Here is a 56551-nt window from a genome sequence, read left to right on the forward strand (position 1 = left end):
CTGTAGGATTGTCAAACATATTGGACAGAGAACTCAAAAGGAGATAGCCAGCCAAGAGGCCTCATGGGAAAGTTGTTGGAACGGCGGTTATGGATGGCAAGCTGCTTTTCGAAGTCCGCAAGGGAGTAAAAGCTGTGGGAAGAATAGAAGCGTTTCTGGTCTTCCCGGTGACTGCGCTCTACTTTGCCATTGTGCCGTGGGGTGTAAGGCCGGATGAGCTTGTGTCGGATGCCGAGTTCTTTCGCTGTCGCTTCAAATAACGTAGGCAGGTCCCGTTTACTGTTGGAAAAGCGGTTGGTGAACTCAAAGCCGTTGTCTGTCTGGACACACTCCACCTGGATACCCCGGCGGGCATACCACTTTACCAGCTTTTTCAGGAAATCGGCAGAGGAGTAGGTAGACTGCTCCGGATAAGCCGCCAGAAAGCGCAGGCGGGTAAACTCGTCAATGGCAGTATACTGGAACAGGCGAAGTTCTGGATCTGTGATGCAGCGTCGAGGGACAACTTTCACATCCACCTGGATTCGCTGACCGGGACAGGTCATCTGCTCATAGGGCTTGGGCGTATAGGCTTTCTTTGGCTTTTCACCGGGAAACAGTCCCAGTTTCCGCATGACCCGAAACAGACTTTCCGGACGACGGGTATAGCCACGCTGTCTCAAACGGTGCCATAGCTCCACCATGCCCAACGTGGGATTCCTGCGGCGCATATTCCGGATCAACTTGAGTTCTGCCTCTGTGTGTTGGTTGGGGTGGCTGTGAGGACGCCGGGACTGGCAGGCAAGGGATTCCGCACTTCCATCCCAGCGAGCCCGCCAGAAGTAAATGTAAGACCTGCTTTTGTTGTACTTCCGGCTGGCCCGGCTGACACCGTATTTTGCCGCATACTTCATTAAGGATTGCCTGTACGCCATGTCCTGTGTTATACTCTTGCTCATGAAGGATATGGCCCCCTTTCGTTAAGTTGTGGTGTGGTAACTCAACTTTAACCGATAAGGCCCTATCCTTCATCCTTTTTATTTACTTGTCCAACATGTATTGTAATCCTACAGGATTCTCTGCGTTTTGGGCCAAACAGGGATTGACTATTGAGCGTCTTTGGACTATAATCACCACATCGAAAGTTTACTTTTATATTAAAAAACGAAGATATATTTCCAAAAAGTAACTCGCAGCCTGCCGCCTGTGATCCTGCCGAAAGTTCAAAGGATTCGATTGGCATCCCGAAATTTCCCAAAGGCTGTTATCCCTGTCATGTTGATCCATTCGCGCAGGAACGATTTGGAGCAGCCCAGAGAAATCTCAGCCAGATTACATTCATAGGAGGGACCCGTTTATGGCAAATATCTGTTGGTTTGAAATGCGAATGAGAGGAAGCAAGGAAAATTGCCTTGCGATGCTGAACTCCGGCATTCCCTGCTATGACGCGCGTGTAATAGCAGAGAACGGAACGGAAACGGACTATATGATGTATGTCCGCGGCGAATGCGGATGGTCTGTCACGGGCAGCATGGTGAATGTTGACGCGGAAGAGACCCTCGCCGCAAAAGCCGCCAGGTTCCAGCTTGAGCTGGAAGTGTGCGGCCTGGATGAAGCCGGAGAGTGTCCCGAGCGGTTCCACTACAAGGGCGATCAGGTGATCCGGGAGAACAACCTTGCTCCCTGTCTTCCGATCTGCGGTGTTGAAGACGGCGACTTTGCGTTGAGCGAGGAAGAACTGAAAAAATACGACAAAGACGAAGATGCCGGTATGTATGTTCTGAAGGAAGAGTTCGCCGAACACTTTACATTTGATTACGAGCGGGATGAAGCCGTATTTGATTTCACCATGTCCTTCCGTGATTTGCCCGGATTTGAGGAATATGAAGAGTCCGGCGGGGACGAGCAGGACGATGACCCCTTCGGCAGCACACTGGGAATCCTTTCCACGATGGGGATTGCTCCCGATGAGAACGGATTTGCATTGTCTTATGACGAGGAAGATCACAGCGCAACCCTTTACGGGTATTTTGGAACCGCCAAGACTGTAATTGTCCCTGATGGTGTCACCTTCCTGGAAATGGGCTGCTTCTCTGACAACGAAACCGTTGAAGAAATTGTCCTGCCCCAAACGCTGAAATCCATTGGGGAAGATTGCTTTACAAATTGCCCGAATCTGCGGAAAGTGGTCATCCCCGAAAGCGTAGAGTCTATGTGGGAAGACGATGACACCTTTGAAGGCTGCCCCAATCTGACGATCTGCACCCCCAAGAACAGTGCTGCGGATCGGATTGCACGCGCAAAAGATCTCCGCGTCGTAAACGAATTCTGAGTGAAAAACTGTTTGCATGACTCAGCGGAGCAAAGCCGGCCCCGATATTTGGAATTGCGCCCCTGCCGGCTCACCGGCAGGGGGTTTTCTATTGCCCTTTCTGTAAGAATCCGATATACTGGCAGCATCCAAACTCCCTTCCGAGGTGGCCTATGAAATTCATCCATCTGTCCGACCTGCACATCGGCAAGCGGGTCAACGAGGTTTCCATGATTGAAGAGCAGACATCCATTCTCTCCCAGATCATCGGGATCATTGACAGCGAGCATCCCGACGCCGTGCTGATCGCCGGCGACGTCTACGACAAGTCCGTTCCCTCCGCGGAGGCTGTGACCCTGCTGGACGATTTTCTCTGCCGTCTGGCGGAGCGGAACCTCCCGGTGCTGATTATCAGCGGCAACCACGACAGCCCCGAGCGGCTGGCCTTCGGCGGGCGGCTGATGGAGGGTGCCGGCATCCATGTCTCCCCGGTTTACAGCGGAAATGCGGAATCCGTCACGCTGTCCGACGAGCACGGCACAGTCACCTTCTGGCTGCTGCCCTTTGTGAAGCCCATCCATGTGAAGCGCTGCTTCCCCGACGAGGCCATTGAGAGCTATACCGACGCCATCCGGGCGGCCATCGGGCACATGGGGGCGGACTTCTCCGGCCGCAACGTGCTGCTGACCCACCAGTTCGTCACCGGCGCCGCCACCTGCGAGTCCGAGGAAATCTCCGTGGGCGGCAGCGATAATGTAGACTCGTCCGTGTTTGAGGGCTTCGACTATGTGGCCCTGGGCCACATCCACGGCCCCCAGAACATCGGCAGCGACCGCATCCGCTACTGCGGCACGCCCCTGAAATACTCCTTCTCCGAGGCGGGCCACCGCAAGAGCGTCACCGTGGTGGAATTGGGGGAGAAGGGCTGTCTGAACGTCCGCACCGTCCCCCTGCCCCCCCGGCATGACCTGCGGGAAATCCGGGGCACTTACGAACAGCTGACCGCAAAAAGCAACTATGCCGGCACCGCCGTGGACGATTACCTCCACATCATCCTGACGGACGAGGAGGACGTGCCGGAGGCCATGGGCCGTTTGCGGGTCATCTACCCCAACCTGATGAAGCTGACCTACGACAACGCCCGCACCCGCACCAGTGCGGTGATCGACAGCGTGGAGGACCTCCACCGCAAATCCCCCCTGGATTTGCTGGAAGAGCTGTATCAACTGCAGAACAACCAGCCCATGAGCCAGGTGCAGAGAACCTACGCCCGGGAGCTGATTGAACGAATCTGGGAGGGTGAAGCATGAGACCGCTGAAACTGACCATCTCCGCCTTTGGCCCCTACGCGGGAACGATGGAACTGGATTTTGAAAAGCTGGGGCAGAGCGGCCTGTATCTCATCACCGGCGACACCGGCGCGGGGAAGACCACCATTTTTGACGCCATCTGCTTTGCCCTGTTCGGCGAGGCCAGCGGCAGCAGCCGGGAGCCGGGCATGCTCCGCTCCAAGTACGCCGACCCGAAAACCCCCACGGAGGTGGAGCTGAAATTCGCCTACGGCGGCAGGGAGTACACCGTGCGGCGGAACCCGGAGTACATGCGTCCCAAGGGCCGCGGCGAGGGGATGACCCGGCAGGCCGCCGACGCCCGGCTCATCTGCCCCGGCGGCAAGGATGTGACGAAGCTGAAGGAGGTCAACGCCGCCATCCGGGAGATCATCGGGCTGGACCGGGGGCAGTTTTCCCAGGTGTCCATGATCGCCCAGGGCGATTTTCTCAAGCTGCTGCTGGCGGGCACCCGGGAACGGCAGGAGATCTTCCGCAGCATTTTCAACACGAACCTGTATGTGGTCCTCCAGAAGAAGCTCAGCGAGGATGCAAACGCGGTCAGAAGCCAGTGGGATGACACCCGCCTCAGCATCCGCCAGTATGTGGACGGCATCGTGTGCGAACCGGGCAGCCCTCTTGCAAACGCGGGGGACCTGCCCATCGCGGAGGTGGCGGAGCTGCTGGACCGGTCCCTGGCGGAGGATGAGGCGCTGCAGCGGCAGCTGGGCGAACAGCTGACCGCCGTGGAGAAGGCCCTGGAGGACGCCGCCGCCCAGATGGCGAAGGCGGAGCACCGGGAAAAAACCGCCGCCGCCCTGAAAGCCGCGGAAGACGCCGAGAAGGCAGCGGCCGTCCTTCTGGAGCAGCGGCAGGCCGCGCTGGAGGCGGAGCGGGCGAGAAAGCCGGAGCAGGATGCCCTCCAGAAGAAGATCACGGAGCTGGAGCTGCTGCTTCCCAGCTATGACGAGCTGGAGAAGCTGATTGCTCAGCAGGCGCAGGCAAGTGCCGAGTGGAAACAGGCAGAGTCCGGGGCAGCGAAGGCCCAGCAGGAGCACACGGCCCTGCTGGAAGCGCTGGAGCGCCTGAAGCAGGAGCGGAAGTCGTTGGAAAACGCCGGAGCGGAAAAGGAAAAGCTGCTCCGCCAAATGCAGGAGCAGTCCGACCGGAAGCAAAGGCTGGAATCCCTGATTGCCGACGTGAAAAACCTGCACACCCAGCAGAACCTGCTGACAAAGCTGCAGCGGGACTACATGGAGAAGGAATCCACCGCCGCCGGGCTGCAGTCCGCCTTCGAGGGCAAGAACCGGGCCTTTCTGAACGAACAGGCCGGCATCATCGCCGGAACCCTGGCGGCAGGCGTCCCCTGCCCCGTCTGCGGCTCCACAGAGCACCCGTCCCCCGCCGTTCTGACGGAGGGCGCCCCCACCGAGGCGGACGTGAAGAAAGCAAAGGCCGCCGCCGCGCAGGCCCAGCGGGAAGCGGAAGACGCCAGCCGCAAAGCCGGCGAGCAGAAGGGCAAGGTTGCCACCGCCGGGGACGCCATCCGGAAGGAGCTGGAATCTTTGCTGGACGGCGCGGCGGTTGAGGAAGCCGAAGCCCGGGCGGCTGCTGCCGTTTCCGCACTGGACGCTTCCATGGCCGATCTCCGGAAGCAGCTTCGCAAAGCAGAGCAGGACGAAAACCGGAAGGCCGCGCTGGATCGGTTGATTCCGGAACAGGAAGCTGCCGCCGCCGAAAAAGAGACAACCTTCACGGCGCTGAAGGAGAACATGGCCAGGCTGCAGGCCTCCGCCGAAGAATGGGACCGGCAGATCAAGGCCCTCCGCTCCAGACTCAGTTTCCCCGGCAAGGCGGCGGCCCAGGCGGAAAAGGCAGCCCGGGAGGCCGGGCTGAAAACGCTGCAGGAGGCACTGAAGCAGGCGGAGGAAGCCCATGCCGCCTGCGAGAAGGAATGGACCGCTCTCAGCGCCCAGATCCGTCAGCTGCGCAGCCAGCTGGCGGAACTGCCGGAGATTGACAGCGCCGCCCAGGCGGCCAGGAAAGAGGAGCTGACCGGCCAGAAGAACGCCATCACGGAGCGGCAAAAGACCGTTCACGCCCGCATCACCGCCAACACGGCCTCCCGCGGGAACATCCGGGCCAAGTCCGACCAGCTGACCGCCCTGGAGGAAAAGCTGCGTTGGATGCGCGCTCTGGCCAACACCGCCAACGGGCAGGTAGCCGGCCGGGAGAAGCTCATGCTGGAGACCTATATCCAGACCACTTATTTCGACCGGATCGTGGCCCGGGCCAATGTGCGGCTGATGAAGATGACCGGCGGGCAGTACGATCTGAAGCGGCGGACGGTGGCGGAGAACGGGAGAAGCCAGAGCGGTCTGGAGCTGGACGTGATCGACCACTACAACGGCTCCGAGCGCAGCGTCAAGACCCTCTCCGGTGGTGAGAGCTTCAAGGCGTCCCTGGCCCTGGCCCTGGGCCTCAGCGACGAGGTGCAGATGTCCACCGGCATCCACCTGGACACTTTGTTTGTGGACGAGGGCTTCGGCTCTCTGGACCCGGAGTCCCTGGACCAGGCCTACCGGACCCTGGCGGGCCTGACAGAGGGCAACCGCCTGGTGGGCATCATCTCCCATGTGGCGGAGCTGAAAGAAAAAATCGACAAGCAGATCGTTGTCACGAAAGAAAAGTCCGGCGGCAGCCGGGCGGAGATCGTCGTATAAGCGCCAAAATCCCCGGCTTGCGTTTCCGGCGCCGGACGGTATCCTATTCTACACGCGGGAATTCCACCCGGACCCGTCCGCGGCGCGGTCCGGGTTTTCTCAGAGAGGAGCAGCTTATGAGCCAGCACGTCATTTATCTGGAAACCGGTTCCCAGGACCCCGCCTACAACCTTGCCTTTGAGGAGTACGTTCTCACCCGGTGGACCCAGGGGGACTACCTGATTCTGTGGCAGAATGACAACACCGTGGTAGTGGGCCAGAACCAGAACACCGCCGCGGAGATCAACCGGGCCTTTGTGGAGGCCCACGGCATCCGGGTGGTGCGGCGCACCACCGGCGGCGGCGCGGTGTATCACGACCTGGGCAACCTGAATTACTCCTTCATCACCGACGCCGCCGACGCGGAGCGGCTGACCATGGAGCAGTTCACCCTCCCGGTGGTGAAGGCCCTGCGGAAGCTGGGGCTGGACGCCCAGGCCTCCGGCCGGAATGACATTCTGGTCAGCGGCCGCAAGGTCTCCGGCACCGCCCAGCGGCTGTATCGCCAGCGCATCCTCCACCACGGCACCATGCTGTTTGACGCCAACCCGGAGATGGTGGCCGGGGCGCTGAACGCGGACCCGGAGAAGTTCCGGTCCAAAAGCGCCAAGTCCGTCCGCAGCCGCATCGGAAACATCCGGGATTTCCTGGGCGGGGACATGGACCTGCCCGGATTCTGGGCGTATCTGAAAGAGGAGCTGGCAGGCGGGGACTTTGTCCCCGGCCGGCTGACGCCGGAGGAACTGGAGGCGGTGGCGCAGCTGAAGCGCGCCAAATATGACACCTGGGAGTGGACCTACGGCCGCTCCCCCAGGTACACCATGTCCAACAAGCGGCGCTGGGACGCCGGAACCCTGGAGGTGTGCCTGTCCGTGGAGCAGGGACACATTACCGACCTGGTGTTCTACGGCGATTTCCTGGCCGTCTGTCCCCTTACCGACGTCACCGACGCCCTGAAGGGCGCCCCCTTCACCCGGGAGGCGGTGGCGGCGGTGCTGGAGCGCTTCCCCCTGCAGGAGCGGTTCGGCGGCATCACGGAGGAGGAAATTCTGGAAACTCTCTTTTTCTGACCGGTCTCACCCATGAAAAAAAAACCGCCCTGACGGGCGGTTTTTTTGCATTTATATTCCGCTCTCTCCGGCCTGGCGGCGGGCGGCGGCAGGCGGGATGCCCAGCTCACAGCGGTAGTTGGCCACAGACCGGCGGGAGATCTGGATGTGCTGGCCCCGGAGGGCGCCGCACAGCTGGCTGTCCGTCAGGGGATGGTTTTTGTCCTCCCGGCGGATCAGCTCCCGCAGCCGTTCCTTCACGCCGGCGGCGCTGACCGCGGCCCCCTGGGCAGGCAGCGGCGCGGAAAACAGGCTCCGCAGGGCCACCACCCCCATGGGCGTGTCAATGTACTTGCCGCTGACAGCCCGGCTGACGGTGCTGATATGGACGTTCAGCCGGTCCGCCACCTGCTGCATGGTCATGGGCCGCAGGGCCTGCCGGCCGGAGCGGAAAAACTCCGGCTGCAGCTGCGCCATGCACACAATGACCCGCTCCAGGGTGGTGCCGCGCATGTCGATCTGCTTTTGCAGCAGCGCCGCCCGCTGCTGGTGCTCCTTCAGGAAGCGGCGGGCGTCCGGGTCATCCCCCGCCTCCGGCAGGGACAGGTACTCCTCCGGCAGCACCACCGCGGGCATCGACTCGTCGTTCATCCGCACGGTCACCCCCTCCGGCTCCATGGTCACGAAGGCCTCCGGCACCACGAACTGGGTGTAGCCGTGGGCATGGTAGCCCTCGCTGGGGATGGGGTTCAGCTTTCGGATTTCGTTGCACCAGCGCAGGGCCTCCTTGCTGGAGATGCCCAGCGCCCGGCCGATGCGGTCATACCGCCCGGCGGCCAGGTCCTGGAGATGGTCCTTGGCGATGCGCACGGTATACTCGTTGAAATAGGGGGACTGGGCCAGCTGCAGCACCAGACACTCCGACAGGTCCCGGGCGCCCACCCCGTCCGGCGACAGGCTCTGCACCACGTACACCGCCTGGCGGGCATCGTACACCGAGACGCCCATCTGCCGGGCCAGCTCCTCGTCACTGTCCTGCAGGTAGCCTCTGGGGGAGAGGGAATAGATGATATAGATGCACCGGGACAGCAGCTCTTTCGGCAGGTCCAGCACCGACACCTGCTGGATCAGGTCCTCCGTAAAGGAGATTTTGGTGCCCAGGAAGGTCAGCGGGTCCACCCACTCCCCGTCCCGGGAGCGGAAGGAGGCCTCCCTCTCCCGGTCATTTTCCCCGGAATGGGACTCCTCCCGGCGGGCGGACTCCACGATGGAGCTGAGGCTCTCCGCCTGTCTGGCCCGGACCTCCAGCAGCGGATAGTCCCGGATCTCCTCCAGAATATACTCCTGCAGCTCCGGCAGCGGGAGGGAGAGCACCGCCAGGGACTGCTGCTGCAGCGGACTCAGGGTCTGCACCTGCCGCACGGCCTGGTCCATGGACATATGGGGATCTGACATCAAAACGCCTCCTTTCCGGCGGATGGGACGTGAAGCGCTCCCGGCGCAATCACCCCTGATGGGCGGGAACGGCGTGCCGCTGCCGCAGCACGGGGAGCAGCACCTCCATCAGCACGCCGGTGAGAATCAGCGCCGCGCCCAGCAGCATCCGGGGCGTCAGCACCTCATGAAGCAGCACCCGGGACACGATGGCGCAGAAAATGCTCTCCGTGGACAGGATCATGGTGCAGCGCACCGGACCCATGTAGCGGATGGCCATGTTCTTGAGAATGTAGCAGGCCACGGTGGGCAGGCCCGCCTGATAGACCAGGGCCGCCACCGCCGGCGCGGTGTAGCCGGCGCTGAACCCCTGAAACAAAGACAGCACTCCCATCACCGCCGTGGTGGTGAGAAACTGATAAAAGCTGATCTCCACCCGGGACTCCTCCCCCGCCAGCATGGCCACGGCAATGCTGTTGAGGCCGTAGGTCAGGGCGTCCGACAGCAGCAGCGCATCCCCCAGGGCGAAGGAGCCGAAGCCGTCGGTCAGGCTGAGAAAGCCCACGCCGGTAAAGGCCAGCACCGCCGCGCCCACCGACCCCAGCCGCGGCTTCACATGGCAGAACAGGAAGTAGAGGAAGGGCATCATCACAATGTTGGTGGCCGTCAGGAAGGAGGCCTTGGAGGCCTGGGTCATGGTGATGCCGAACATCTCCAGAGTGTAGGAGCAGACGGTGATGAGCCCTACGATGATGCCGGTGCGGACCGCCCGCCGGTGGGGGCGGCGCAGCTGCCGGTAAAAGAGGACAAAGGTCAGCAGTGTGGCCAGTCCGAACCGGAAAAACACCGTTTCAAACTGCCGCATTCCGCCGTTCATGCAGATTTTGGACGCCACAAAGCTGCTGCCCCACATGGCGGATGTGAGCAGCAGCAGCCAGGGCGCATTCTTCTGGTTCAAAGAGAACTCTCTCCTTTCCGCCACGAATCTTCCGCTTCCGATGATAGCCTTTCTTTCGACGCAAATCAAGGAAAAACCGGAAAATCGGCGGGTGATTTCCGGGACGGCCGTCCCGGCAGACGATGCCCGGCGGAGGTGGGATTCCGCTTCCGCCGGGCAGCGGGAAGATTCAGCCTGCGGGAGTCAGCAGGTGGCGCCGCCCACCACGTTCATGCCCAGGATTTCCGCCTTCCGGCGCAGCAGGTCATCCCCCAGCAGCTGCGCCTCCACGATTTCCATGCCCAGGCGCTCCACGGTGTCGGCGAACCGCTCGCCGGACCTGCCCTGATCCCGGAACAGCAGAATGGCCTTCTCCACCACGTCCAGCGCCTCGTCCCGGTCGGTGAAGATTTTGCTCAGCATCTGGCCGTGGGCTACCCGCTTGCCCCAGCGGCCGCCCACGAACATCTTCCAGCCGTAGGCGCCCTCGTCATTGCAGTGGAAGGGGCACTTGCCCACGCAGCGGCCGCAGCTGTTGCACAGGGCGTGGTCGATCACCAGCCGGCCGTCCGTCAGCTTCGCCGCGTGGACGGGGCAGGCGGTCTCCACCTGGCACTTTTTGCAGCCCCTGCACTTTTCCGGATCGTAGCCGGGGGTCCGGGCGCCCACAATGGCCAGGTCGTTCAGGTCCGGCTTGACGCAGTTGTTGGGGCAGCCGCCCACGGCGATTTTGAACTTGTGGGGCAGGGCCACGTCGGCGTAGCCCTTGAAAAACCGCCGGTGGATTTCATTGCTCAGATCGTATGTATCGTACAGGCCGTACTGGCAGGTGGTGCCCTTGCAGGACACCACGGGGCGCACCTTGCTGCCGGTGCCGCCGGTCTCCAGACCCGCCTTGCCCACGGCGGCCCGGAAGGCGTCGATGTCGCCGTAGTCGATGCCGGAGACCTCCACCGTCAGGCGGGTGGTAAACATCATGTGGCCGTCGCCGTACTGTCTGGCGGCGTCCACAATGGCCTGGCACTCGTCGTTGGTGATGCGGCCGTTGCGGGTGATGACGCGGCCGTTGAATTTGTTGGTGCCCTTCTGGTGCAGGAAACCCAGGGCCTTGACCCGTTTGATGTCCTCGGGCCGCAGGGTGCAGCCCTCGCCGGCAGGCGCGGCGGCACGGCCGTCCAGCCGGTCAATGAAGGCCTCCAGCGCCCCGGCGGCCAGCTCCACGGCGGCGCGGCAGCGGCCGGCCTCCGTTTTGTACCGGGCGGACAGGGTATCGCAGTCCGCGGCGCCGCAGGCCATGGTCTGCTCAAAGGTCTCCGCGAACCGGCCGCACAGCTCCGCCAGGTCCTCCCGCCGGCTGTACTTCCGGCTCAGCACGGCGATGGCGCCGGTGAGGGCGCCGCAGGTGCCGCCGCAGCCCATGCCGCCCCGGAAGCCGGCAAACAGCCCCGCCTCGGCCTCGCTGATGTTCAGGCCGTACACCTCACCGGCGGCCAGCACAATGGCCTCGGCGCAGCCCTTGCCCAGATTGAAATAGTAATCAGAGGCTCGCTCTTTCAGTGACATATCAGAATTCCTCCCCAAAATTCAGCGGAAAGACGGAACAGATTTCCCTTGGATTCGCCGGTCATCCCCCGATTATAGCACGTTTCCCCCGAATCACAAGGGGGCCGGCGGGAAAAACCCGCCGTGGGCGGCTGGTAATTGCAGCCATTGCCCCGTCTCCGTTGACAATCCCGGCATGCTCTGCTATAATCAAGTCCGCAAAGAAGAGATCTGCCAGACCGCGCGGCGCGGACAAGGGCCTTGAAACGACCTCTCTTTTCCGGACGGAAAAGGGGGATCTGCGCCCTTCCGCCGGGTCTGGCATTATTTTTTTGCAAGGAGTATGACACACCATGAAACGAGTATTTTCCCTGCTGCTGGCCGCCTGCTGCCTGCTGCTCACCGCCTGCGGCGGCGCAGCGGCCGCCCCGTCGGAGCCGGCGGCACCGGCGGAATCCGCGGCGCCGGCGGAAACCGCCGTCACCTTCACCGACGACCTGGGCCGCCAGGTGACGGTGGACCGCCCGCAGCGGGTGGCCTGCCTCATCAGCAGCTTTTCCGACATCTGGTGCCTGGCGGGGGGCGCGGACACCATCGCGGCCGCCACCGACGCCACCTGGCGGTACTTCGACCTGCCGCTGAAGGATGACGTGGTGAACCTGGGCAGCACCAAGGACCTGGATCTGGAGCAGCTGCTCTCCTGCCAGCCGGACCTGATTCTGGCCAGCGGCGGCACCGACCGGAACGTGGAGCTGGAGGCCTCCTTCGCGGACATGGGGCTCAACGCCGCCTACTTCTCCGTGGACAACTTTGAGGACTACCTGCGGATGCTGCGCATCTGCACGGACATCACCGGCATGCCGGAAAACTATGACCTTTACGGCACCCAGGTGGCGGCCCGGGTGGACGCTGCCCTGGCCCGGCAGGACGGCTCTGCCCCCACGGTTCTCTACATCCGGGCCACCGGCAGCAGCTGCAAGGTGAAAAACAGCGAGGGCAGCGTGCTGGGGGAGATGCTGGCCCATCTGGGCAGCGTCAACATCGCCGACCGGGACGGCAGCCTGCTGGAGCAGCTGAGCATGGAGGCCATTCTGCAGGCGGACCCGGACCACATCTTCGTGGTGCTCCAGAGCGCGGACCCCGCCGACGCCCAGGCGGTGCTGCAGACCACGCTGCTGGACGATCCCGCCTGGGCCTCCCTGACGGCAGTGCGGGAGGGACGCTACCATGTGATGGACCCGAATCTCTACAATCTCAAGCCCAACGCGCGATGGGGGGAAGCCTATGAGCAGCTGGCAGACATTCTCTACCCGGCCGAATAAGGCACTGTTCTGGACCGCTCTGGCGGCGCTGACGGTGCTCTCGGCCCTGGGGAGCCTGTGGTTCGGCTCCGTCAGCGTCTCCCCGGCGGAGGTGCTCACCGCCCTTCTGGGCCGGGGCGGCGGCTCCACGGCGGCGAAGATTGTGCTCTACAGCCGGCTGCCCCGCACCTGCGCCGCGCTGCTGGCCGGCGCGGCGCTGGCGGTATCCGGCGCGGTGATTCAGACGGTGCTGAACAACCCCCTGGCCTCCCCCGGCATCATCGGCGTCAACTCCGGCGCAGGCCTTGCGGTGGCGGTGCTGTGCGCCATTGCCCCCACGGCCCAGCGGCTCAGCCCGCTGGCGGCCTTCGCCGGCGCGGTGCTGGGGGTGCTGCTGGTGCTGGGTCTGGCGGAGCGCACCGGCGCCTCCCGGATGACCCTGGTGCTGGCGGGCGTGGCCATCTCCAACCTGTTCAGCGCAGGCATCGACGCCGTGGTGACGTTGGTGCCGGACGCCCTCACCGGCGTCACCGACTTCCGCATCGGCGGGTTCCACGGCGTCACCATGGCCCGGCTGGCCCTGCCGGCGGCGCTGATTGCCGTGAGCCTGCTGGCGGTCTTGTCCCTCTCCCAGCAGCTGGACATTCTGGCCCTGGGCGGCGACACCGCCCGGAGCCTGGGACTGGCGGTGGGGCCGGTACGGATTGCCCTGCTGGTGCTGGCGGCGGCGCTGGCCGGCGCGGCGGTGAGCTTTTCCGGGCTGCTGGGCTTCGTGGGGCTGATTGTCCCCCACGCCATGCGGCGCCTGGCCGGGGAGGACAGCTTCCCCCTGCTGCTCTCCTCCGCCCTGGGAGGCGCCTGCTTCGTAACGGTGTGCGACCTGCTGGCCCGGGTGCTGTTCGCCCCCTTCGAGCTGCCGGTGGGCGTGGTGCTGGCCTTCACCGGCGCCCCCTTCTTCCTGTGGCTGCTGTTCCGCCAGAGAGGAGGCCGCCTGTGATTCAGCTGAAAGACCTCTCCGCCGGCTACGGCAGCAAACCCATTGTGGACCGCGTGACCCTGGACTTCCTGCCGGGGCAGGTGCTGGTGCTGCTGGGACCCAACGGCAGCGGCAAATCCACGCTGCTGAAGGCCGCCCTGGGGCTGCTTCCCGCCATGGGCGGGCAGGTGCTCTTCGACGGGGCTGCCATGGCCTCCCTCACCCGGCGTCAGATCGCCCGGAAGGCAGCGTTCCTGTCCCAGAGCCGTCCCCAGTCCTCCATTCTGGCGCTGCGGATGGTGCTTCACGGCCGGTTCCCCTACTTATCCTATCCCCGGCGCTACAGCCGGGAGGACTACGCCATCGCCCGGCGGGCCATGGACGCCGCCGGCGTCCGGGCCTATGAGAACACCAACGTCAGCCGCCTCAGCGGCGGACAGCGGCAAGGGGTTTACCTTGCCATGGCCCTGGCCCAGGACACGGAAACCATTCTAATGGACGAGCCCACCACCTATCTGGACATTCACCGTCAGCTGCAGGTGATGGACACCGCCCGGGCCCTGGCCGGTCAGGGCAAGGCGGTGGTGCTGGTGCTCCATGACATTCCCCTGGCACTGCGGGGGGCGGACCGGATCGCCCTGCTGGAGAGCGGGCGTCTGGCCTGCTGCGGCACACCGGAGGAGGTGTACGCCGGCGGCGCCCTGGACCGGGTGTTCGGCGTGGCCGTCCACCGGGTGGACACCCCCCACGGACCCCAATACTACTGCACGGAAAAGGAGGAGGCCTGACATGCCCCATTTCCCTCTGTTTATTGATCTCACCGGCCGGCGCGTCCTGGTGGTGGGCGGCGGCGCCGTGGCGGAGCGGAAGCTCCGCAAGCTCTCTCCCTACGGCCCCCGGTGCACCGTGGTGGCCCCGGAGGTCACGGAAACCATCGCCGCCATGGTGGACACAGAGGTCCGCCGCCGCGCCTTTTCCCCGGAGGACCTGGAGCCCCGGCCCGCGCTGGTCATCGCCGCCACCGGCGACCCGGCGGTGAACCGGCAGGTGTCCGCCCTCTGCCGGGAGCGGAACATCCCCGTCAACGTGGCGGATGACCCGGCGCTGTGTACCTTCCTGTTCCCGGCGCTGGTGCAGCAGGGCAGCTTCTCCGCCGGCATCTCCACCGGCGGCGCCAGCCCTGTTGCCGCTGCCTGCTTCAAGGAGCGGCTGGCAAACCTGCTGCCGGAAAACCTGGAGGAGCTGCTGGACTGGCTGGAGGGGCAGCGCCCGGCCCTGAAGGCCGCCATCCCCGACCAGACCCGCCGGGCCGGGGCCTTCCACCGGCTGTTTGACGCCTGCATGGAAAAGGGCGCGCCCCTGACGGAGGAGGAGACGGCCCGGTGCGTGGCCGGCGGAGCGCCCATGGGCAGCGTGGCCCTGGTGGGCGCCGGGTGCGGCAGGGCGGATCTGATCACCGTCCGGGGCCTGCGGCTTTTGCAGCAGTGCCAGGCGGTGGTATACGACGACCTCATTGACCCGCAGCTGCTGGATGCCGCGCCGGAGGGCGCGGCGCGGGTGTACATGGGCAAGCGGTCCGGCCGCCACTCCGCCCCCCAGGAGGAGATCAGCCGGAAGCTCATAGAGCTGGCCCAGTCGGGGCTGCAGGTAGTGCGGCTGAAGGGCGGCGACCCCTACCTCTTCGGCCGGGGCGGCGAGGAGATGCTGGCGCTGCAGGCGGCGGGCATCCCCTGCACCGAGGTGCCCGGCATCCCCTCCGCCATCGGCATTCCGGCGGAGGCGGGCATCCCGGTGACCCACCGGGGTGTCAGCCGGGGGCTGCACATTGTCACCGCCCACACCGCCACCACCGCCGACGGCCTGCCGGAGGACTTCGACGCCCTGGCCCGGCTGGACGGCACCCTGGTGTTCCTCATGGGCCTGGGGCAGCTGCCGAAGATCGTCCGGCGGCTGCTGGAGGCGGGCAAGAGCGGCGACACCCCGGCGGCGGTGCTGTCCGGCGGCAACTCCCCCCATCCCGTCACCATCCGCTCCACCCTGCGGGACATTGAGGCCGCCGCCAGGGACGCCGTCTCCCCGGTGGTGATTCTGGTGGGCGGCGTGGCGGCCATGGACCTGAGCCGGGGGCCGCTGGCCGGTGTCCGGGTGGGCGTCACCGGCACGGCGGAAATCGCCGCCCGGCAGTGTCCTGCCCTGGAGCAGCTGGGGGCCGAGACGCTTCGGCTGGCGGTGTCCCATGTCCGGGACCTGCGCCCGGAGCCGGTGTGGGAGACGGACCGGCCCCACTGGCTGGTGTTCACCAGCGGCAACGGCGTGAAGCGGTTCTTCCATCAGCTGCGGCAGCAGGGAAAGACCCTTCCCCCCTGCCCCGGGCGGAAATTCGCCGTCATCGGCGGCGCCACCCGGCAGGTGCTGGCGTCCTTCGGCATTCAGGCGGACCTGTGCCCGGAGGTGTTCACCAGCGAGGCCCTGGCCCGGGCGCTGGCGGAAACCGCCGCCCCGGAGGAGGAGATCATCCTGCTGCGGTCCGCCGGCGGCGCCCCCATTCTGCGGCAGCTGCCGGAGGAGCGGGGCTTCACCGTCCGGGACGTGGCCACCTACGTTCTGGAGGCGGAGGAGCCGGTGCCCCTGCCGGAGCGGCTGGACTACCTGACCTTCTCCAGCGGCAGCGGCGTGGACCTGTTCTTCCGGCAGTACGGCAAAGTGTCGGCGGGAACCCGGTGCGTGTGCATCGGGCCGGTCACCGCCCGGGCGCTGGAGCGCCATACGGCGGAGCCGTACCTGCTGGCGGAGGACATCTCCGCCGCCGGACTGCTGAACGCGATTCTGCGGGACCGGTAAGTCCCCTCCGCTGGCGGGGACGGGTCTGCTTCATCTGCACATCCTCCTTCCGGCGCCGTTCCGTCTGTCCGGCGCGCAGTCATCCGGCAATTTACACTTTGCCATTCTAAATGACAGAAAAGCCCGGATTTTTCGCCCGCCGCTGCTCCGCGGCCTTCCAGCGCCAGGCGCTGTCGGAAATGCTGGGTCAGACGGCCATCAGCCTCTCCATGCCCATTGAGGAGCTGAGCGGCTGACGGCGGCAAACCAAACACAAAAAAATCCCCGTTCCATCCGGAACGGGGATTTTTTTCATATCGGGTTCTCTTTCAGGTACTCCAGCCACAGCCGGCAGCCTTTGGTGTTCAGGTGGATGCCGTCGCCGGTCAGTTCCGCCATCAGGCAGCCGTCCTCTCCGGTGACGGCCTCCGCCACGTCCAGATAGACGCAGCCCTTTTCCTCCGCCACCCGGCGGACCACCTCGTTATACTCGCCGATGCGGCGGTTGTTGACGTAGCTGCCCTTCTTCTCCTGCTTCGCGCTCACCGGCAGAATGGACTGGAGGGCGACGCGGGCGTCGGGGTGGTTCTCCTGAATCCGTTCCACAATGTCGCTGTAGCGCTCCTCAAACTTCTCCGTCTTGGGCCAGCCCAGCTCGTTGACCCCCAGCATGATGTACACCTTGGAGAACTCCAGCCCGTCCAGCCGGTCCATCAGGGTGACGGCTCCGCCCTCCGTCTCCTCCGTGGCCTTGGTCTGGACGGAGTCCACCGTGGCGCCCACGGCGTGGAGGTAAACCGGCGTCTCCAGGCCGGAGTATAGGGAAAAGCCCTCCGTCCGGGAGTCCCCCAGGAACACCGCGTCGGCAAAATAGGCATCGTCCACCGGGCCCTCCGGCGCCGCCGGCGTCTCCGCCCCGGGGAGGCTCTCCGGCGCTTCCGCCGTCTCCGCCGGCGGTTCCGGCTCCGGCAGCTGCCGCGCCTCCGGAAGCTCCGGCTCCGGCGCCGCCGCCTCCGCCGGCACGGCCATCCGCACGCTGACGGGCTGGGTCATGTCCGGGTCCGTGGGCATCAGGGCCAGCAGGCCCAGCAGTCCCAGCTTCACCAGCACGCTGCCGATCTTTTTGCCCCGTCCGGCCATGTCCATCCCCCCGTTTCCCCGGTGTTTTCTCTTCTCTTCTTATTAGACGGGAAATCCGCCCCAAAAGTCGGAACAATTTGTTAAAAAAACGATGTCAATTTCCGCCGTTTTTGTTACCGTTTTCCCGCTTCCGAAAACGGGGCCGGAGCGTCTCCGCCCCGGCCCCTCCGTCTCCTTTTCAGCGCCTCACGCCCGCAGGTCCGCCGGGTAGACGTCCGCCTCGTGAAGCGCGCGCAGGGCCTCCGCCACCAGGGGCTTGTCCTCCTGGTAGGTCATGCCGAACCACTTGTCCGCCGACCGGAGGACGGAGACCTCCATCTTCCCCTCCGCCAGCAGATCGCCGATCATCACCGGCAGCAGACACTCCGCCTTCAGCTCCTGCCCTTTGGGGGACCGGAGGAACTCATCAAAATAGTCCTTCAGCACCGGGAAGATGCTGGGGGCGAAGCCCCAGAAGTTCATGGACACCACGCTGTCCGGGTCCAGAGGCCGGTCCGCCGTCATGTCCCGCAGCGTCCCGTCGGGGAACAGGCGGATCTGCTTCGTCTCCACAATGGACGTCAGCTTTCCCTCCTCCGCCGTGCACACGCCCCGGGACACCGTGCCGTACAGGCTGGCGGTGTTTTTCAGCAGATACCCCACCATCACGGCAGCCCCCTGCTCCGGCAGGCGGGTCAGGGCCTCATACATGGTGCGGTAGGCGCCGATGCCGTAATAGTCGTCGGCGTTGATGACGCAGCAGGGCTCATGCACCACGTCCGCCGCGCACAGCAGGGCGTGGACCGTCCCGTAGGGCTTGGTCCGCTCCGCCGGAGGCGTGTAAAACGCCGGCAGGGAGGAATAATCCTGAAAGACGTAGGCCACCTCCACCGGAGAGCCGTCCAGCGCCGTCTTTTTCCGCAGGTAGTCCCCCACCAGACGATCCATCAGCGCCTCCATCTCCGGCTTGATGATGAACACCACCTTGTTGAACCCGGCCCGCAGCGCGTCATGGATGGAGTACTCCATCAGAATCTCCCCATGGGGGCCGATGCCGTCCACCTGCTTGCTGCCGCCGTACCGGGAGCCCAGCCCCGCGGCCATGATGACCAGTGAAACCTTCATGTTCTTTTCCTTTCCGGCCCTCGCCTGTCCGCCGGTTGTCACCGGTGGGTATATTCTGTTTTCAGAATACTCCCTTTCTCCTTTTTTTGCAACCTCCGGCAATCGTTTTCCACAAAAGCCCTTGACATTTTTCTCCATGCCGCTATACTGTGAAATTGATTCTCATTTTCAAATTGGAGGGATTCCATGTCCTATATCACCCGGCAGCAGCAGGCGGTGCTGTCCTGCCTGTCCCAGCGGCGGGAGCAGCCGCTGACGGTGAACGATCTGGCGGAGGCGCTGCGCCAGGCGGGCCACCCCGTGGGGCTGGCCACCATCTACCGCCAGCTGGACCGGCTGGAGCAGTCCGGCCACATTCACAAGCTCAGCACCGACCAGGGGGCGGTGTACCAGTACTGCGACCGCCCGGAAAACGGGCGGGAGTGCTTTTTGCTTCGGTGCACCGGCTGCGGCCGCATCCTGCATCTGGACTGCTCCCACTTAAAGCCCCTGTACGAGCATCTGGAGCGGCAGCACCGCTTCGTCATCGACCCCCGGGCCACGGTGTTCGCGGGGCTGTGCGACGTGTGCGCCCAGCGGCGGAAGGAGGGAGACAGCCATGGAGAGCAATGAGCTGATTCTCTGCCGGGACGTGTCCCTGGGCTACGAGGGCCAGGCCCTGCTGCACCACCTGAACCTGACGGTGCGGGAGGGGGACTACCTGTGCGTGGTGGGGGAGAACGGCTCCGGCAAGTCCACCCTGATGAAGGGCCTGCTGGGGCTGCTGGCGCCCCTGTCCGGCGAGATTTGGCGGGCGCCGGAGCTGAAGGCCGGGGCCATCGGCTACCTGCCCCAGCAGACCCAGGCCCAGCGGGACTTCCCCGCCACGGTGTACGAGGTGGTGCTGTCCGGGTATCTGAACCAGAAGGGGTTCCGGTTTTTCTACACCGCCGCCCAGAAGTCCGGCGCCCTGATGAACATGGGCAAGCTGGGCATTCTGGAGCTGCGGGACAAGTGCTACCGGGAGCTGTCCGGCGGGCAGCAGCAGCGGGTGCTGCTGGCCCGGGCGCTGTGCGCCGCCCGGCGGCTGCTGAGTCTGGACGAGCCCATCACCGGGCTGGACCCCGCCGCCGCCCAGGACCTGTACAAGACCCTGGCCTACCTCAACGAGAAGGAGGGCATGGCCATCGTCACGGTGACCCATGACCTGAAAGCCGCCCTCCGCAGCGCCCGGACGGTGCTGCACATCGGCCGGGACAGCTGGTTCCACGGCACCACGGCGGAGTATCTGGCCTCCCCCCAGGGGCGGCGGTTCCGGGAGGAGGGAACAGCGTGGAACTGATGAAAATGTTTTCCTACCCTTTCATGCAGCGGGCACTGATTGCCGGCACCCTGGTGAGCCTGTGCTGCGCGCTGCTGGGGGTGTCGCTGGTGCTGAAGCGGTACTCCATGATCGGCGACGGCCTCTCCCACGTGTCCTTCGGCGCGCTGGCAGTGGCGGTGGCCCTGGGGTTCACGCCGCTGTACTTCTCCATTCCGGTGGTGATTCTGGCGGCCTTCCTGCTGCTGCGGATGGCCTCCCGCCCCCACTGGAACAACGACGCCGCCATCGCCGTCATGAGCGCCTCGGCCCTTTCCATCGGCATTCTGGTGATCTCCCTCACCACCGGCATGACCACCGACGTGGACAACTACATGTTCGGCAGCGTGCTGGCCATGACCAAAGGGGACGTGGCGCTGAGCGCCGCGGTGAGCATCGCGGTGCTGGCCCTGTTCGTGCTGTTTTACCACAAGCTGTTCGCCGTCACCTTTGACGAGAGCTTCTCCCGGGCCACGGGGCTGAAGGTGGAGCGGTACAACACCCTGCTGAGCATCCTCACCGCCCTGACCATCGTGCTGGGCATGCGGATGATGGGCGCCATGCTCATCTCCTCTCTGATCATCTTCCCGGCCCTGACGGCCATGCGGCTGTTCAAGAGCTTCCGGGGCGTGGTGATCTGCGCCGGGGTGTCGTCGGTGGTCTGCTTCTGCGCGGGGCTTACCGCCTCCTTTGTGCTGGCGGCGCCGGTGGGGGCGTCGGTGGTGGTGACGGACCTGGCGGTGTTTCTGTGCGCCTGCCTGCTCCAGACCCTGCGGCGCAGATAAGGCCCCATCCCCTCTCCGGAGGTTCCAAACGGGACTTCCGGAGAGGTTTTTTCCGCATTCTCAACAATTTTTCCCGGTTTCCGGGCAAAATACAGGAAAGATTCTGGGCAAAAGGGGTTGCGCTTTCCGCCCGTTCATGGTATATTGCTATAGGTAAGAAGTGTAAGGTATGCGGAGTGGGCCTCAGGTCCGCTCTTTTTGTTGGCCTTTTTCCCCTTGCAAATTTCTCTCGACAGGAGGAGTTTTCCATGAAAAAAGTCACGGAACTGGTGGCCGGGCTGGCAGCCCCCGCCGTGGAGGGCGCGGGCTGCGTCCTGTGGGACACGGAGTACGTCCGGGAGGCCGGACAGTGGTATCTGCGGCTGTATATCGACAAGCTGGAGGGCGACGTGGACATTCTGGACTGCGAGGCCGTGTCCCGGGCGGTGGAGCCGCTGCTGGACGAGGCCGACCCCATCCCCGGCAGCTACACCTTCGAGGTCAGCTCCGCCGGCGCCGAGCGTCCGCTGAAGCGGCCCTCCGATTTTCAGCGGTTCCTGGGCAGCCCCGTGGCGGTGAAGCTGTACCAGAACCGGGACGGCCGCAAGGAGTTCGCCGGGCACCTGAAGGCCTATGACGAGGCCACCGGCGACGTCACCGTCACCGTGGGGAAAGAGGACCTGGTGTTCCCGAAAGCCCAGGTGGCGCTGGTCCGCCTGCGGGTGGAGTTCTGAACCGTTATCCCGGCTTTCCGCGCCCGGCGCGGAGGGCATGAGTCATTGAAAAAGACGTATCAAAGGAGAATCAGACATGAGAGGCAAAAAGCAAAAAGAGCCTGCCGGCATGAACGTGGCGGAAATCTTCGCCGCCCTGGAGATGCTGGAAAACGAGCGGGGCATTCCCCAGGCCTTCCTGATGGACAAGATTGTCCAGGCCCTGACCACCGCCTACAAGCGGGACCACGACGAGGTGGAGAACGTGGTGGTGGATGTGGACGAGAAGAACCGCACCCTGAAAATGTTCGTCCAGAAGAACGTGGTGGACGAGGAGGACTACGTGGACCCCTTCAACGAGATCCCCCTGGAGGAGGCCAAACGCCTGTCCGCCAAGTACGAGATCGGCGACGTGGTGAACGTCCCCGTGGACAGGATGGAGTTCGGCCGCATCGCCGCCGGCAACGGCAAGCAGGTGATCATCCAGGGCCTGCGGGAGGCCGAGCGGGGCATGGTGTACGACGAGTTCAACTCCAAGCAGCATGAGATTCTCACCGGCGTGGTGACCCGCGTGGACCCCCGCACCGGCGGCGTGTCCCTGCGCATCGGCACCGGCACCGAGTCCACCGAGGCGCTGCTCACTGCCGGCGAGCAGGTGAAGGGCGAGGAGCTCACCGAGGGCATGCATGTGAAGGTGTACGTGGTGGACGTCCGCCGCTCCACCCGCGGGCCCCAGGTGCTGATCTCCCGGACCCATCCGGGCCTGGTGAAGCGGCTGTTTGAGCTGGAGGTCCCCGAGATTTTCGACGGCACCGTGGAGATCCGGGCCATCGCCCGGGAGGCCGGCAGCCGCACCAAGATGGCCGTGTGGTCCAACGACGCCAACGTGGACCCCATCGGCGCCTGCGTGGGCCTGAAGGGCCAGCGGGTGGACGCCATCGTGGAGGAGCTGCGGGGCGAGAAGATCGACATCATCAAGTACAGCGAGGACCCCACCGAGTTCATCGCCGCCGCCCTGTCCCCCGCCGACGTGGTGGACGTGCGCATGGCCGACGAGGGCAAGGTCTGCCGGGTGATTGTGCCCGATGACCAGCTGTCCCTGGCCATCGGCAAGGAGGGCCAGAACGCCCGTCTGGCGGCCCGGCTCACCGGCTACAAGATCGACATCAAGCCCGAGAGCTACCGGGAGGAGGACGAGGAGCCCCTGACGGCTTCCCCGGCTCCCGCGGCGGAGGAATAAATCCGGAAAGGAGGCGGAGCGGCCATGCAGAAAGTAAGAAAAATCCCCCAGCGCCAGTGTGTGGGCTGCCGGGAGATGAAGGACAAGAAGTCCCTGATCCGGGTGGTCCGCTCCCCGGAGGGGGAGGTCTCCCTGGACTTCGTGGGCAAAAAGCCCGGCCGGGGCGCCTATGTGTGCCGGGACGTGGAGTGCCTGAAGCGGGCCAGAAAGTCCCGGGCGCTGGAGCGGGCCTTTGACACCGCCATCCCGGCGGAGGTCTATGACGCCATGGAGCGGGAAATGGGAGGCGCGGATGACTGACCGGATCCTCTCCCTGCTGGGCCTGTGCAAAAAGGGCGGCATGCTGGAAATCGGCGAGGAGCCGGTGGAGGCCGCCGCCCGGGCCAGGGACGCCCGGGTGCTGCTGCTGGCGGAGGACGCCGCGGACAACACCCTCCGGCGGGTACGGCACTTCGCCGAGGCCGGCGACTGCCTGTGGCTCCGCATCCCCTACACCAAGGAGGAGCTGGGCCGGGCCCTGGGCCGCACCTCCTGCGCCCTGCTGGCGGTGACGGACATCGGCTTCGCCGCCAATCTGGTCCGCCGTCTGGCGGAGCGGGACCCGGTGCGCTACGATGAGGCGGCGGAAAAGCTGGCTCTGAAGGAAAAGCGGGCCGCGGAGCGCCGGGCCGAGCAGCTGGCCCACGAAAAGAACATCCGGACGGGCAAGGTCCGGAAAAAGAAGGCGGAAGCCCCCGCGGAACCGGAGAAGCCCCTGAAGGCAGCGGCATCCCCGCGGCCGCCCCGGCGCGGCGCGGCGGCGGCAGGCCGTCCGGAGGGCGGCAGGCCCCGTCCCCGGGACCAGGCTCCCGGCTCCCGGACCGGAGGCGCTGACCGGAAGCGCCGCAGCGCCCATCCGGCGGACCGCTTCCGGGGCAGCCGTCCGGTGAAAAAGGGGAAGGGCTCCCCGAAAAAGGGCGTCTGACCCACTCTGCCGGCGGCAGAACCATGAAATTTTTCCCGGCCCTCGGGCCCGGATCATAAGAGGTGGCTATATTTGGGTATGGAAAAGTACAGAGTGCATGAGGTGGCAAAGGATTTCGGCCTTTCCACCAGGGAGATCACCGAGATCCTGACAAAATATGCGGAGACTCCGAAAAATCATATGCAGGTCCTGACGGACGGCGAGCTGTCCATCATTTTCGAGAAGCTGACCCAGGACCATCCCGTCTCCGGCATTCAGGCCATTTTCGCCGACGTGCAGGCGGCGGAGAAGCCGGAGCCGAAGAAGGAGGCCAAGCCGAAAAAGCAGCCGGTGCCCGCCGGGCAGCCCGCCGCCAAGGCGCAGCCCGCGGCTCCCCAGCAGCAGACCGGCAGGTCCCAGCAGCCCCAGCAGGGCCAGCAGCAGCCCAAGGCCCAGCCGGCCCAGTCCGCCCCCAAGGCGCAGCCCGCGGCCCAGCAGCAGCCCGTTTCCCGGGTGCCCCAGAAGAAGATCGTGGACACCCGCAAGGGCGGCGATGTGAACCTGGCCAAGTATGACGAGCGGCTGGAGGATCTGGGCGGCCAGCGGGGCGAGCGGATGCAGAAGTCCGGCGGCAAGGAGAAGTTCCGCAATAACAACCAGCGCCGGGGCGGCGCGCCGCTTTCCAACAAGCGCCGCCAGGATGAGGCGGAGAAGATGCGCCGGCTGCAGCTGGAGATCGCCAAGAAGGCGCCCCTGAAGGTGATGATCCCCGACGAGATCTCCGTGGGCGAGCTGGCCTCCCGCATGAAGAAGACCGGCGCCGAGGTGGTGAAGTGCCTGATGAAAAACGGCATCATGGCCTCCCTGCCCCAGATGATCGACTATGACACCGCCGCGCTGGTGGCCATGGACATGGGCTGCAAGGTGGAGCACGAGGTCACCGTCACCATCGAGGAAAAGCTGATCGACGACCGGGCCGACAAGCCCGAGGAGCTGGTGCCCCGGGCCCCCGTGGTGGTGGTCATGGGCCACGTGGACCACGGCAAGACCTCCCTGCTGGACGCCATCCGGAACACCAACGTGGTCTCCGGCGAGGCCGGCGGCATCACCCAGCACATCGGCGCCTATCAGGTGCAGATCAACGGCAAGCCCATCACCTTCCTGGACACCCCGGGCCACGAGGCGTTCACCTCCATGCGTGCCCGCGGCGCCATGATCACCGACATCGCCATTCTGGTGGTGGCCGCCGAGGACGGCATCAAGCCCCAGACGGTGGAGTCCATCAACCACGCCAAGGCCGCCAATATCCCCATCATTGTGGCCATCAACAAGATCGACAAGCCCGAGGCCAACCCCGACCGGGTGATGCAGCAGCTCACCGAGTACGGTCTGGTGCCCGAGGACTGGGGCGGCGAGACCATCTGCTGCCCCATCTCCGCCAAGAAGAACATCGGCATCGACAACCTGCTGGAGATGGTGCTGCTGACCGCCGAGATGGGCGAGCTGAAGGCCAATCCCAACCGGGCCGGCCAGGGCACCGTCATCGAGGCCCGGCTGGACAAGGGCCGCGGCCCCATCGCCACGCTGCTGGTGCAGAACGGCACGCTGAAGCAGGGCGACATCATCATCGCCGGCACCGCCGTGGGCCGCATCCGCACCATGACCGACTCCAAGGGCCGCCGCCTGACGGAGGCCGGCCCCTCCGTCCCCGTGGAGGTGACGGGCCTCAGCGAGGCCCCCACCGCCGGCAGCCAGTTCTTCGCCGTGGCCGACGAGCGCATGGCCCGGGAGCTGGTGGAACAGCGGAAGGCCGAGGAGCGGGCCAAGGCCAACGCCCCCGTGCAGAAGGTGTCCCTGGAGAACCTGTTCGACCAGATCTCCGCCGGTGAGCGAAAGGAGCTGGCCCTGATCGTCAAGGCCGACGTCCAGGGCTCCGTGGAGGCCGTGAAGGCGTCTCTGGAGAAGCTGTCCAACGACGAGGTGAACGTCCGGGTCATCCACGGCGCCGTGGGTGCCGTCAACGAGTCCGACGTGATGCTGGCCGCCTCCTCCAACGCCATCATCGTGGGCTTCAACATCCGGCCCGACGCCGCCGCCCGCGATTCCGCCGCCCGCACCAACGTGGATATGCGGATGTACCGGGTCATCTATGACTGCATCGACGAGATCGAGGCCGCCATGAAGGGCATGCTGGCCCCCAAGTTCCGGGAAGTGGTGCTGGGCCACGCCGAGATCCGCCAGACCTACAAAGTCTCCGGCGTGGGCACCGTGGCCGGCTGCTACGTGCAGGACGGCAAGATTCTCCGGGCCTGCTCCGTCCGGGTGGTCCGGGACGGCATCGTCATCCACGAGGGCGTGCTGGGCTCCCTGCAGCGGTTCAAGGACTCCGTGAAGGAAGTGTCCCAGAACTACGAGTGCGGCCTCACCGTGGAGAAGTTCAACGATATCAAGGAAGGCGACATCATCGAGGCCTATACCATGGAGGAGATTCCCAGATAAACCTTCCCATTTCCGCGCAAACGACGATGCCCGGGCGGCGGCTGTGCCGCCGCCCGGGCATTATTACTCTGCTCCCGCCGTCAGGTAACTTGCCGCGTGGGGGAGCTCGAGGGGGCGAAGCCCGCCTCGAATGAGATCGACTGCCTGCAAATACCTGCAGCAGGTATTTGCGCCGCGTCGCGGCAGATTTTTGGACTGTGAAACAGGCCAAAAATCGAGGCAGTATTAATCCGGCGGCACAGCCGCCGCCCGGGTTCCCATTTTTACCGCTATGAAAGGAGGCCCATTCATGCCCAGTAATCGAATCGGCCGCATCAACGAAGAAATCCAGCGGGAGCTGTCCGCCCAGATCCGCCGCCTGAAGGACCCCCGGGTCTCCGGCACCGGCATGGTGTCCATCACCCGGGTGGACACCACCGGCGACCTGCGCTACTGCCGGGTGTATGTCAGTGTGCTGGACAAGAGCCAGGAGAAGGACGTGCTGAAGGGCCTGAAGTCCGCCGCCGGGTTCCTGCGCCGGGAGCTGGGCTCCGCCCTGCGCCTGCGCTACACCCCGGAGCTGCAGTTCGAGGCCGACGACTCCATCGCCTACGGCGCCCACATTCTGGAGCTGCTCCACGACGTGGAGCGGAAGGACGCCGGCCGGGAGGATGAGGCGTAACCATGCTCACCGTACAGGAAACCGCCGCGCTGCTGCGCGGCTTTGACCGGGTGCTGATTCTCACCCACATCCGCCCCGACGGGGACACCGTGGGCTGCGCCGCCGGGCTGTGCGCCGCCCTCCGCGCCCTGGGCAAAACCGCATGGCTCCTGCCCAACCCCGGCCTCACCGACACCACCGCCCCCTATGCCGCGCCCTACGCCGCGCCGGAGGACTTCGTGCCGGAGAAGGTGGTGTCCGTGGACATCGCCGTTGTGGGGCTGTTCCCGGACAACGCCCTGCCTTACAAGGACCGGGTGGACCTGGCCATCGACCACCACCCCTCCTTTGAGCACTTCGGCAAACACAACATCGTCCGGCCGGAGGCCGCCGCCTGCGGCGAGCTGATGCTGGACATCCTCCGGGAGCTGACGCCCATCACGCCGGAGATCGCCCTGCCGCTGTACGTGGCCATCTCCACCGACACCGGCTGCTTCCAGTACACCAACACCACCGCCGCCACCCACCGGGCCGCGGCGGCGCTGATGGACACCGGCATCGACTTCCGGGCCGTCAACAAGGTGTTTTTCCGCACCAAGACCCGCCGGCGCCTGGCCCTGGAGGCGGACATGCTGGCCAACATGGAGTTTTACGACAACGGACGGGTGGTGCTGCTGTTTGTGCCCATGGCCCTGATGGAGCGCATCGCCGCCACGGAGAGCGACGCCGAGGACCTGTCCTCTCTGGGGGGCCAGATCGAGGGCACCGACTGCTCCGTGACGCTGCGGGAGCTGCGCCCGGACGTATGGAAGCTGTCGGTGCGCACCGGCGCGCGGGTCAACGCCACCGATGTCTGCCGGGAGCTGGGAGGCGGCGGCCACGCCGCTGCCGCCGGCTGCACCGTGGAGGCCCCCCTGGAGGATGTGAAGCGCCTCATTCTGGAGGCCATCGCGCGCCACGTCCCGGACTTTCAGAAGTAAGGAAACCGAATTTATGGCCAACGGAATCGTCATCATCAACAAGCCCGCCGGCTGGACCAGCATGGACGTGTGCGCCAAGCTGCGGGGCGTGTTTCACGAAAAGCGGGTGGGCCACGCCGGCACCCTGGACCCCATGGCCACCGGCGTGCTGCCGGTGTTCGTGGGCGCCGCCACCAAGGCCGTCTCCTTCGCCGAGGAGGGGGAGAAGGAATACGTGGCCTCGCTGCGGCTGGGGCTGACCACCGACACCCAGGACACCACCGGCACCGTGCTGGAGGAGCGTCCCGTCACCGTCACCCGGGCGGAGGTGGAGGCCGTGCTGACCCGGTTCACCGGGGAAATTCTGCAGGTGCCGCCCATGTACTCCGCCATCAAGATCCACGGGCAGAAGCTCTGCGACCTGGCCCGGAAGGGCCGGGAGGTGGAGCGGCCCGCCCGCCCCGTCACCATCTACGCCCTGGAGCTGCTGGAGCAGGTGGACCCGCGGGAGTACCGGCTGCGGTGCCGCTGCTCCAAGGGCACCTACATCCGCACCCTCTGCCATGACATCGGCCAGGCCCTGGGCTGCGGCGGCGCCATGGCCGCCCTGCAGCGCACCATGGCCGCCGGGTTCTCCATAGACCGGGCCGTCACGCTGGAGGAGGCCCAGGAGCGGGGCGAAGCTGTTCTTCTGCCTCTGGACGCCTACTTTGCCGCCTATCCCGCCTACCGCGTCCCCTCGGCCGGGAAGGAGGCCCGGGTCCGCAACGGCGGCCCCATCACCGACAGCCGCGTGGCCGACGGCACCTACCGGGTCTACGGCGCCGACGGTACGTTTCTCTGCCTGTCCCGGGCAGAGGGCGGCTGTCTGACGGCCATCAAGAACTTTTTTGGAACGTAAGGACTGAGAAACCATGAAAGAACGGGTCATCGCGCTGGGCTTTTTCGACGGCGTGCACCTGGGTCACGGCGCCCTGCTGCGCCGGACCGTGGAGGAAGCCCGCCGGCGGGGCTGCACCCCGGCGGTGTTCACCTTTGACCGCCCGCCCAAGGAGGTGGTCACCGGCATTCCCTGCCCCCTCATCAACTCCCCGGAGGACCGGAAGGACCTGCTGCGCCGGCTCTACGGCATCAGCGACGTGCTGATGGTCCCCTTTGACCGGGAGATGATGACCACCCCCTGGGACAGATTCGTCACCGACATTCTGGTGGGCCGGTACCACGCCGTCCACCTGGTGGCGGGCCATGACCACCATTTCGGCCACAAGAACCAGGGTTCCCCGGAGCTGCTGGCGGAAAAATGCGCCCAGCTGGGGCTGGGCTGCGACATCATCCCCAAGGTGGAAATCGGCGGCATCACCGTCAGCTCCACCTACATCCGCCGTCTGGTGGAGCTGGGGCAGCTGGAGCGGGCGGCGGAGTACCTGGGCCATCCCCACACCCTCACCGGCCGGGTGGCCCACGGCCGGGGCATCGGCTCCACCCGGCTGTTTCCCACCGCCAACCTGACGGTGCCGCCTCACGTGCTGGTGCCGGGCCACGGCGTGTACGTCACCCGGGTGTATCTGCCGGAGGGGGACAGCTACGCCGCCGTCACCAACGTGGGCACCCGTCCCACGGTGAACAACGGCAGCGATGTCACCGTGGAGGCAAGCCTGCTGGACTACAGCGGGGACCTGTACGGCAAGCAGCTGCGGCTGGAGTTTTTCCGCCACCTGCGGGACGAGATGCGCTTCGACTCCACCGACGCCCTCCGCCGCCAGATCGCCTGCGACGCGGAGGCCACCCGCCAGTATTTCACCCGGCGGGATTGAACGAATATGGAAAACCGGCACAGGCCAGATGGCCTGTGCCGGTTTTTTTGTCAGCTTTTCACCGCAGCTCGCCCGCCGCCGGGTGGATGCCCACCGTCAGCACGCCGGCGTTCAGCCGCAGGGTGCAGATGCGCTCCGCCGTGGTCCAGCGGTAAGAGGGTGCCGCCTCCGCGCCGGCGGTGCGCATGGCCGCGCCGGTATAGGCCGTCACCCGGTCCTGCCAGTCCGCCAGCAGCTCCGCCGCCGTCCGCTCCCCGTCGCCGGTGACGCGGACGCTGACGGCCTCCACGGTGCCGTCGCCGCCGCAGGCGGTGAACAGCGTCACCGGCTGGCCGTACAGCTCCGTCTGATACATCCGGCCCAGGAAGGCCCCATGGTCCTCCGTCCGGTACGATTCACCGCCGGAGAACAGCTCCGCCGTCTCTCCGTCGGCCCGGCCCAGCAGGGCGGCCGCGTCCGTCAGGGTGTAATATGCCCCGCCGGGCGCCGCCTCTCCGCCGTCAAAGGCGGCAGCGGCCCCTGCCAGCAGCACGCACAGCAATCCGATGATCAGAATCCGCAGCTGATTTCCGTTCCGGTTCTTCCGCATAAGCCGTTCCTCCTTTTTTGTCCTTGTACTATATAGACGAACGGGAGGCGGAAAAAGTTTTACGGAATGGCGAAAAGAACGAAATTTTTCAGGATTCTCACTCCACGCTCTTGAGGACGCCGGTGACGGAGAAAATCACCCACTCGGCAATGTTGGCCGCGTGGTCGCCGATGCGCTCGAAGTACTTGGCCACCATCAGCAGATCCAGAGCGCAGCCGCCCTCCTCCGGGTTCCGGACGATCAGTTCCATCAGCCGGCGCTTCTCCCGGTCGAAGCACTCGTCCACCACGTCGTCGTAGGCGATGACCTGCTGCGCCAGGGTCACATCCCGCTTCACGTAGGCGTCCACGCTCTCCGTCACCATGCGGATGGTGTTTTCCGCCATCTCCCGGATGTGGCCGCACTGGTCGGCGCAGTCCTCCAGATGGACGGCGATCTCGGCGATGTCCTCCGCCTGGTCGCCGATGCGCTCCATGTCCGTCACCATTTTCAGGGCGGCGGAGATCTGCCGCAGGTCCCGGGCCACCGGCTGCTGCTGCAGCAGCAGCTTCAGGCAGCGGCTCTCGATGTCCCGCTCCTTCTGGTCGATGTCCCGCTCCAGCGGGGCCACCTTGGCCGCCATCTCCCGGCTGCCCTCCGTCAGGGCCTTGGCCGCCGTGGCAATGGCCTCCTCGCACAGTGCCCCCATTTCGATCATTTCCTGATTCAGCAGCGCCAGCTGCTGGTCGAACCGGCTTCTCATCAGCCAAACCTCCCTGTAATGTAATCCTCCGTCCGCTTCTCCTTCGGCTGGGAGAACAGCTGCTCCGTGCCGCCGAACTCCACCAGCTCTCCCAGCAGGAAGAAGGCGGTGCAGTCGGAGATGCGGACCGCCTGCTGCATGTTGTGGGTGACGATGACGATGGTGTACTTTTCCTTCAGCTGCATGGCCAGCTCCTCAATGCGGGAGGTGGAGATGGGGTCCAGGGCGGAGGTGGGCTCGTCCATCAGCAGCACCTGGGGCTCCACCGCCAGCGCCCGGGCGATGCACAGCCGCTGCTGCTGGCCGCCGGAGAGGCCCAGGGCGTTCTTTTTCAGCCGGTCCTTCACCTCGTCCCAGATGGCCGCGCCCCGCAGGGCCTGCTCCACAATCTCGTCCAGCCGGGCCTTGCCGGTGATGCCGTGGGTCCGGGGGCCGTAGGCGATGTTGTCGTAAATGCTCATGGGGAAGGGGTTGGGCTTCTGGAACACCATGCCCACCTCCCGGCGCAGCTGGTTCACGTCCACCGCCGGGTCGAAGATATTGGTGTCCCGGTAGCGCACCTCGCCGGTGATCTTCACGTTGGGAATCAGGTCGTTCATCCGGTTCAGGGTTTTCAGAAAGGTGGATTTTCCGCAGCCGGAGGGGCCGATCAGGGCGGTGATGCTCTTCTCCGGGATGTTCATGGTGATATTCTTCAGGGCCTGGGAATTGCCGTACCAGAGGCACAGGTCCTTGACGGTCATGATGTCGCTCATGCGTTCCTCCTCTTTTCAAAGAATTTGCCCACCATGGCGGCGGCAAAGTTGATGATCAGGGTCAGGGCCATGAGGATGGCGGCGATGGCGAAGGCCACCTCGAACTCACCCTGCTCCTTGGCGTAGACGTACAGGGCCACCGTCAGCGTGGCGCCGGCGCTGTGGAGGCCGGACCAGAAGCCGTTGAGGGCATGGGCGAAGCCCGCCGTGAACAGCAGCGCCGCCGACTCTCCCAGAATCCGGCCCACAGACAGGATGCAGCCGGTGATGACGCCGTCCACGCAGCCGGGCAGCACCACCGTTCGGATCACCCGCCACTTGCCGGCCCCCAGACCGAAGGCGCCCTCCCGGTAGCTCTGGGGCACGGTTTTCAGGCTCTCCTGGGTGGTGCGGAGGATGGTGGGCAGGTTCATGATCACCAGCGTCAGGGCGCCGGCCAGCAGGGAGGTCTGCATGTTGAGAAACTGGCAGAAAAACAGCATGCCCACCAGGCCGTAGATGATGGAGGGGATGCCGGAGAGGGTCTCCGCCGCGTATTCGATGAGGCCCACCACCCGGTGGTTGGAGGCGTACTCCGTCAGGTAGACGGCGGCGCCCACCCCCAGGGGCAGCACCACCGCCAGAGCGGCGATGACAATGTACACGGTGTTGAGAATGTCCGGCAGGATGCCGATGCGCTCCGTCAGGTAGCTGGGCTTGGTGCTCAGCAGCTCCCAGGTGATGTTGGGTACGCCCTTCCACAGCACATAGCACACCAGAAACACCACCAGCGCGCCGGTGAGCAGGGTGGAAAGGCCCGTCAGCACCCGCAGCAGGGCAATGCGGGCCTTCCTCTTTCCGGTAATGGGTTCTTTCAGCATTCCTCAGCCCTCCTTGCTGCGCTTCAGGAAGAAGTTCAGCGTCGCGTTGATGAGCATAATGAACAGGAACAGCACCAGGGCGATGGAAAACAGCGCCTGGCGCTGCAGTCCGGCGGAATAGGACATCTCGCTGGCTACCGCCGTGGTGAGGAATCGGACGCTCTGGAACAGCTCCGGCATGTTGGGGGCGTTGCCGGAGACCATCATCACCGCCATGGCCTCGCCGATAGCCCGGCCCACGCCCAGCACCACCGCCGCGGCGATGCCGCTTTTGGCCGCCGGGACGGACACCCGGAAATACGTCTCCTCCGGGGTGGCCCCCAGGGCCAGGGAGGCGTCCTCATACTCTTTGGGCACCGCGTCCAGCGCCGTGACGGACACCTTGATGATGGAGGGCAGAATCATGATGGCCAGCACCACCATGGCCGCCAGCAGGCTGGCGCCGTCGGGGACGTGGAACAGCTTCCGGATGCCCGGAACCAGCACCAGCATGCCCACCAGGCCGTACACCACCGAGGGGATGCCTGCCAGCAGGCTGACGGCGTGTTCCATGACGCCCTTCACCGCCGGAGGCGCCATTTTGGACAGATACACCGCCGTCAGGAAGCCCACCGGGACGCCCAGAACGATGGCGCCCGCCGTGCCGTAGACGCTGGTGAGAATAAACGGCAGAATGCCGAAGGACGGCTCCGCCGCGGTGGAGGCCCAGGTCTCTCCCAGCAGGAAGGGGGCCAGGCCGATCTCCCGGATGGCGGGGATGCCCGCCGCCACCAGATACACCGTAATCAGCAGCACAAAGCCCACGGTAATCAGGCCCAGCACCAGAAATACACCGTGGACGAAGGTCTCCAGCAGTCGGTTGTTTTTCATCAGTCACACACCTTTCCACGGGGAGGAGCGGCGGCCGAACCGGCCGCCGCTTTCCAACCCGGCGTTTTCAGTTGGCAGCCACGGCGCCGGCGGCACCGATGATGTCCGCGGCGGCGGGAGAGGTGGCGTAGTCGAAGAAGGCCTGGGCCGCGTCAGAGAGGGGGGTGCCGTCCTTGGTGACCAGCACGAAGGGACGCTGCACCACGTAGCTGCCGTCCTTCACGGTGTCCTCAGTGGGAGTCACGCCGCCCACGTCCAGGGCCTTGACGGTGTCCTTCACAGAGGCCAGGGAGGCGTAACCAATGGCGTTGGGGTTCTGGGACACGGTGGTGATCACGTCGCCGGTGGAGGTCAGCTCCTGGCGGTACTGGCACTTCTCAGCGGTGCCGGTGATGGACTCGAAGCCGTCCCGGGTGCCGCTGCCGGCCTCCCGGCCGATGAGGACGATCTCGGCGTCATCGCCGCCCACGTCCTTCCAGTTGGTGATCTCACCGGTGTAGATCTTGGCGATGGTGTCCAGGTCCAGGTCCGTTACGGGGTTTTCGGGGTGGACGATGATGGCGATGCCGTCATAGGCAAGCACGGTGCCGGTGAGGCCCTGGGCCTTCTCCTCGTCCTTCAGGCCACGGCTGGACAGGCCGATGTCGCAGCGGCCCTCCGCCACGGCGGTGATGCCGGAGCCGGAGCCGGTGGGGTTGTAGGTAAAGGTAACGCCGCTGTTGTCGCCCTCAAAGGCCTCGCCCAGGGCGCCGATGACCTTCTCCATGGAGGTGGAGCCGTCGGTGGCCACGGTGCCGGTGAGCTTCTGTTCCGCGGGAGCGGCGGGAGCGGAGGCGGCGGGAGCGGCAGGGGCGGAGGAAGCGCCGGAGCTCTGGCCGCAGCCGGAGAGCAGGGAGACGGCCATCACCGCCGTCAGCAGCAGGGTTGTGATCTTTTTCATGGTTGGAATTCTCCTTTTCATCAATTTCAGTCCCGTTCGGTACATCCCCTACTGTAAACTTCCTGTGTTAAATGCAAAAGAACCGCTTTGTAAAATCTGCATGAAATCGAAACAGGACCTCCGGATTCCTCCAGAGGTCCTGTCTGTCCTACACAAGACACGCCAGCAGCCACACCAGGGCACAGCCCCCGGCGCCGGTCAGCGCCCACACCAGCGGGGAAAGGTCCCGGAACCGGCGGACGCCGCCGCTGCCGGCGGCGTAGTCCCGGGCCACCCGCCGGGCCTCCTCCACCACCTCCCGGGAGGACACGCCCTCCCCGGCGGCGTCGCTGCGCAGGATGAAAATGGCCTGCTCGAAAAACCGCTGGTCCGGTGACTCCACCACCACAACCCGTCTGGATACTCCTTTTACCATGGCCCACACTCCCCGTCAAAAGCTTTCGCTGTTCAGTCTGGCCGGACAGGGCGGCCATTATACGGCCCGGGGGAAATTTTCTCACACCTGCCGCTTCCCCTCCGGCAGACACAGCACCTGCACGCCGCAGTCATCCTGCCGGCTGCCCCGGCGGGCCGCCTCCGCCATCACCAGCCCCGCCAGGATCTGGGGGTCCGTACCCTCCCAGCCTGCCAGCAGGTCCTGCAGCCACTCGTCCCCCAGGGCGTCGGCCACGCCGTCGCTGACCATGACGGTAAAGGTTCCCCGCTCCAGGCGCAGCCGCGTCACATCCGGCGGCGTCTGGCCGTCCCGCAGGCCCGGCGGCAGGGCATGGCCGGTAATGCGGCGGACGCTGCCCCCCTTTTTCACGTAGGTGGGGGCCGCGCCGTATTTGTAGAGGGCCGCGTCCCCGTCTCCCAGCTCCACCGTCAGAAGGTCAATGGTGGCGAAGCTGCCCGTCTCCTGGCTGCGGAGGGCCAGGGCGGCGTTGAGGGTCTTCAGGGCCGCCGACGGCTCCACCCCCGCCTCCAGAAACTGCCGCAGAAGCCGGTTGGTGAGGGCGGACTCCCGCCGGGCGCTTTCGCCGCTGCCGCTGCCGTCGCTGAGCAGCAGGCACAGCCGCCCCGTGTCCGTCTCAAAGGAGCTGACGCTGTCGCCGCAGACGCTCTCCCCCTCCCGGGGCTGGAGGGCCGCGCCGATGCGGTAGGGCAGCCGCTCCCCCGCCGCCGGCACCGCCGCCCCCAGGTCCGCCGCCGCGGCGCTGAGCAGCTCCCCCATCTGGGCGTACTGGCCCCGGGCGCTGCGGCGGGCGTCCTCCACCTGGCGGCGGTACTGCCGCCGCAGCAGAAAGGCGGAGGTCTCGCCGTCCACGGCGGTGAGGAATTCCGTCAGGTGGATGCACCGGCCGGTGAAGTGGGCGGGGTAGTCCTTGGGCAGCGAACGCCCCCGCTCCAGCAGGAAGGGGGTGGCGTCGTTGAGGGCGTTGAAGGTGGACACGTACTCCTTTTTCCAGCACAGCTCACACAGGGCGCAGCCCCGGCACACCTTCTCCGCCGCCCGGTCAAAGATCACCGCCGGGTTCTCCCCGCCGCCGTCAGGGGCGGTGCGGCCCAGGGTGTCATACAGATCCCGGAAGGCCGCCGCGGCCCGGCCCAGCCGCCGTTTCAGCCCCTCCGGCGAGTCGGAGCGCTCCTCCGTCCGCTCCCGGCGGAGCAGCCGCTTGCCGCCGAAGACCCGGGCTGGGATCAGCACAAACACGATACAGCCCACCGCCGCCTCCCCCACCAGGGACACGCCCCAGGGTTCCGTCACCGGAATCATCAGCGCCAGTGTCCCGGCGGCGCACACCGCCGCCGCCCACAGCCGGCCGCAGCCGGACCGCCACCCTGCCAGCAGCCCCAGCAGGCCGTAGGCGGCGGTGTAAAACAGCGTCCCCGTCCCGGCGCACAGGTCCGCCAGCAGCCCGGTCCACAGCCCCACGGTCATGCCCCGCACCGGGCCGTCCCGCCAGCCCGCCGTCACCAGCAGGGCGCACAGCAATCCCCGGCCGGGGGACAGCCCGCCGATCTCCGGCTCCGTCAGCGCCAGCAGCAGCGTGGCCGCCAGAAACACCGGCGCATCGGGGGAGGGGGCCGCCCGCCCCGGCGCCGGCAGCGCTCCGTAGGCCCGGGCCGCCGCGCCGCAGAGGACCGTGCCCACCAGGCAGTCCGGCAGGCGGCTGAGGGGCGACGCCGCCTGGAGGACATAGGCCATGTCCACCGCACAGAACAGCGCTGCCGCCAGGACCGGCACCGCCCGGGGCCGCTTCATCACCCGCAGACCCTGCAGCGCCGCGGCGGTGGTCACCAGCAGCACCGCCACCGCCAGGTGGGGCAGCCCCCGGTCAAAGCTGAGAAACAGCACCGCCCCCAGCCCCGTGCCCGCCAGCGCCGCCATGCCGTCGCCTCCGGCGCCGGCCGCCGCCACCCAGCCCAGGGCAAAGGGGGCCGCCCCGGAGGGCAGACGGGCCGCCGTCAGCGCCGCCGCCAGGAAAAAGCGGATGCCCCAGTTCAGATAACGGACCGGGTTGTCCCGGTCCAGACGCAGCTGTTGGAATTCCACGGCTTGTCCCTCCCGCCTTCGTTTTTCCTCATTCTACCAGTCGGGAAAGAAGAAACCCGTCGGGAAAGGCGGACGGCGGAGCGTCCAGCGAAAAAATTTGGGCACAGGACGGCGCAGGCGCCTTTTTCCGGGAAAAAATCCCCGTCCGCCGGTTTTCCGGCGAACGGGGAAGCGTTCCGGCGGTCAGACCCGCACTATCCGGCCCTCCCGCCGGGGCGCGGCGGGGGCAGGTTCCCTGTGGGCATAGCCCAGGATGCAGAAGCCCACGCCCTCCAGCCGCTCCGGCAGACCCCATGCCCGCAGCTGCGCCTTGCCCTCCGGGGAGGCAAAGAACTCCTCCGCCCGGTTCACCCAGCAGGAGGCCACTCCCAGACTCCAGGCGGCGTTCATCATGGCTCCCAGGGCCAGGGCGCCGTCCCGCTGGCCGTTGATGGCGGTGGTGGCCTCCGGGTCCGCCAGCACCGCCACCGCCACCGGCGCGCCGTAGAAGGGCTTCCCGTCGGGAATGCCCTGAATGGCGGCGTTGGCCCGCTCCAGGGCGTCCCGGGTGGCCCGGTCCTCCACCGTCACCAATGTGACGGACTGGCGGCCCATGGCGGAGGGCGCGTACAGCCCCGCCTCCAGAATAGCCCGCAGCTTCTCCTCCTCCACGGCGTCGGGGCGGTAGCCGCGGACGCTCCGCCGCTCCAGCAGCGTTCTGATGGTTTCGTTCATGGCGATCTTCCTTTCCGTTTTTTTGTTTTTCTCATTTTACCACGGGAAAAGGCGGTTGGCAAACGCTTCCGGGTGTGCTATACTTGCCGTGAAAAACCGACTTTAACGGATTAATAAGGAGTGATCTCTATGCCCAAGCCCCTCTCCGCCCGCACGGAGTGCTTCACCGATTCCGTCATCCGCCGCATGACCCGGGTTTCCATGCAGTACGGCGCCGTCAACCTGTCCCAGGGGTTTCCTGACTTTGACCCGCCCCAGGCCATCATGGACCGACTGGCGGAGGTGGCCCACGAAGGGCCCCACCAGTACGCCATCACCTGGGGCGCCCCCAACTTCCGCCAGGCCCTGGCCGCCAAGCAGCGGCGCTGCATGGGGCTGGACATTGACCCGGAGCGGAACATTGTGGTGACCTGCGGCTCCACCGAGGCCATGATGTGCGCCATGATGACCGTGGCCAACCCCGGCGACAAGGTGGTGGTGTTCTCCCCCTTCTATGAAAACTACGGCGCCGACGCCATCCTCTCCGGCGCGGAGCCCATCTACGTGCCCCTGGTGCCTCCCTCCTTCACCTTCGACCCGGAGGTGCTGGAGGACGCCTTCCGCCAGCACCCCAAGGCCCTGATTCTCTGCAACCCCTCCAACCCCTGCGGCCGGGTGTTCACCCGGGCGGAGCTGGAGACCATCGCCGCCCTGGCGGAGAAGTATGATGTGTACGTCATCACCGACGAGGTGTATGAGCACATCGTCTACGCCCCCCATCAGCACACCTATTTCGCCGCCCTGCCGGGCATGGCGCAGCGGACCCTCTCCTGCTCCTCCCTGTCCAAGACCTACTCCATCACCGGCTGGCGCCTGGGCTACATCATCGCCCCGGAGGAGATCATTGACCGGGCCAAGAAGGTCCATGACTTTCTGACGGTGGGCGCCGCCGCGCCGCTGATGGAGGCCGTCATTCCCGCCCTGAACTTCGGTCAGGACTACTATGACGGCCTGCTGGAAAAGTACACCCACAAGCGGGACCTGTTCCTGAAGGGCCTGGACGATCTGAAAATCGCCCACACCACGCCGGAGGGTGCCTACTACGTGCTGCTGGACATCGGTGAGTACGGCTACGAAAGCGACCTCGAATTCTGCGAGGCCCTGGCCCGGGAGGTGGGCGTGGGCGCCGTCCCCGGCTCCAGCTTCTTCCGGGAGGACGTGAACCACCTGATCCGGCTCCACTTCGCCAAAAATGACGAGACCCTGTACGACGCCCTGAACCGTCTGGAGGGCATCCGCAGGCTGAAAAAGTAACGCGCGCTTCCCGGGCCGGAGGGTCCGGGAAGTTTTTTTGCGCCGGTGGGAAATTTCCGCCGCCTCACGCGTATTTGAGGTGAAAGGAGTGAGACCGTGAACGACGACGAGATCCGCCGCCTGGTGGAGCAGTACAGCCCCTCGCTGCTGCGGCTGGCCTGCACCCGTCTCTCCCCCGCCGACGCGGAGGACGCGGTGCAGGAGGTGTTTCTGAAGCTGGTGACTGCCCGTCCCATGTTCCAGGGCCCGGAGCATGAGAAGGCGTGGCTCATCCGCGCCACCCTCCACCGCGCAAGCGACATCCGCCGCCGGGCGGACCGGCGGGCCGTCTCCCTGGAGGAGACCGGCACCCAGATTCCCGCCCGGGAGGACAACGTGCCCACGCTCCTTTCCGCAGTACAGGCGCTGCCGGAGGCCTACAGCGCCGTCATCCACCTGTACTACTACGAAGGCTATTCCATCAAAGAGATCGCAAAGCTGCTGCGGCTGCCCGCTTCCACCGTGGGGACCCGTCTGGCCCGGGGCCGGGAACGGCTGCGCCGCATGCTGAAGGAGGAGATGTCATGACCCATCGGGAATACCGGGAGGCCTTTGACCGGATTTCCTTTTCCCCCGACTTTCCGGAGCGGACGGAAGCTCTGCTGCGCCGGCAGGCGGACAGCGCGGCAGCGGAAAGGAATTATCCCATGAACCGCACGAAAAAAACCACCCTGCTGATTGCCGCCGCCATCGCCCTGCTGACCCTCAGCGTCTCCGCCGCCCTGGTGTGGCTCACCCCCGCCCAGGTGGCGGAGCGGACCGCCCAGCCCCTGCTGGCCGCCGCCTTTGAAAGCGACAGCGCCGTTGTCATCAATGAAAGCCGGACCGTGGGGGACTGTACCGTCACCCTCAGCGGGCTGGTGTCCGGCGCGGACCTGTCCCGCTGCCCCGCCGAATACAACGGGGAACTGATCAGCGACCGGACCTACGCCGTGTTCTCCCTGGCCCGCACCGACGGGCAGCCGCTGGAGGAGCTGCCCGACAGCCTGAGCTACTCCCCTCTGGTCAGCGGGTATCACGTCAGAGCCGTCAACAGCTGGACCCTGGGTGCCGGCTGCCAGTCCTTTGTGGAGGGCGGCGTGGCCTACTACCTGTATGACACCCGGAATCTGGAGATGTTCGCCGACCACACGGTGTACTTCGCCGTGTACGAGGGCGGCGTCCCCTCCCCCGCCCTGTTCCCCACGGTGGAGGACGGCACCATCTCCCTGGCGCCGGACGTCACCGGTGCCCTGTTCACCCTGCCGCTGGACCCCGCACAGGCGGACCCCGCCGCGGCGGAGGCCTTTGTGGAGGCCACCGGTCTGGAATTCATCGGCTGAGCGCGTGCTTCCGGGTCCTTTTCCCCACCTCCGGGCAGGGTTGCGCCGGAACGGCCCATCCGGTATAATCCCGTTGACAGACCGCCCCAGAATCCAGCTTGTTTCGCGGTCGGAACGGAGATTTTTCCATGGCTTTACTGATTCTCTACTGGAGCATTATGATCGCCGGCTACCTGCTGGCCTCCGCGCTGCGGCGCCGTGCCCGGCGTCTTCGCTTTACCGGCAGGCTTCTGAACTCCATCGTCTGCGTGCTGGTCTTTCTCATGGGTCTGCGCATGGGCGCCAACCGGGAGGTGACGGCCAGCCTGGCCGCCATCGGCGCCCAGGCGGTGTTCATCACGGCGCTGACCATGGCGGGCAGCATGGCGGCTGCCTATGCCGTCCGCCGGCTGCTGGGAATCGACCGCCGCGGCCGGCCGGCGGGCAGTGCCCTCCGGCAGACCCCGGGGGAGGGGCAGGCCGCCGGGCAGACGGACCTGAACAGCGTCCGCTCCTCCCTGCTGATCTTCGGAATGGCCGCCGCCGGCATGGTCTGCGGCTACCTGCTGCTTCTCCGGCCCGGCATCCGCCTGGAGGCCTTTTTCGCCGTCTCCGACCTGTGCATGACGGTGAGCCTGTGCATTCTGCTGGGTGCGGTGGGCTTCAGCCTGGGCCTGGAAAACCGGCTGGGGGACATGCTCCGGGGGGCGGGACCGGCGGTGGTGCTGGTGCCGCTGGCCTCCGTGGCCGGCACGCTGCTGGCCGGCGCCGTCTATGCGGCCCTCTCCCCGGTGACGCTGCGGGAGGGACTGGCCATCAGCGCCGGCTTCGGCTGGTACTCCCTGGCCCCCGGCATCATCTCCGGCGCGGGACACGCCGTGGCCGGCGCCATCTCCTTTCTCCACAACGTGCTGCGGGAGATGCTGGGCATCATCCTCCTGCCGCTGGCGGCGGCGAAAATCGGCTGCGTCGAGGCCGTCACGCTGCCCGGCACCTGCGCCATGGACGTGTGCCTGCCCATTGTGGAGCGCACCTGCGGCGCCGAAACCCTGCCCTACTCCCTGACCACCGGCATGGCCGCCTGCCTGTTTTCGGCGCTGCTGGTGCCCCTGTTCATGGGCGTATAAGCACGAAAAAGCCTGACAGCTTTGGCTGTCAGGCTTTTTTCAATCCAGATACTCTCCCGTATCGTAGCTGTTGTACTGCCGCTTGATGCGGATCAGCAGGGAACCGTCCTCCTGGGGCCGCTCCTCCAGAACCTTGTAGGCCGTGCGGCCCCGGTCCAGCTGGACCAGATAGTGGCGGTACTCGGCGTCGGTCATGCGGGCAGCCTCGGCGGCGGTGGGCGCGTCCTTGGCGGCGAAGCGGATGGTCTGCTCCAGGCAGGCGGACTGAATGCGTTTCACAGGCGTCTCCTCCTTTCGGATACCCTGATGATACCATTTTCCGCCGCCGTTTCGTAAGAAAAATTTTTCGGAAAATTCAGATTTTGTGCAGGATTGAAAAATATTTTCCCGCAAAATTTGTGTAAATTTTTCTTTCTGCGAACTTCTCACCGGCTTACCATCAGCCGCTTCAGCGCCCGGTCCAGCCCGTCGATGGACAGGGGGAACATGGGCACCTCCTGGCGCAGCAGGGCGATGCTGGAGCGGCCGTGGATATAGTCCCAGCTGCGCTCCGGCATGGGGTTCAGCCACACCAGATGGGAAAAGCGTTTGGCCAGCAGGCGGATATAGTAGATGCCCGGCTGGGAGTTGTAGTGGTAATAGTCGATGCAGCCGCCCTTTTCCGTCAGCTCCGACAGGGCCATGGCCCCGTCCCCTACCAGAATCACCCGCCAGTCGGGGGACATGCCGTTGAGGACCTTCTCCGTGTCCACGCTCTCGCTGCGCCAGAAATCCGGGGTCAGGGCCAGCGTCTCGTAGGGGCAGTTGTGGAAGTAGTAGGTTTTCAGGGCCTTGAAGTGGTTGGACTGGTGGGCCGCCCGGAACAGCTGGCTGCAAAGCTGGGTGTAGGGCCACATGGACCCGCCGCTGTCAAACAGCAGCAGCAGCTTCAGGTCATTGGTGCGGGGCCGGTCGAACACCAGCTTCAGATGGCCCGCGTTGTCGCAGGTGGCCTGAATGGTGGGCTCCAGCTGCAGCTCGTCCTTGGGGCCCTCGTTCCGGCTGGACAGCTGCCGCAGCCGGCGGAAGGCCATCTGGAACTGGCGGATGTCCAGAGTGGTGTCCCGGCGGAAGTCCTGATACTGCCGCTGGGCGGCCACCTGCACCGCGTTCCGGTGGCGGCCCTCGCCGCCCACCCGGACGCCGATGGGGGCGTAGCCGGAGTTGCCGAAGGGGGAGGTGCCGCCGGTGCCCACCCACTTGCTGCCGCCGTCATGGCGCTCGTGCTGCTCCCGGAGCCGCTGCTCCAGCATCTCCCGGATGCGCTGCAGGTCCAGGCCCGCGAAGCGGCGGTCCACCTCGTCCTTCTCATATTCCCGGGCCTTGACGGGGGTGGCCAGCCAGTCCAGCAGCTCCTGGGGCAGGTCCTCGATGGTTTTCACGTCCCGGAAAAACTCCAGAAACGCCCGGTCGAACTTGTCGAAGTCCGACTCCGACTTCACCAGCACCGCCCGGCACAGGTAGTAAAACCCGGTGAGGCTGGAGTTGTGCAGCCCCTGGTGCATGGCCTCCATCAGGCTCATCCACTCGTTGAGGGACACCTTCAGCCCGCTGGCGCGGAGAAAGTAGAAGAAATCCGTGAACACGTTACCACCCTCTGCTCTTGCCGGCAGGCTTCTTCACCTTTTCCAGGTCCTCCGTCTTTTTCAGCAGCACGCCGGCAAAGGGAACGGTGTCCCGCAGCTTCTGGGGGTCCGCGCCGCCGATCTCCAGGGCCTGCAGCCAGTCCAGCAGCTCCGAGGTGCTGGGCTTCTTCTGCAGGACGTAGTTGTCCCGGATCAGGTAGAACGTCTCCATGGCCTGGGCCAGCAGCTCGTCGTCAATGCGGGGGTAGTGGGCCCGGACGATGCGCTCCATCATCTCCTTGTCCGGGAACTGGATATAGTGGAAGATGCACCGGCGCAAAAAGGCGTCCGGCAGCTCCTTTTCCGCGTTGGAGGTGATGATGACGATGGGGCGGTGCCTGGCCCGGACCGTCTCCTTCGTCTCCGGGATGTAGAACTCCATCCGGTCCAGCTCCCACAGCAGGTCGTTGGGGAACTCCAGGTCCGCCTTGTCGATCTCGTCGATCAGCAGCACCACCTGCTCCTCCGAGCGGAAGGCCTCGCCCAGCTTGCCCAGCTTGATGTACCGGGCGATGTCATTGACGCCCTCACCGCCGAACTGGCTGTCATACAGCCGGGCCACGGTGTCATAGACGTACAGGCCGTCCTGAGCCTTGGTGGTGGACTTGATGTTCCAGATGATCAGGTCCATGTTCAGCTGGTCCGCCACCGCCTGGGCCAGCTGGGTTTTGCCGGTGCCCGGCTCGCCCTTGATGAGCAGCGGCTTGCCCAGGGCGCGGGCCACCTCCACGCTGCTCAGCAGCTCCTCCGAGGCGATGTAGTGTTCACTGCCGGTAAATGCTTTCATAGGGGAATTCTCCTTTTGTGTTTTGATTTGGGGCTATTGTACCCGAAACAGGCCGGTTTGTAAAACATTGTTTTGCAAACCGGCGTAAAAACAAAAACAGGGGCGCACTGCGCCCCTGTTTTCCGGTTTATTTTCCGGCAGCCTGGTCCGCCAGCCGGTCCAGCTTCTTGTTGCGGATGGTCAGCGCCAGGTCGATGGACACCATCAGCAGATCCAGCAGATACACCGCCACCACGTAGCTGACCTTGCCGGTGAGGATTTTGCCGGTGATGCCGCAGATGTAGCCGATAATCACCAGCGTCTGGAAGCCGATGCTCTTGCCCCGGGCCGTCCGGGACCGGTAGGACTTGGCGATGTTGAAGGGCCAGGACACACCGAAGCACACCAGCATCATGGTCTCAAAAATTTCTCCCATAGAACCGTTCTCCTTTTCGCGCACACTGAGTTTTCCGGCCGGAGCCGATTTTTTCTCCAATTTTGCACCATTTTTCGCCGCTTGTCAAGAAAGGCCGTCCGATTTTTTGCCGTGGAGCAAACCGGAGCGGCGGCGCATAGATTGTCGGGAAAGCCTTTTCAGCAGCCAAAGGAGGCACGTCGCCATGATGATCGAACTGCGGCAGGCGGCCCTGACCTATCAGTCGCCGGAAGGCGAGACGGAGGCTCTGCGGGACATTACATTCGACATGGAGGAGGGGGAATTTCTCAGCATCGTGGGGCCTTCCGGGTGCGGAAAGTCCACGCTGCTGTCCCTCATCGCGGGACTGGAGCGGCCGGACCGGGGTCTGGTGGCGGTGGACGGCGAGGCCGTCACCGCCCCGTCTCCCAAGGTGGGGTTCATGCCCCAGCGGGATCAGCTGTTTGAGTGGCGCAGCATCTGGAGCAACGTGACGCTGGGGCTGCAGGTGACCCGCCGGAACGACCCTGCCCGGCAGGCGCGGGTGCGCCAGCTGCTGGAGCGGTACGGCCTGGCGGACTTCGCCGGCAAGCGGCCCTCCCAGCTCTCCGGCGGGATGCGCCAGCGGTGCGCCCTGATCCGGACGCTGGCCGCCGACCCCTGCATCCTGCTGCTGGATGAACCCTTCTCCGCCCTGGACTACCAGACCCGTCTCTCCGTCTCCGCGGACATCCATCACATCATTCGTCAGGAACACAAGACCGCCCTGCTGGTCACCCATGATATTTCGGAAGCCATCGCCCTGTCGGACCGGGTGGCGGTGCTGTCGAAACGGCCCGCGGTGGTCCGGTCCGTCCACCAGCTGGGGCCGCTGCGGACCCTCTCCCCCATGGAGCGGCGCGGCGCCCCGGAGTTTCAGGAATTTTTCAATCTCATCTGGAAGGAGCTGGATGTGAATGGCTGAACAGCCGACTCTCTCCCCCGCCCGGATTGCCTACCTCCGCCGCCGCAGGCGGCGAAGAGCCGCCGTGGCCGCGGCCAGGGGGCTGCTGCTGGCGGGGGGATTGTGCCTGTGGGAGGCCGCCGCCCGCCTGGGGTGGGTGGACGCCTTCATCGTCAGCAGTCCCAGCCGGGTGGCGGCCACGCTGGCGGGGCTGTGCCGCTCCGGGGAGCTGTGGCTCCACGTGGGGGTATCCTGCTGGGAGACGGCGGTGGGCTTCACCCTGGGCACCGCCCTGGGCACCCTCATCGCCGCGGCATTGTGGTGGAGCGACACCCTCTCGGAGGTGCTGGAGCCTTACCTGGTGGTGCTCAACGCCCTGCCCAAAACCGCCCTGGGCCCCATTTTCATCGTCTGGATGGGGGCAGGCACCGGGTCCATCATCGCCATGACCCTGGCCATCTCCGTCATTGTCACCATTCTCAATATGCACGTGGGCTTTCTCTCCACCGACCCCAGAAAGATTCAGCTGATGCGGACCCTGGGCGCCACCCGGCGCCAGATCTTCACCCTGCTGGTGTTCCCCGCCAACTACGCCGCGTTGTTCAACACCCTGCGGGTGAACGTGGGCCTCAGCTGGGTGGGGGTCATCATGGGGGAGTTTCTGGTGTCCCGGGCGGGACTGGGCTACCTCATTGTCTACGGCTCCCAGGTGTTCAACATGGACCTGGTCATGGCCACCGTTCTGCTGCTGGCCGCGGCCGCCGTGGTGATGTATCAGCTGATTCTGTGGCTGGAGGCCTTTCTGAAAAACCGTTTAGGAGTGATCGCATGAAAAAAATCTGTTCCGTCCTGCTGCTCTCCGCCCTGCTGCTGTGCTGCGGCTGCGGAGAGAGAAAAGCGGAGTCCGTCACCGTCCGGCTCAACGAGGTGACCCACTCCGTATTTTACGCCCCCCAGTACGCGGCCATGAAGCTGGGCTTTTTCGCCGACGAGGGGCTGGACATTCAGCTGACCAACGGCGGCGGCGCCGACAAGGTGATGACCGCGGTGCTCACCGGCCAGTCGGACATCGGCCTGGCGGGGCCGGAGGCCTGCATCTACGTCCACAACCAGGGGAAGGAGGACGCCCCGGTGGTGTTCGCCCAGCTGACCAAGCGGGACGGCTCGTTTCTCATGGGCCGCACCGACGAGGACTTCACCTGGGAGTCTTTGCGGGGCAAAACCGTCATCGGCGGCCGGAAGGGCGGCGTGCCGGAGATGACCCTGGAGTACGTCATGAAGCAAAACGGCGTCATCCCCCACGCGGACGCGGCGGTGGACACCTCCGTCCAGTTCAACATGATGGCCGGGGCCTTCAGCGGCGGCAGCGGCGACTATGTGACGTTGTTTGAGCCTACCGCCACGGAGATGGAGCAGAGCGGCAAGGGTTACATCCTCTGCTCCATGGGCCAGGAGAGCGGGGAGATTCCCTACACCGCCTATTTTGCCGCCCCCAGCTACATCAGCGCCCACGAGGACGTGATCCGGGGCTTCACCAGCGCCGTGGCCAGAGGGCAGCGCTGGGTGCGGGACCACACCCCGGAGGAGGTGGCCGCAGCCATTGCCGACCGGTTCCCCGACACGTCGGAGGAGACGCTGGCGGCGGTGGTGCGGCGGTACCAGGACATCGACGCCTGGAACGACACGCCGGTGATGAAGCAGGAGGCCCTGGAGCGGCTGGAGACCGTGATGGAGTCCGCCGGGGAGCTGGAGCGCAGCCAGTGGGTGGACTTCACAAAGCTGGTGGATAACCGCTTCGCCGAGGAGGCCGCCCAATCCTGAGTACACAGAGAAAGGCCGGGAGCGTTTGCTCCCGGCCTTGGCCGTTTTCGTTTACAGGAGAATGCCGAACATGGGGAACAGGAACCGGACCACTACGCCGGCCAGAACCAGCGACAGGATCACCCGTTCCACCCAGACAATGAGGATGTCCTTCAGGGAGATGTCGATGTCGGTGCCCATGATGCAGGGGATGGAGGCGGAGAAGAACAGAATCTCGGACACGCAGACGATGGCGGTGACATACTGGGCCATGGGAGACGCGGTGGCCACGATGTTGGCGGGGAGGAACATCTCCGCCAGGGAGATGGCGCAGGCCTCGCCCATCATGACGGCCTCGCTGCCGAAGCCGACCAGCATGGCAAAGGGAACGAAGATATAGCCGATGATGCTGAACAGGGGGGTGTACTCAGCGATCAGCAGGCCCAGGAAGCCCACAGACATCAGGGAGGGCGCAATGCCCAGCGCCATGTTGATGCCGTCGCCGAAGTTCTTCACAATGCCCTCCCAGATGCCGGGGGCGTTGGCGCAGGCCTCCAGGCCCTCGTTCAGGGCGGTCTTCAGCAGGCCGGCCTCGGTGGAGGGCTCGGGGATGACTTCCATGCCCTGATAGCCGGTGTCGGGCTTCTTGCTCAGGGGATAGATGCGGGTGGTGAGGGCGGTGACGATGAAGGTGATGATCAGGGTGGACCAGAAGTAGACGTTCCAGTGGTCCATCAGGCCCAGGGTCTTGGCCACCACCACCATGAAGGTGGCGGAGACGGTGGAGAAGCCGGTGGCGATGATGCAGGCCTCCTTGACGGAGTAGTAGCCCTCCTTGTGGACCCGGTTGGTGATCAGCAGACCCACGGAGTAGCTGCCCACGAAGGACGCCACGGCGTCCACGGCGGAGCGGCCGGGAGTCTTCCAGATGGGCCGCATGACGGGCCGCATGAACACGCCGATGAACTCCATCAGGCCGTAGTTGATGAGGAACGCCAGGAACACGGCGCCCACCGGCACCAGGCAGGACACCGGCAGAACCACCTTGTTGTAGATGAAGGGCAGCATGTCGCCGTCAAACCAGCGGGCGGGGCCCATCTTGGTCAGCCAGATGAACATGGAGGGGATGGCCAGCAGCTTCAGGAACGAAAAGACCATGGTGACCTTGTTCTTGTTCCAGGTCTTGCGGATGAAGGGCCACACGGCGCCCACCAGGACGATGCCGGTGCCGTAGACCAGCTCAAAGAAGGGAATCTTGCGGATGTAGGTCACCACGTGGTCCACGGGGATGGAACTCTTGCCGCCGATGGAGATGGTGACAAAGAACATGAAAATGCCGATGGCGTTGAGCAGGATAAACTTCGCGATATTTCCGCCGCTCCTCGCCTTGTCGCTCATTTGCTTACTCATAAATGATTCCTCCCAAACTTCTCTCCAGATGTGTGAAACCGTCCCGGCTGCGCACCCCTCTCTTTCCGCCAATACCCAGGCTCTTAACGGTTTCTGAACAAGCTTATTATAGGTCCCCGCCCATACGATTACAATATACCGGGAAGATTCTGGAAATTTTTCTGCGTATTCAACGATATTTTGACGGATTTTCCGGAAATGTGCACAAGAAATTTGCAACTCCTTCTTTCTCCGGCGTCATTTTCGGTCGCTTTTTCCGTTTAAAGAGGCACAAAAATGCCGCGTCCGGCTTCGGACGCGGCATTTTTGTGTTTTCCCAGTCAGCTCCGGCCCCGGATTTTGGCCAGCTGGCCGGCCCGCTCCAGGGCGGGCCGCAGGGCCGTATACAGGATGGGGGCGGCGATCATGGCCGCCGCGGCGTTGATCATGGAGGCGGGCAGCTTGCCCAGCATGGTGGCCCACACGGTGTCGGCGGGGTAGCCGTAGACGAACTTCTGGTACACGAAGGTCTTGAGCATGTACAACGCCACGTAGGTCAGGGCGCCGATGACGCAGGCGGCGACATTCCAGCCGTGCTTTCTGGCCTGGGGGTCGCCGGCGAAGGCGATTTTCGCGCAGACCCAGGCCATCAGGAACTTGGACACAAAGGTGATGGCGCACTGGATGATGTCATAGCCGCCCCACAGGGCGTCATACAGGGCGGAGCCCAGCCCCGCGGCCAGACCGCCGGCGGCAGGACCCATCAGAAGGCCGCTGAGCAGGCACATGGCGTTGGCGAAGTGGACCTTGGAGCCCAGCAGGGGAAAGCGGAAAAAGGTGACGACGCACACCAGCGCCGCCAGCACCGCGCCGTACACCAGGCGGTGAAAGGAGCTGCTGTTCTGTTTCATACGGTAAATCCTCCCAGTGAGATAGTGTGCCCATCATACGGCAGGATTGACCTTGTTTCCATACCCAGTTTCCGCATTTTTTATCAGGCCAGGTCGGTCAAAACGAAGGCCCCTCCGCCGGGAGGGGCCTTCTGAAACTCATTTCTTGCCGCAGACCAGCTCTCCGTTTTCCGCGTCCAGCACCAGCGTGGTGCCGGCGGGCAGGTCGCCCCGGAGAATCTCTTTCGCGATGAGGGTCTCCGCGCCGCTCTGGAGGCAGCGCTTCAGCGGCCGGGCGCCGTAAATGGGGTCGTAGCCCCGGTCGATGATCAGGCTCTTTGCACCGTCGGTGACCTCCAGCTTCAGCGTCTTGTCCGCAAGGCGCTTCCGCAGGCCGCTGAGCAGAATCTCCACAATGCCGCTGAGGTTCTCCCGGGTCAGGGGGCGGAACAGGATGATCTCGTCCAGCCGGTTCAAAAACTCCGGGCGGAAGGACCGCTTCAGCAGGGCCATGACGGCCTCCCGGGCGGAGTCGGCGATGGAGCCGTCGGTCTGGATGCCCTCCAGCAGCTCCTGGGATCCCAGGTTGGAGGTGAGGATGATGATGGTGTTCTTGAAGTCCACGGTGCGGCCCTGGGAGTCGGTGATGCGGCCGTCATCCAGAATCTGCAGCAGGATGTTGAACACATCCGGGTGGGCCTTCTCCACCTCGTCAAACAGCACCACGGAATAGGGCTTCCGGCGGACGGCCTCCGTCAGCTGGCCGCCCTCGTCATAGCCCACGTAGCCCGGAGGGGCGCCGATGAGCCGGGACACGGAGAACTTCTCCATGTACTCCGTCATGTCGATGCGGACCATGCTGTGCTCATCGTCAAACAGGCACTCCGCCAGGGACTTGGCCAGCTCCGTTTTGCCCACGCCGGTGGGGCCCAGGAACAGGAAGCTGCCGATGGGCCGGTTGGGGTCGGCGATGCCGGCCCGGGACCGCTGGATGGCCTCGCTGACCAGCCGGACGGCCTCGTCCTGGCCCACCATCCGCTTGTGGATGATGTCGGGCATCCGCAGCAGCTTCTCCCGCTCCCCTTCCATCAGCCGGGACACGGGGATGCCGGTCCACTTGCTCACAATGTCGGCAATCTCGTTCTCCGTGACGGTATCGTGGACCATGGAGTTTTCGGCGGTGTGGCCGCCGGCGGCCTCCGCCTCCTTCAGCTGCTTTTCCAGCGCCGGCAGGTCGGAGTACTGCAGTCGGGCGGCCTTTTCATACTCCAGCGCCGCCTGGGCCTGCTCGATCTCCCCGTGGAGCCGGTCGATGTCGGCCTTCAGCTGCTTCACCCGGTCCACGCCGCTCTTCTCCGCCTCCCAGCGGGACTTCATGGCGTTGAACTGCTCCTTCTCGTCGGCCAGCTCCCGCTTCAGCTCCGCCAGCCGGTCCTTGGACAGCTGGTCGTCCTCCTTTTTCAGGGCCATCTCCTCGATCTCCTGCTGCATGATCTTCCGGCGCAGATCGTCCATCTCGGCGGGCATGGAGTCGATCTCCGTGCGGATTTTGGCGCAGGCCTCGTCCACCAGGTCAATGGCCTTGTCCGGCAGGAAGCGGTCGGTGATATAGCGGTCCGACAGCGTGGCGGCGGCCACCAGGGCGTTGTCATGGATGCGGACGCCGTGGAAAATCTCGTAGCGCTCCTTCAGGCCCCGGAGGATAGAGATGGTATCCTCCACCGTAGGCTCATCCACCTGCACCGGCTGGAACCGGCGCTCCAGCGCCGCGTCCTTCTCGATATACTGGCGGTACTCGTCCAGGGTGGTGGCGCCGATGCAGTGCAGCTCGCCCCGGGCCAGCATGGGCTTCAGGAGGTTGCCGGCGTCCATGCTGCCCTCGGTTTTGCCGGCGCCCACAATGGTGTGCAGCTCATCGATGAACAGGATGATCCTGCCCTCGGACTTGCGCACCTGCTCCAGCACGGCCTTCAGCCGCTCCTCAAACTCGCCCCGGTACTTGGCGCCGGCAATCAGGGCGCCCATGTCCAGGGAGAAGATGGTGCGGTCCTTCAGGCCCTCCGGCACGTCCCCCCGGACGATCCGCTGGGCCAGGCCCTCGGCGATGGCGGTTTTGCCCACGCCCGGCTCGCCGATAAGCACCGGGTTGTTCTTGGTCTTCCGGGACAGGATGCGGATCACGTTCCGGATCTCGCTGTCCCGGCCGATCACCGGGTCCAGCTCCTTGGTGCGGGCCCGCTCCACCAGGTCCGTGCCGTACTTTTTCAGGGCATCGTAGGTGTCCTCCGGGTTGTCGCTGGTGACAGGGTTGGCCTTCACCTTGCTCAATTCTTCGGAAAACCGGGAGCGGGTGACGCCGTGGTCCTGCAGCAGCTGCTTCACCTGCTGCGTGCCCTCGGAAAACAGCGCCAGCATCAGGTGCTCCACCGACACATACTCGTCCTTCAGCTTCTCCGCCGTCTTTTCCGCCAGGGTCAGCGTCTTCCCCAGCTCCGGGGAGGCGTACACCTGGGTGCTGCTGCCGGAGACCTTGGGCAGGCGGCCGATGAGGCCGTCCAGCTCCGACAGCACGCCGTCCACGTTGACGCCCATCTTGCCGAAGATGGAGCCGATGAGGCCGCCGTCCTGGTCCAGCAGGGCGTAGAGCAGATGCTCCGGCGTCACGTATTGGTTCTGGTTCTCCTGGGCCATGGACTGGGCCGTCTGAATGGCCTCCACGGTCTTGCGGGTATATTTCTCAGCGTTCATACAATCACCTCATTCAGATACAATGTCAGATCAGCAGCTTCCGCTGCCGCAGGTCCTCCCGGTAGGCCTGTTCCACCTGCCGGGGCGTCAGGCTGCCGCCCAGGTAGCCCTTCAGCAGCCGGTCAAACAGCTGCACGTAGTCGGAGATGGCGGCGGCAATCTCCCCGGCGGTACACTCCTGCCGGGGCAGGGCAATGGGCCGGACGAAGCGGCCGTCATACAGCGAGCAGGTGAGCTGCGCCCCCATGGCCGGGGCCAGCCAGGCGCTCTCCACGCGGACCCACAGCCGGAAAAACTCCGTCAGCGCCCCGATCAGCTCCGCCGACTGAGTGCGGAAGATGACGCTCAGCTCTCCCAGCACCCCCCGGCCGGTGCGGTCCAGCTCCACCTCGTACTTCACCGTGGGCCGGTACTTGTAGGCCAGGCTGGATTTCAGGGACATGGTGGGGGAGTTGGGGGCGAAGAAGGGCACCAGCTCCTGCCCCGGCGCCACCAGCTCCTCGATGGTCCGGAAAATGTCGTTGATGCGCTGCTCCGGCGTGGACAGGTCCAGGTACTCCGCCAGAATCTGGTTCACCAGAGCGGATCGGTTGGTTCCCGTCCGGTGGGCCATGGCGTCCACCGCCCGCACCACGTCCTCCGACAGCATCAGACTATACAGGTTTTTCTTCATCGTGCACCTCCTTGGTTCTTTCGATTGGTATCATGCACCCGGCTTAAACTTTTGTCAAGTAATTTATATAAAGTTTTTAACGAGTTATGGAAAGATTCACACATTGTTCATGTTCCGCCGCCGTCCGCCCTATTTTCCCCGGTTTTCGCCGCCCCAATCCCCCGGTTCCACGAAAATTCGACGCCGGGGCTGTATGATAAGCTTGTAAATTATGCGAAAGTGAGGGAAAACACCATGGAAGCACTGATTCTGGACGGCAGACACCTGACTCTGGAGACGCTGCATCAGGTGGTCTATGACCGCCGCCCGGTGGAAATTGACCCCGAAGCCCTGGACCTGGCCCGGAAGGCCCGGCAGGTGCTGTTCGACATGGCCGCCGAGGGCCATCCCGTGTACGGGCTGAACCGGGGCGTGGGCTGGAACAAGGACAAGGAGTTCGACCCCGACTTTTTTGAGCAGTACAACCGCAACCTCATCAACAGCCACTCCCTCAGCGTGAAGCCCTTCTGCACGGTGGAGGAGGTCCGGGCCATGATGTGCATCCGGCTGAACACCGCCCTTTGCGGCTCCACCGGCATCTCCGCGGAGATTCTCACGCTGTACAAGGAGTTCCTGAACCGGGGCATCCATCCCCGGGTGCTGCGCCGGGGCTCCATCGGCGAGGGGGACATCTCCACGCTGTCCCTCATCGGCCAGACCATGATCGGCGAGGGCGTGGTGGAGTACCGGGGCATGACGGTCCCCGCCATCCAGGCCCTGCGGGCCGAGGGCATGGAGCCTGCCGTCATGGGGCCCAAGGACGGCCTTTCCATCGTCTCCTCCAACGCCCAGGGCGAGTCCATTGTGGCGCTGGTGATCTACCAGACGGAGCAGCTGCTGCGGGAGTCCAACGCCATCTTCTGTCTGGGGCTGGAGGGCCTCAACGGCGGACTGCAGCCCCTGGGCCGGAAGGTCAACGCCCTGCGGGGCCTGCCGGGCCAGCAGACGGTGGCCGCCGACTGCCGCCGGTATCTGGAGGGCAGCTATCTCAGCCGGCCGGACCCCAAGCGGGCGCTGCAGGACCCCCTCAGCTTCCGCTGCGGCAGCGCCATCGGCGGCACCGTGCTGGACGCGCTGAACTTCGTGAAGCAGTACATGGAGATGCAGATCAACGCCACCGACGACAACCCCTGCATCTTCGCCGACGAGGGCACCACCTCCGTCAGCCAGAACTTTGAGACGACCACCCTGTCTCTGGGGGTGGAGATGCTGGCCAGCGCCCTGGCCCACCTGTCCAAAACCATCTGCTACCGGCTGACCCACCTGGCGGACCCGGCCTTCACCGGCCTGAGCCGCTTCCTGACCCCCGTGGACGTGAAGGTCATCGCCTACTGCGCCATTCAGAAGACCTTCACCTCCCTGGACGCGGAGAACCGGATGCTGGCCAACCCCAGCTCCATGGACTTCATGGCCGTGGCCGGCAACATCGAGGACCACGCCAGCAACCTGCCTCTGGCCGCCTCCAAGGTGCTGCAGATTCTGGACAACCTGCGCTACATGATGGGCATCGAGCTGATCCACGCCGCCCAGGCGGTGGACCTGCGGGGCAGGCCCGCTCTGGGCAGGGTCACCGGCCCCGTGTTCGACGCCTTCCGCAAAGAGGTGCCCTTCCTGGACGCCGACCGGAACCTGAGCATCGACATTGAAAAGGCCTACCGCTTCATCGCCGACGGCCGTCTGGACGCGGCCATCCGCCAGGCGGACACCCACTGAAGCCTGTTTTCCTCTCTTACCGGGTACAGCCGCCGGCTGTGCCCGGTTTTTCGTTGATGAGAAAGATATTTTTCAACGTTTTTCGATTTTTCCCATTGCTTTCCCCGAAGCAGTATATTACAATAGTAATTTAATAAAGCCCGCGTGCCGGCTCCCGCCGCGCCGCCGAAAGGAGGCCCCGCCATGCCTGTTCTCACTGCCCGGTTTTTCGGTTCCCCCTCCGTCACCATGGACGGTCAGGCCGTCTCCCTGCCCTACAAGAAAGCGGAGGGACTGCTGTACTACCTGATTCTCAGGCGTAAGGTTTCCCGCAGTGAGCTGATCGGCCTGCTGTGGTCCGACGTGGATTCCTCCACGGCGCTGAAAAACCTGCGCCACGCCGTCTACTCCATCCGCAAGGAGCTGGACTGCGACCTGTTTGTAGGCGGGCAGCGGTCCGTGCTGGAGCTGCGGCCGGACCTGGAGATCCGCTGCGACGTGACGGATTTTCTGGACAGCGGCGACCTGTCCCTTTACCGCGGGGAGTTTCTGCGGGATTTCAGCATTCCCCGGGCCGGTTCCTTTGACGAGTGGCTGACGGACCAGCGCAGCAGCCTGCAGTCCCACTATCTCAAGCGGCTGCTGGCGGAGGAGAAGGAGGCCTTCCGCGCCGGCGACCTGCGCCGGGCGGAGCGGTACGGCCTGGACTACATTGCCGCCGACCCCCTGGAGGAGTCCGCCGTGGTGGTGCTGATGGAGGTCTACGCCGCCCAGAAGAAGTTCCGCAAGGCCATCGGGCTGTACCATGACCTGTGCAGGAACCTGTCCGCCGAGTTCAGCATCTCCCCCCTGAAGGAGACCACCGCCCTGTACTACCGCATTGTCAACGAGTGGAACACCTCCACCTACAAGATTGAAGAGCAGTCCCACCACCTGCTGGTGGGCAAGGAGCCGGTGCTTCGGCGGCTGCTGGCGCTGTGCAACGGTCAGGCAGAGGACCGGAAGTTCTCCTGCGGCCTCATCGAGGGAGAGGCCGGCGTGGGCAAGACCTACATTCTGGACCACATTCTGAACCACTACGACTTTTCCGACTGGCTGGTGTGCCGGGGGTCCTGCTACCCCTCCGAAGCCAACGCCGCCTACTCCGTGTGGAACGGCATCATGCTGACGCTGGTGTCGGAGATGGAGTCCCGGCACCTGACCGTGCCGGAGAACTGCCGCAAAACCGCCGCCGGGCTCTTCCCCTGCTTCGCCCTGGATGCCGAGCAGGACTACGTGGCCCCCAACGGGGACTTCTCCCGCCAGGCCAGCTCCCATGCGGCCCAGGAGAGCACCCTGCTGATTCTGTCGCTGGTGGCCAAGCGGGTGCCGGTGCTGCTGGTGTTTGAGGACATCCACTGGATGGACAAGCCCAGCGCCGAGATGCTGGGGCTGTTTCTGCGGCGGCTGCGGAACCTGAACGTGACGGTGCTGTGCACCGCCCGGGACATTGTGCCGCCCCACGTCCGGGAGCTGATTGACAACGCCCGGCGGGACAAGATTCTGGAGCGGTTCCCCCTGCGCCAGTTTGACCGGGCGGAGACGGTGCAGTTTCTCAACTACTACCTGGGAGAGGAGCAGGCCGCCGGCCGGGCGGACCAGATCTACCAGTACACCGGCGGCAACGCCCTGCTGCTGACCCAGCTGGTCAGCGCCATGCGGGAGCCGGGCGGCTCCATGGACCTGCCCCAGGACCCGGAGGCCCTGATCAGCTACCGGCTGTCCAACCTCAGCAGCGACCAGCGGCAGGTGCTGGACCTGATCGCCGTGTTCACGGAGTGGGTGTCCATCGACGCCCTCACCTCCATCCTCACCAAAAACGCCCTGGAGCTGATGTACCTGTGCGACCAGCTGAAGCAGCGGGCGCTGATCTCCGAGTCCACCCGGGACAACGAGCTGTGCTACGCCCCGGCCCATGACCACATCCGGGTGGTTCTGACCCGCCAGCAGTCGGAGTCCACCCGCCGCATTCTGCACCTGCGGGTGGCCCAGTATCTGGAGACGAAGCACGCCGGTCAGATTCCCACTTCTTTGTATGACCGGTTGATTTACCACTACACCGCCGGCGGCGACCGCTTCAAGGTGTTCCACTACCACGTGCTGTCCCTGGACGCCTTCACGGGGCTGTGCTGC

53 protein-coding genes (1 of these 53 cut by a window edge) are annotated in these 56551 nt (G+C 65.1%); 30 read left to right on the forward strand and 23 right to left on the reverse strand.

Annotation, left to right across the window (positions count from 1 at the left end; all coding sequences use genetic code 11):
* Positions 1 to 11 precede the first annotated feature (11 nt).
* Positions 12 to 683, reverse strand: a complete 672-nt coding sequence (locus SOX55_RS05065) for a DDE-type integrase/transposase/recombinase (protein WP_325286412.1) — start codon at positions 681 to 683, stop codon at positions 12 to 14.
* 653 nt (positions 684 to 1336) lie between these two features.
* On the opposite strand from SOX55_RS05065, the gene SOX55_RS05070 reads away from it, so the two are divergent.
* From SOX55_RS05070 to SOX55_RS05085, 4 genes are all read left to right on the forward strand, one after another.
* Positions 1337 to 2311, forward strand: a complete 975-nt coding sequence (locus SOX55_RS05070; protein ID WP_325286349.1) for a leucine-rich repeat domain-containing protein — start codon at positions 1337 to 1339, stop codon at positions 2309 to 2311.
* 152 nt (positions 2312 to 2463) lie between these two features.
* Positions 2464 to 3600: an exonuclease SbcCD subunit D gene (locus SOX55_RS05075; protein ID WP_325286350.1), complete on the forward strand. Its 1137-nt coding sequence runs from the start codon at positions 2464 to 2466 to the stop codon at positions 3598 to 3600.
* Entirely contained in the window at positions 3597 to 6341 is a 2745-nt protein-coding gene (locus tag SOX55_RS05080) for an SMC family ATPase (protein WP_325286351.1), read from the forward strand. The genes SOX55_RS05075 and SOX55_RS05080 overlap by 4 nt, the downstream gene beginning before the upstream one ends.
* Before the next feature lie 116 nt (positions 6342 to 6457).
* Positions 6458 to 7450 (forward strand): lipoate--protein ligase, encoded by a 993-nt coding sequence (locus SOX55_RS05085; RefSeq protein WP_325286352.1) that lies wholly within the window; start codon positions 6458 to 6460, stop codon positions 7448 to 7450.
* Between the two features lie 51 nt (positions 7451 to 7501).
* Here the strand turns inward: SOX55_RS05085 and rpoN are convergent, their stop codons facing one another.
* From rpoN to SOX55_RS05100, 3 genes are all read right to left on the reverse strand, one after another.
* The gene (rpoN, locus tag SOX55_RS05090; RefSeq protein ID WP_325286353.1) at positions 7502 to 8884 is read right to left on the reverse strand and encodes an RNA polymerase factor sigma-54; all 1383 of its coding nucleotides are present in this window, start codon (positions 8882 to 8884) and stop codon (positions 7502 to 7504) included.
* A 49-nt stretch (positions 8885 to 8933) separates the two neighbouring features.
* Complete coding sequence (locus SOX55_RS05095) at positions 8934 to 9821, reverse strand: DMT family transporter (RefSeq protein WP_325286354.1); 888 nt, start codon at positions 9819 to 9821, stop codon at positions 8934 to 8936.
* A 183-nt stretch (positions 9822 to 10004) separates the two neighbouring features.
* The gene (locus SOX55_RS05100) at positions 10005 to 11363 is read right to left on the reverse strand and encodes a C-GCAxxG-C-C family (seleno)protein (protein WP_325286355.1); all 1359 of its coding nucleotides are present in this window, start codon (positions 11361 to 11363) and stop codon (positions 10005 to 10007) included.
* A gap of 332 nt (positions 11364 to 11695) precedes the next feature.
* Between SOX55_RS05100 and SOX55_RS05105 the strand changes: the two genes are divergently transcribed.
* The 5 genes from SOX55_RS05105 to SOX55_RS05125 all read left to right on the forward strand — a co-directional run bounded on the left by SOX55_RS05105 (position 11696) and on the right by SOX55_RS05125 (position 16696).
* Positions 11696 to 12664: an ABC transporter substrate-binding protein gene (locus SOX55_RS05105; RefSeq protein WP_325286356.1), complete on the forward strand. Its 969-nt coding sequence runs from the start codon at positions 11696 to 11698 to the stop codon at positions 12662 to 12664.
* A complete protein-coding gene (locus SOX55_RS05110; protein ID WP_325286357.1) occupies positions 12627 to 13640 on the forward strand; it encodes a FecCD family ABC transporter permease in 1014 nt (337 codons plus the stop codon). Before SOX55_RS05105 ends, SOX55_RS05110 begins: the two co-directional genes overlap by 38 nt.
* A complete protein-coding gene (locus tag SOX55_RS05115; RefSeq protein ID WP_325286358.1) occupies positions 13637 to 14407 on the forward strand; it encodes an ABC transporter ATP-binding protein in 771 nt (256 codons plus the stop codon). The genes SOX55_RS05110 and SOX55_RS05115 overlap by 4 nt, the downstream gene beginning before the upstream one ends.
* 1 nt (position 14408) lies before the next feature.
* Positions 14409 to 16460 (forward strand): siroheme synthase CysG, encoded by a 2052-nt coding sequence (gene cysG / locus SOX55_RS05120; protein WP_325286359.1) that lies wholly within the window; start codon positions 14409 to 14411, stop codon positions 16458 to 16460.
* 110 nt (positions 16461 to 16570) lie between these two features.
* On the forward strand, positions 16571 to 16696 hold the full coding sequence (locus tag SOX55_RS05125) for a hypothetical protein (RefSeq protein WP_325286360.1): 126 nt from the start codon (positions 16571 to 16573) through the stop codon (positions 16694 to 16696).
* A gap of 55 nt (positions 16697 to 16751) precedes the next feature.
* Here SOX55_RS05125 and SOX55_RS05130 read toward each other — a convergent pair whose 3' ends face one another.
* On the reverse strand, positions 16752 to 17585 hold the full coding sequence (locus SOX55_RS05130; protein WP_325286361.1) for a GDSL-type esterase/lipase family protein: 834 nt from the start codon (positions 17583 to 17585) through the stop codon (positions 16752 to 16754).
* Between the two features lie 180 nt (positions 17586 to 17765).
* Positions 17766 to 18683, reverse strand: coding sequence for a sugar phosphate nucleotidyltransferase (locus SOX55_RS05135; protein WP_325286362.1), 918 nt, complete (start codon positions 18681 to 18683; stop codon positions 17766 to 17768).
* Positions 18684 to 18869: 186 nt separating this feature from the next.
* Here SOX55_RS05135 and SOX55_RS05140 point away from each other — a divergent pair, with 186 nt between their 5' ends.
* The 12 genes from SOX55_RS05140 (at position 18870) to ribF (ending at position 29594) form a co-directional block, all read left to right on the forward strand.
* Positions 18870 to 19295, forward strand: a complete 426-nt coding sequence (locus SOX55_RS05140; protein ID WP_325286363.1) for a Fur family transcriptional regulator — start codon at positions 18870 to 18872, stop codon at positions 19293 to 19295.
* Positions 19282 to 20004 (forward strand): metal ABC transporter ATP-binding protein, encoded by a 723-nt coding sequence (locus tag SOX55_RS05145; protein ID WP_325286364.1) that lies wholly within the window; start codon positions 19282 to 19284, stop codon positions 20002 to 20004. Before SOX55_RS05140 ends, SOX55_RS05145 begins: the two co-directional genes overlap by 14 nt.
* Positions 20004 to 20807 carry a metal ABC transporter permease gene (locus SOX55_RS05150; protein WP_442873611.1) on the forward strand — a complete coding sequence of 268 codons (804 nt, stop codon included), beginning with the start codon at positions 20004 to 20006 and terminating at the stop codon, positions 20805 to 20807. The genes SOX55_RS05145 and SOX55_RS05150 overlap by 1 nt, the downstream gene beginning before the upstream one ends.
* A 248-nt stretch (positions 20808 to 21055) precedes the next feature.
* On the forward strand, positions 21056 to 21520 hold the full coding sequence (rimP, locus tag SOX55_RS05155) for a ribosome maturation factor RimP (protein WP_325286366.1): 465 nt from the start codon (positions 21056 to 21058) through the stop codon (positions 21518 to 21520).
* A 76-nt stretch (positions 21521 to 21596) separates the two neighbouring features.
* The gene (gene nusA / locus SOX55_RS05160) at positions 21597 to 22739 is read left to right on the forward strand and encodes a transcription termination factor NusA (RefSeq protein ID WP_325286367.1); all 1143 of its coding nucleotides are present in this window, start codon (positions 21597 to 21599) and stop codon (positions 22737 to 22739) included.
* A 24-nt stretch (positions 22740 to 22763) separates the two neighbouring features.
* The gene (gene rnpM, locus SOX55_RS05165; protein WP_325286368.1) at positions 22764 to 23039 is read left to right on the forward strand and encodes an RNase P modulator RnpM; all 276 of its coding nucleotides are present in this window, start codon (positions 22764 to 22766) and stop codon (positions 23037 to 23039) included.
* On the forward strand, positions 23032 to 23703 hold the full coding sequence (locus SOX55_RS05170) for a L7Ae/L30e/S12e/Gadd45 family ribosomal protein (protein WP_325286369.1): 672 nt from the start codon (positions 23032 to 23034) through the stop codon (positions 23701 to 23703). Before rnpM ends, SOX55_RS05170 begins: the two co-directional genes overlap by 8 nt.
* A 78-nt stretch (positions 23704 to 23781) precedes the next feature.
* Positions 23782 to 26181, forward strand: a complete 2400-nt coding sequence (infB, locus tag SOX55_RS05175) for a translation initiation factor IF-2 (protein WP_325286370.1) — start codon at positions 23782 to 23784, stop codon at positions 26179 to 26181.
* Between the two features lie 289 nt (positions 26182 to 26470).
* Positions 26471 to 26842 (forward strand): 30S ribosome-binding factor RbfA, encoded by a 372-nt coding sequence (gene rbfA / locus SOX55_RS05180; RefSeq protein ID WP_325286371.1) that lies wholly within the window; start codon positions 26471 to 26473, stop codon positions 26840 to 26842.
* A gap of 2 nt (positions 26843 to 26844) precedes the next feature.
* Complete coding sequence (locus SOX55_RS05185; RefSeq protein WP_325286372.1) at positions 26845 to 27801, forward strand: DHH family phosphoesterase; 957 nt, start codon at positions 26845 to 26847, stop codon at positions 27799 to 27801.
* Positions 27802 to 27814: 13 nt separating this feature from the next.
* Entirely contained in the window at positions 27815 to 28681 is an 867-nt protein-coding gene (gene truB, locus SOX55_RS05190; RefSeq protein WP_325286373.1) for a tRNA pseudouridine(55) synthase TruB, read from the forward strand.
* Positions 28682 to 28694: 13 nt separating this feature from the next.
* The gene (gene ribF / locus SOX55_RS05195) at positions 28695 to 29594 is read left to right on the forward strand and encodes a riboflavin biosynthesis protein RibF (RefSeq protein WP_325286374.1); all 900 of its coding nucleotides are present in this window, start codon (positions 28695 to 28697) and stop codon (positions 29592 to 29594) included.
* Between the two features lie 58 nt (positions 29595 to 29652).
* Here ribF and SOX55_RS05200 read toward each other — a convergent pair whose 3' ends face one another.
* The 9 genes from SOX55_RS05200 to SOX55_RS05240 form a co-directional block, all read right to left on the reverse strand.
* Complete coding sequence (locus SOX55_RS05200) at positions 29653 to 30183, reverse strand: hypothetical protein (protein WP_325286375.1); 531 nt, start codon at positions 30181 to 30183, stop codon at positions 29653 to 29655.
* A 97-nt stretch (positions 30184 to 30280) separates the two neighbouring features.
* Positions 30281 to 30925 (reverse strand): phosphate signaling complex protein PhoU, encoded by a 645-nt coding sequence (phoU, locus tag SOX55_RS05205; RefSeq protein ID WP_325286376.1) that lies wholly within the window; start codon positions 30923 to 30925, stop codon positions 30281 to 30283.
* Positions 30925 to 31680, reverse strand: coding sequence for a phosphate ABC transporter ATP-binding protein PstB (gene pstB, locus SOX55_RS05210; RefSeq protein WP_325286377.1), 756 nt, complete (start codon positions 31678 to 31680; stop codon positions 30925 to 30927). Before pstB ends, phoU begins: the two co-directional genes overlap by 1 nt.
* Positions 31677 to 32540 (reverse strand): phosphate ABC transporter permease PstA, encoded by an 864-nt coding sequence (pstA, locus tag SOX55_RS05215; protein ID WP_325286378.1) that lies wholly within the window; start codon positions 32538 to 32540, stop codon positions 31677 to 31679. The genes pstB and pstA overlap by 4 nt, the downstream gene beginning before the upstream one ends.
* A gap of 3 nt (positions 32541 to 32543) precedes the next feature.
* Positions 32544 to 33410, reverse strand: coding sequence for a phosphate ABC transporter permease subunit PstC (pstC, locus tag SOX55_RS05220; protein WP_325286379.1), 867 nt, complete (start codon positions 33408 to 33410; stop codon positions 32544 to 32546).
* A 67-nt stretch (positions 33411 to 33477) separates the two neighbouring features.
* A complete protein-coding gene (locus tag SOX55_RS05225) occupies positions 33478 to 34350 on the reverse strand; it encodes a phosphate ABC transporter substrate-binding protein (RefSeq protein WP_325286380.1) in 873 nt (290 codons plus the stop codon).
* 148 nt (positions 34351 to 34498) lie between these two features.
* Complete coding sequence (locus SOX55_RS05230) at positions 34499 to 34765, reverse strand: hypothetical protein (protein WP_325286381.1); 267 nt, start codon at positions 34763 to 34765, stop codon at positions 34499 to 34501.
* Positions 34766 to 34846: 81 nt separating this feature from the next.
* Positions 34847 to 36886 (reverse strand): SpoIIE family protein phosphatase, encoded by a 2040-nt coding sequence (locus SOX55_RS05235; RefSeq protein WP_325286382.1) that lies wholly within the window; start codon positions 36884 to 36886, stop codon positions 34847 to 34849.
* Between the two features lie 183 nt (positions 36887 to 37069).
* On the reverse strand, positions 37070 to 37600 hold the full coding sequence (locus tag SOX55_RS05240; protein WP_325286383.1) for a nitroreductase family protein: 531 nt from the start codon (positions 37598 to 37600) through the stop codon (positions 37070 to 37072).
* Positions 37601 to 37729: 129 nt separating this feature from the next.
* Between SOX55_RS05240 and SOX55_RS05245 the strand changes: the two genes are divergently transcribed.
* The 4 genes from SOX55_RS05245 (at position 37730) to SOX55_RS05260 (ending at position 41360) form a co-directional block, all read left to right on the forward strand.
* Positions 37730 to 38893 carry a pyridoxal phosphate-dependent aminotransferase gene (locus SOX55_RS05245; RefSeq protein WP_325286384.1) on the forward strand — a complete coding sequence of 388 codons (1164 nt, stop codon included), beginning with the start codon at positions 37730 to 37732 and terminating at the stop codon, positions 38891 to 38893.
* A gap of 96 nt (positions 38894 to 38989) precedes the next feature.
* Positions 38990 to 39460, forward strand: coding sequence for an RNA polymerase sigma factor (locus SOX55_RS05250; protein WP_325286385.1), 471 nt, complete (start codon positions 38990 to 38992; stop codon positions 39458 to 39460).
* Positions 39457 to 40254, forward strand: coding sequence for a hypothetical protein (locus SOX55_RS05255; RefSeq protein ID WP_325286386.1), 798 nt, complete (start codon positions 39457 to 39459; stop codon positions 40252 to 40254). The genes SOX55_RS05250 and SOX55_RS05255 overlap by 4 nt, the downstream gene beginning before the upstream one ends.
* 128 nt (positions 40255 to 40382) lie before the next feature.
* Positions 40383 to 41360: a lysine exporter LysO family protein gene (locus SOX55_RS05260; RefSeq protein ID WP_325286387.1), complete on the forward strand. Its 978-nt coding sequence runs from the start codon at positions 40383 to 40385 to the stop codon at positions 41358 to 41360.
* Between the two features lie 39 nt (positions 41361 to 41399).
* On the opposite strand, the gene SOX55_RS05265 is transcribed toward SOX55_RS05260, so the two are convergent.
* The 4 genes from SOX55_RS05265 to SOX55_RS05280 all read right to left on the reverse strand — a co-directional run bounded on the left by SOX55_RS05265 (position 41400) and on the right by SOX55_RS05280 (position 44226).
* Positions 41400 to 41639 carry a hypothetical protein gene (locus SOX55_RS05265; protein ID WP_325286388.1) on the reverse strand — a complete coding sequence of 80 codons (240 nt, stop codon included), beginning with the start codon at positions 41637 to 41639 and terminating at the stop codon, positions 41400 to 41402.
* Between the two features lie 146 nt (positions 41640 to 41785).
* A complete protein-coding gene (locus SOX55_RS05270) occupies positions 41786 to 42985 on the reverse strand; it encodes a vWA domain-containing protein (RefSeq protein ID WP_325286389.1) in 1200 nt (399 codons plus the stop codon).
* 1 nt (position 42986) lies between these two features.
* Positions 42987 to 43811, reverse strand: coding sequence for an AAA family ATPase (locus tag SOX55_RS05275; RefSeq protein ID WP_325286390.1), 825 nt, complete (start codon positions 43809 to 43811; stop codon positions 42987 to 42989).
* A 127-nt stretch (positions 43812 to 43938) separates the two neighbouring features.
* Positions 43939 to 44226 carry a hypothetical protein gene (locus SOX55_RS05280; RefSeq protein WP_325286391.1) on the reverse strand — a complete coding sequence of 96 codons (288 nt, stop codon included), beginning with the start codon at positions 44224 to 44226 and terminating at the stop codon, positions 43939 to 43941.
* Positions 44227 to 44410: 184 nt separating this feature from the next.
* Here SOX55_RS05280 and SOX55_RS05285 point away from each other — a divergent pair, with 184 nt between their 5' ends.
* Genes SOX55_RS05285 through SOX55_RS05295 form a run of 3 tightly spaced genes read left to right on the forward strand, consistent with a single transcriptional unit; the run spans position 44411 to position 46969 of the window.
* Complete coding sequence (locus SOX55_RS05285) at positions 44411 to 45169, forward strand: ABC transporter ATP-binding protein (protein WP_325286392.1); 759 nt, start codon at positions 44411 to 44413, stop codon at positions 45167 to 45169.
* Complete coding sequence (locus tag SOX55_RS05290; RefSeq protein WP_325286393.1) at positions 45162 to 45980, forward strand: ABC transporter permease; 819 nt, start codon at positions 45162 to 45164, stop codon at positions 45978 to 45980. Before SOX55_RS05285 ends, SOX55_RS05290 begins: the two co-directional genes overlap by 8 nt.
* Complete coding sequence (locus SOX55_RS05295; RefSeq protein ID WP_325286394.1) at positions 45977 to 46969, forward strand: ABC transporter substrate-binding protein; 993 nt, start codon at positions 45977 to 45979, stop codon at positions 46967 to 46969. Before SOX55_RS05290 ends, SOX55_RS05295 begins: the two co-directional genes overlap by 4 nt.
* A gap of 51 nt (positions 46970 to 47020) precedes the next feature.
* Here the strand turns inward: SOX55_RS05295 and SOX55_RS05300 are convergent, their stop codons facing one another.
* From SOX55_RS05300 to SOX55_RS05315, 4 genes are all read right to left on the reverse strand, one after another.
* Entirely contained in the window at positions 47021 to 48358 is a 1338-nt protein-coding gene (locus tag SOX55_RS05300) for a YjiH family protein (RefSeq protein ID WP_325286395.1), read from the reverse strand.
* Positions 48359 to 48678: 320 nt separating this feature from the next.
* Positions 48679 to 49248, reverse strand: coding sequence for an ECF transporter S component (locus SOX55_RS05305; protein ID WP_325286396.1), 570 nt, complete (start codon positions 49246 to 49248; stop codon positions 48679 to 48681).
* Positions 49249 to 49386: 138 nt separating this feature from the next.
* Complete coding sequence (gene clpB, locus SOX55_RS05310) at positions 49387 to 51975, reverse strand: ATP-dependent chaperone ClpB (RefSeq protein WP_325286397.1); 2589 nt, start codon at positions 51973 to 51975, stop codon at positions 49387 to 49389.
* A 25-nt stretch (positions 51976 to 52000) separates the two neighbouring features.
* Entirely contained in the window at positions 52001 to 52648 is a 648-nt protein-coding gene (locus SOX55_RS05315) for a CopG family transcriptional regulator (RefSeq protein WP_325286398.1), read from the reverse strand.
* A gap of 234 nt (positions 52649 to 52882) precedes the next feature.
* Here SOX55_RS05315 and SOX55_RS05320 point away from each other — a divergent pair, with 234 nt between their 5' ends.
* Both SOX55_RS05320 and SOX55_RS05325 read left to right on the forward strand, forming a co-directional pair.
* Positions 52883 to 54400, forward strand: a complete 1518-nt coding sequence (locus tag SOX55_RS05320) for an HAL/PAL/TAL family ammonia-lyase (RefSeq protein ID WP_325286399.1) — start codon at positions 52883 to 52885, stop codon at positions 54398 to 54400.
* A 183-nt stretch (positions 54401 to 54583) separates the two neighbouring features.
* Positions 54584 to 56551 carry the 5' portion of an AAA family ATPase gene (locus SOX55_RS05325; protein WP_325286400.1) on the forward strand. 1074 nt of this gene lie beyond the right edge of the window, so the window shows 1968 of its 3042 coding nt (coding positions 1–1968); its start codon is at positions 54584 to 54586; its stop codon lies beyond the right edge, outside the window.

Source organism: Dysosmobacter sp. (assembly GCF_034093755.1).
In the GTDB taxonomy this organism is placed as follows: Bacteria; Bacillota; Clostridia; order Oscillospirales; family Oscillospiraceae; genus Oscillibacter.

Coding starts and splice junctions, on each gene's coding strand:
- SOX55_RS05065 (WP_325286412.1), bottom strand. CDS start 683: ATGGTGGAGCTATGGCACCGTTTGAGACAGCGTGGCTATACCCGTCGT.
- SOX55_RS05070 (WP_325286349.1), top strand. CDS start 1,337: ATGGCAAATATCTGTTGGTTTGAAATGCGAATGAGAGGAAGCAAGGAA.
- SOX55_RS05075 (WP_325286350.1), top strand. CDS start 2,464: ATGAAATTCATCCATCTGTCCGACCTGCACATCGGCAAGCGGGTCAAC.
- SOX55_RS05080 (WP_325286351.1), top strand. CDS start 3,597: ATGAGACCGCTGAAACTGACCATCTCCGCCTTTGGCCCCTACGCGGGA.
- SOX55_RS05085 (WP_325286352.1), top strand. CDS start 6,458: ATGAGCCAGCACGTCATTTATCTGGAAACCGGTTCCCAGGACCCCGCC.
- rpoN (WP_325286353.1), bottom strand. CDS start 8,884: ATGTCAGATCCCCATATGTCCATGGACCAGGCCGTGCGGCAGGTGCAG.
- SOX55_RS05100 (WP_325286355.1), bottom strand. CDS start 11,363: ATGTCACTGAAAGAGCGAGCCTCTGATTACTATTTCAATCTGGGCAAG.
- SOX55_RS05105 (WP_325286356.1), top strand. CDS start 11,696: ATGAAACGAGTATTTTCCCTGCTGCTGGCCGCCTGCTGCCTGCTGCTC.
- SOX55_RS05110 (WP_325286357.1), top strand. CDS start 12,627: ATGAGCAGCTGGCAGACATTCTCTACCCGGCCGAATAAGGCACTGTTC.
- cysG (WP_325286359.1), top strand. CDS start 14,409: ATGCCCCATTTCCCTCTGTTTATTGATCTCACCGGCCGGCGCGTCCTG.
- SOX55_RS05125 (WP_325286360.1), top strand. CDS start 16,571: ATGACAGAAAAGCCCGGATTTTTCGCCCGCCGCTGCTCCGCGGCCTTC.
- SOX55_RS05130 (WP_325286361.1), bottom strand. CDS start 17,585: ATGGACATGGCCGGACGGGGCAAAAAGATCGGCAGCGTGCTGGTGAAG.
- SOX55_RS05135 (WP_325286362.1), bottom strand. CDS start 18,683: ATGAAGGTTTCACTGGTCATCATGGCCGCGGGGCTGGGCTCCCGGTAC.
- SOX55_RS05140 (WP_325286363.1), top strand. CDS start 18,870: ATGTCCTATATCACCCGGCAGCAGCAGGCGGTGCTGTCCTGCCTGTCC.
- SOX55_RS05145 (WP_325286364.1), top strand. CDS start 19,282: ATGGAGAGCAATGAGCTGATTCTCTGCCGGGACGTGTCCCTGGGCTAC.
- SOX55_RS05150 (WP_442873611.1), top strand. CDS start 20,004: ATGAAAATGTTTTCCTACCCTTTCATGCAGCGGGCACTGATTGCCGGC.
- rimP (WP_325286366.1), top strand. CDS start 21,056: ATGAAAAAAGTCACGGAACTGGTGGCCGGGCTGGCAGCCCCCGCCGTG.
- nusA (WP_325286367.1), top strand. CDS start 21,597: ATGAGAGGCAAAAAGCAAAAAGAGCCTGCCGGCATGAACGTGGCGGAA.
- rnpM (WP_325286368.1), top strand. CDS start 22,764: ATGCAGAAAGTAAGAAAAATCCCCCAGCGCCAGTGTGTGGGCTGCCGG.
- SOX55_RS05170 (WP_325286369.1), top strand. CDS start 23,032: ATGACTGACCGGATCCTCTCCCTGCTGGGCCTGTGCAAAAAGGGCGGC.
- infB (WP_325286370.1), top strand. CDS start 23,782: ATGGAAAAGTACAGAGTGCATGAGGTGGCAAAGGATTTCGGCCTTTCC.
- rbfA (WP_325286371.1), top strand. CDS start 26,471: ATGCCCAGTAATCGAATCGGCCGCATCAACGAAGAAATCCAGCGGGAG.
- SOX55_RS05185 (WP_325286372.1), top strand. CDS start 26,845: ATGCTCACCGTACAGGAAACCGCCGCGCTGCTGCGCGGCTTTGACCGG.
- truB (WP_325286373.1), top strand. CDS start 27,815: ATGGCCAACGGAATCGTCATCATCAACAAGCCCGCCGGCTGGACCAGC.
- ribF (WP_325286374.1), top strand. CDS start 28,695: ATGAAAGAACGGGTCATCGCGCTGGGCTTTTTCGACGGCGTGCACCTG.
- SOX55_RS05200 (WP_325286375.1), bottom strand. CDS start 30,183: ATGCGGAAGAACCGGAACGGAAATCAGCTGCGGATTCTGATCATCGGA.
- phoU (WP_325286376.1), bottom strand. CDS start 30,925: ATGAGAAGCCGGTTCGACCAGCAGCTGGCGCTGCTGAATCAGGAAATG.
- pstB (WP_325286377.1), bottom strand. CDS start 31,680: ATGAGCGACATCATGACCGTCAAGGACCTGTGCCTCTGGTACGGCAAT.
- pstA (WP_325286378.1), bottom strand. CDS start 32,540: ATGCTGAAAGAACCCATTACCGGAAAGAGGAAGGCCCGCATTGCCCTG.
- pstC (WP_325286379.1), bottom strand. CDS start 33,410: ATGAAAAACAACCGACTGCTGGAGACCTTCGTCCACGGTGTATTTCTG.
- SOX55_RS05225 (WP_325286380.1), bottom strand. CDS start 34,350: ATGAAAAAGATCACAACCCTGCTGCTGACGGCGGTGATGGCCGTCTCC.
- SOX55_RS05230 (WP_325286381.1), bottom strand. CDS start 34,765: ATGGTAAAAGGAGTATCCAGACGGGTTGTGGTGGTGGAGTCACCGGAC.
- SOX55_RS05240 (WP_325286383.1), bottom strand. CDS start 37,600: ATGAACGAAACCATCAGAACGCTGCTGGAGCGGCGGAGCGTCCGCGGC.
- SOX55_RS05245 (WP_325286384.1), top strand. CDS start 37,730: ATGCCCAAGCCCCTCTCCGCCCGCACGGAGTGCTTCACCGATTCCGTC.
- SOX55_RS05255 (WP_325286386.1), top strand. CDS start 39,457: ATGACCCATCGGGAATACCGGGAGGCCTTTGACCGGATTTCCTTTTCC.
- SOX55_RS05260 (WP_325286387.1), top strand. CDS start 40,383: ATGGCTTTACTGATTCTCTACTGGAGCATTATGATCGCCGGCTACCTG.
- SOX55_RS05275 (WP_325286390.1), bottom strand. CDS start 43,811: ATGAAAGCATTTACCGGCAGTGAACACTACATCGCCTCGGAGGAGCTG.
- SOX55_RS05280 (WP_325286391.1), bottom strand. CDS start 44,226: ATGGGAGAAATTTTTGAGACCATGATGCTGGTGTGCTTCGGTGTGTCC.
- SOX55_RS05285 (WP_325286392.1), top strand. CDS start 44,411: ATGATGATCGAACTGCGGCAGGCGGCCCTGACCTATCAGTCGCCGGAA.
- SOX55_RS05290 (WP_325286393.1), top strand. CDS start 45,162: ATGGCTGAACAGCCGACTCTCTCCCCCGCCCGGATTGCCTACCTCCGC.
- SOX55_RS05295 (WP_325286394.1), top strand. CDS start 45,977: ATGAAAAAAATCTGTTCCGTCCTGCTGCTCTCCGCCCTGCTGCTGTGC.
- SOX55_RS05300 (WP_325286395.1), bottom strand. CDS start 48,358: ATGAGTAAGCAAATGAGCGACAAGGCGAGGAGCGGCGGAAATATCGCG.
- SOX55_RS05305 (WP_325286396.1), bottom strand. CDS start 49,248: ATGAAACAGAACAGCAGCTCCTTTCACCGCCTGGTGTACGGCGCGGTG.
- clpB (WP_325286397.1), bottom strand. CDS start 51,975: ATGAACGCTGAGAAATATACCCGCAAGACCGTGGAGGCCATTCAGACG.
- SOX55_RS05315 (WP_325286398.1), bottom strand. CDS start 52,648: ATGAAGAAAAACCTGTATAGTCTGATGCTGTCGGAGGACGTGGTGCGG.
- SOX55_RS05320 (WP_325286399.1), top strand. CDS start 52,883: ATGGAAGCACTGATTCTGGACGGCAGACACCTGACTCTGGAGACGCTG.